Genomic DNA, 57,127 nt, shown 5'->3' with positions numbered 1-57,127 from the left:
GCGGTAGGCGGGGTCGGTGTCGAGGGCGAGTTGGAGGAATTGGTGTGCTTTGCTGCCTCTTCGTTCCCACCAGTTGATGTACCCGATGGTGGTCAGGACGGGTGCATGGTGTTGGGGCTGGTGCGGGTGTAGGTGTGCAGGAAGAGTTGCTGTGCCCATTCGATGCGTGACCATTTCGGTGCGCCGTCGGTGTGCGCGATCAAGATCTGCTTCATGGGCTCGTCCAGGCCGGGGATGTCCGCGATGAGCCGGTCCCGTATGGGCGGGAACTGAAGGTTTGCAACCAGGGCGTGGCAGTCATCGTCGCTGGGGAAGGACACCTGAGTCCAGCATACGGGCCCACAGTTCCCGGGCCTGGGATGTCGCGGTGGCAGCCGGGACAGACCGGATGGTGTCCATGTGGTGCTCGACGGCGGCCGCACTGGCGACAGCTTCGGTAGTAGCGGGAGGGTGATGCGGTTGGTGGGTTGGACGTAGCTGCCGCGGTAGATGAATTCGGCGTTGATTGCGCTGGTCTGCGTTGTGTTGACGGGCAGGGCGAGGGTGGTGCCGGGTTCGCCGTCGTAGGGGGAGAAGGTTTCGTCGCCGACGAAGAGTCCGTCCCTTATGGTGATGCCTTGTTCGGCGAGGACTCCCGTGAGCGCAGCGATGGTGCCGGCATGCGGCCTGGCCTGTCCGGCCTGGGGGAGTTCGCTGGTGTAGAGGGCAAAGAGGATGGAGGTGGCGTTGGTGTCGGCCGTGAGGTAGTGGGCGACGGTGCGTGCGTAGGGGAGTTCCTGCCCGGGCTGGCGGGGGAGGTCGATGCGCAGGGTCGCGCCGATGCTGTTCTCGTTGAGGGTGATGCAGACCAGGCTTTCCTGTGGCCAGAAGCCCAGGGTGTGCCCGACGAAGCTGAGCACATCTGATGGTGTTGTGATCGTGAGCTTTTCCATGATCCCGTGTTTCCCTTCACCCTTGTGTTGCTGCGGTTTTCTGCGGTTGTTGGTTGTGGGTGTCGTTCTGGTAGGGGACCAGCCGCTGGGCTAAGGGGCCGGAGTGCAACTTGGGGAACCGGTAACGGGGGCCGAAAACTTCGCCCGCGACACTGCTCCGGTCTTGCAATGCAGAAGTTTTCGGTTTCGGGGACGGCGCGGTAGCGCCCTGGTTGCGCAGAGGACCCTCCCAGCGATGATGGGGCATATCAGAATGACAAGCAGCGATACAGCTGCCACTCATTCATCGAAGTAAACAGATCAGGCAGCATCACTCCTCCACGATGGCGGAGCTGCAGGCTATTCCCGACTCTTCAAAACGACAACGGGAGCGGAACTGCTGGAGACGTGGTGCGTGTGGTGTCAGCCATGTTCCGGGCGCATGGCTTCGATGTCGAGTTCGGGTGCGATCTTCTGGTTGGGGAGAGAGGGCGCATGGCTTTTTCGTAAAGGGCGATGCCCGGGGTCCAGTTTTCCCAATGGCCATCGCTGCGGAGGACTCCCGGACGGTATAGGGTGCGGCGTTGAGGATTGCGGTGACGAGCAGAGGCCGATATACCGGTGGGTGCGAACGGTGTTGGCGAACTCGGTGAAGCGGCGGCGTTCTCTCGTGGCCAGAAAGGCTGGTTGTCAGAACGCGGTGGTGGGGTCGCGCTGTTATCTCGCCTATTTTGTAGGTGAGGAATGCTGCTGTCATCCTTTCCGTCTAGAAGGGTGCGCTTTCCGGGATCAATCGGTTTCATAAACACGCAACTTGTGCCGTTGGGTGGGTGCGGTAACGGGTGAGGCTTCAGAGTGGGCTGGAGGCTCGTCAGTCGTTGTGGGGTTGTAGCGGGTGTCGCTAGGCAGAGCGTCGGCCAGGCTGCGCGCAGGCGCATGAAACTTCATCCGAGGATAGTGCGGCACTACCCCCCAAAGTCACGACGCCCGATGGTTCGGCAATCGAGGACGCGAGGCCTTGCCTCTAATACGAAGCAGTCAGTCGGTTGGTTCGAAACACCCGCCAAACGGCGACTGTGAAGTCTGCCTGCTGAGCGATCGGTTGCCGGGCTTCTTCACCTGCGGCAAGTAACGCTGCGAAAACCATGAGCGCGGGCCGCATCTCGAAGAACGGGATGCGGCCCTTCTGACGGTGGCGGTGTCAGTTAAACACCATGCCTCCGTCTACGATGATGGACTGACCGGTGATGTAGTTCGAGTCGGGGCCGGACAGGAAGGACGCGACGGCGGCCACGTCTTCGGGTTCCGACACTCGGCCCAATGCGATACCGGCGGCAATTTGTCCCCAGCCCCACTCTTCCGACTGACCTGCCGCCTCGGCGATGCTCTTCGCGAAGGGCTCGATCATCGGTGTGCGAGCTACACCGGGGGCGTAGGTGTTGACGGTGATTCCGTATTGCGCGAGGTCGCGGGCGGCGGTCTGAGTTAGCCCGCGCACCGCGAATTTCGACGCGGAGTAGAGCGCGAGGCCCGGATTCCCGAGATGCGCTGCCTGCGACGCGGCACTGATGATCTTGCCGCCGTGCCCAAGTTCTCGAAAGGCCTTCGTGGCGGCTTGGATGCCCCACACGACGCCGTTGAAGTTGACCGAGAACGTCTTCTCAATGCTTTCGGGGGTGATTTCCTCGATCGGGGAGCCGTGCCCGAGGCCAGCGTTGTTCACGATGACATCGAATCCGCCTAGTTCTCTTCGCGCGGCATCAACGGCAGCGAAGACGTTGTCGCGGTCGGCGACATCAACCTGGACGGCGAGGGCACCCCTCTCGGGGCCGCCGAGCGAGTCCGCGACCTTGCGTGCAGATTCGAGACTCAGATCCGCGACCGCAACCCTAAAGCCATCGGCGTGAAGGCGCTCGGCGATGGCCTTACCTATTCCCTGTCCCGCTCCCGTGACCAGTGCGACCTTGCCGTTCTCCGTGCGCTCCATGTACTCCACATCCTTTGTCGTTGTTAATGGTTGCCATGTTTTATAGGCAACATAGTCACTTTAGCTTCTGGGCACCATGTGCTGCTGACCCGCTCCCACCTGTAAGTGGGGTCGGCGTGATTAGTCGGATTCCAATTTGATGGGTGAACTGCCGAGCGTACTCGACGGTCGCCCGGTAACCGAGGGATGAGTGTCGCCGGTCGTGGTTGTACTCGCTCTTCCGGTCGCTGATGATGACTTAGGCGTGCAGCAGCGAGTAGAACCTGTTGATGTTCAGATACTCATCGCGCCGGCGACTATTGAACGACTCGACGAAACCGCTACACCATGGTTCGCCTGGCTGAATGTAGAACAGGCCGGTGGGGCCCGGGCCCACTCGGCCGTCGCTTCGCTGATGAACACGGGCCTGTTGTCGCTATGCAACACCGCTGGGATTGCCTCGGAAAGGCGTCGCACTCAGCCTCGGTGGATCGATCTACGTTCCCGCCGACCCAGTGGGTCGGCTCCTTTCATCGTGCCTGGAGTGGTCGCGGATCTCGAGGCGTATCTGATTCGGGCCCTTACTCGCGAGGGTATGGAGATCGCAAAGGGCCCCAAGGCAAGCTCTGCGGGAACTAGCCCTAACTCACCGCGGCGAAGCGCTTCCATCTCCTCGCACCCCCGCTGCTGGCACTCAATAGGCATAGAGAGCCTACCGAGCTATTCGACATCTCGCGCCCCGCGGTCATTCGCGAACTCCAACGTGCCCAGACACCGAGGACCGTCATGTAGCGCTGCGAAAACTCCACCATCTATTGCTGCGATCACAGGTAGGTCTCGAGAAGCGGAGGACAGGCAAGGCCTCCGGTCTCGATAGAGGATGCGTCTTCAGCAGGCGAACCCCTGACCCCGGAAGTGATCGCCTGGTCCGAACAAACCTTAGGAGTGCCCGTACGAGACCACGGCCAAACCGAAAACGGTGGTGATCGTCAACGCATGGCAGGATGAGGTCCGAAAGGAGCTACGACAGAGCTCCATGGGCCACCCCATGCCCGGATGGACCCGCCAAGTGCTGAAGGATTCCGCGGACGAACCTGCTGACCCGGGCCAGATCGGACGGTCGCCATCGACGTGGCCGACAGTCCCGTGATGTGGTTCGACGGCTACCAGGACGCCCCGGATCGAACGGCGCAACGTTTGAGCCCCGATGGTCGCTGGTACCTCACCGGCGACGCAGGCATGCGCGATGACGACGGTTATTTCTTCTTCTCTTCCCACGACGACGACATCATCATCATGTCCGGCTACCGGGTCGGCCCCTTCGAGATAGAAAGCGTGCTTTCGGCCCATCCTGCAGTTCTTGAAAGCGCTGTGAGCGAAACACCGGACGAGTTACGTGGGCAAGTTGTTGAAGCATACGTCGTCCTTGCCGGAAATTACACGGGCAATGCTGCACTGGTGACCGAACTGCAGCACCTAGTTAAGAACCGGTACGCTGCCCATGCATTTCCCCGGCGAATTCACTTTGTGGAATCCCTGCCCAAAACATCCTCCGGGAAAGTCCAGTGCTACGTCCTCAGGAAAGAGCGGAAGCAACTCGGAGAGCACGGGGACCAACGCTAGGAATCAGTGTCTGCCACGGTGCGGGGAAAGGCCCCGCTGCCTCTGGTGCCTGCCCGATCCGCGGCACCGTACCCCACGCCTTCCGAAGGGCGGGTGCTCCTACCCTCGCGTTCTGTTGTCGTCGCGCCAGCCCGCGAGGCTGTGTACAAACAGCATTAGGACGAGAGGCAATAATCGACAAGGAAAACCGTGAACTTAAATACGTACTTCGGCACGGGCTGACACTGCTGACATCACATACGCCGACGCGGACCTTTTGTTCCTTCGCGAATGGGACTGTCCGATAAACGATGTGTGGGTCCGGCCGGTTTTCATTATTGAGTGGCTCTTTCGAACCGGCCGGCGAAGGTAATCGCGAACGCGTTTCGCGCAGGCTTCCACCTCATCACCCAGCGTGCCCGACCGCCGCCGGTGGGATCAAGAGATCTCGTAACCAGGTACAGGCATTTCGGGGCGGCGGTTTCGTCCGGAATGTGCCCGCGGGCCCTCACCGCCCTTCGGTAGCGGGCGTAGATCGACTCGATTGCGCTCGTCGTGCAGATCACCCGCCGGATCTCCACGTCGTACTCCAGGAAGGGGAAGAATTCAGCCCAGGAGGATTCCCAGAGCCGCACGATGGCCGGATACCGCTGGCCCCACTCCGCCGTGAATCCGGCGAACCGGTCCTTCGCCGCTTGCTCGGACGGGGCTGTGTAGACCGGCTTGACGATGCCGTCGCGGTGCTGGCGTCCGGCGTAGCGGAAGCTGTTGCGGATCAAGTGCACGATGCATTGCTGCACGACCGTCCGTTCCCACGTGGTCGTAATCGCCTCCAGCAGGCCCTTGAGCCCATCGCAGACGGCGATTAACACATCCTCCACGCCCCGGTTCTTCAGCTCGGAGAATACCTGCAGCCAGAACCGTGCACCCTCGCCGCCGTCGCGGGCCCAGATGCCCATAATCTCCCGCTCCCCGCTGGTGGTGACCCGCATGACGACATAGAACGGGGTGTTGCGCACCTGCCCGTCACGGACCAAGACCGACGACCGCGTCCACGAAGAGCACCGGAAAGATCGGATCCAGTGGACGGGCCGAGCATTCCGCGAGTTCACCAACAACCTTTTCCGTGATGCGGCTGAAGGTGTCTTTGGAGACCTTTGCCCCGTAGACCTCCTCGAAGTGCGCCGCGATTTCCCCGGTCATCAGCCCCCCGGGCGGAGAGCGAGAGGACGATCTGGTCGATCCCGTCCAGACGCCGTTTCCGCTTGGGAACTATCACCGGCTCGAACGATCCGTCCCGATCCCGGGGAACCTTAATCTCGACCGGGCCGATCTCGGTCAGCACGGTCTTGGACCTCGTGCCCTTGCGCATGTTGGCTGCGCTCGGCGTCTGGCCATGCTCGTGGCCCAGGTGCTCGGTCAGTTCCGCTTCCAGCGCGGTCTCCAGCACATTCCTCGTAAGCTGGTTCAGCAGCCCGCCCGGGCCTACCAGGCTCACGCCCTGCTCCTTGGCCTGCGTGAGCAACCGCTCCGCAAGCTCCTTCTGATCGATGATCTCTCCCGTCACAGGATCGATCATCACCCCTATCACTTCGGTCGTGGACTCTGACACGGCCGTCTCCTTTCAGATCAGGCCGGACCCTCCCACACCGTTTTCCTACAGTCCCACTCTTAGGGAATCAGTGGAAGCGGCGTGGAGCCGGCAGCGTTCGCGGCCTTAGACGATCGCCCTCGTGCCGCCCAGTCAAGCGTCGAGTGGAAGGAGCGGGGGCGTTGTCATCGGTACTAATCTTCTTGCCCGCTCGATCGGAAGCTCCATCGGCTCCGCGTGTTCGGGGCAGTCGAGAACTCGGTATGCCAGCGTCCCCGGCGGCGATTCCGATCATAGCCGTACTGGGCAGCGCCATACTCACCGTTGTCGCGATGGCCGCGGTCGGCGCCAAGAGCAAGAGCTTGGAGGCCGCACCGACCGATGCTGAGCGGCCCCCCGCACATCGCTGGATTCCTTGAGTCCATAATTCTGTGAACTTGCCGAATTGACCGCCGTCGATGTTCCGGCCTCCTACTCAGGTCCTACAAGACCTTCGTTATGGCAGGTTGAAGGGCAGTGTTTTGTAGGCAGTGTCTTTGTTCAGGTTCCAGCCGGCGACGATGCCTGAGCCGATCATTTGGTCGCTGAGGCGGGCTAGGCGGTAGGCGGGGTCGGTGTCGAGGGCGAGTTGGAGGAATTGGTGTGCTTTGCTGCCTCTTCCTTCCCACCAGTTGATGTAGCCGATGGTCGTGAGGACCGGGGCTGCGTGTTCGGCGCTGGTCCGGGTGTAGGCGTGCAGGAGCAGTTGTTGTGCCCATTCGATGCGTGACCATTTCGGCGCCTGGTCGGTTTGGGCGAACAGGATCCGCTGCATGGGCTCGTCCACTCCGGGGATGTCTGCAATGAGCCGGTCGCGAATTGGCGGGAACTGTAGGTTCGCGACGAGCGCGTGGCAGTCGTCGTCGCTGGGGAAGGTTTTGGAGTCGAGCATGTTCGCCCAGAGTTTCCGGCTCTGCTGCAGCGCCTCGTCGGCTGGTTGGGATGCGATGGTGTTCATGTGGTGTTCGACGGCGGCCGCTTTGGCTGCTTCCTGGCCAGTGGTTGGGAGGGTGATGCGGTCGGTGGGTTCGACGTAGCTGCCGCGGTAGATGAATTCGGCGTTGATTGCGCTGGTCTGGGTGGAGTTGACGGGCAGTGCGAGGCTGGTGCCGGGTTCGCCGTCGTAGGGGGAGAAGGTGTCGTCGCCGACGAAGAGTCCGTCCCGGATGGTGATGCCTTGTTCGGCGAGGACTCCCGTGAGCGCAGCGATGGTGCCGGCATGGGGCCTGGCCTGTCCGGCCTGGGGGAGTTCGCTGGTGTAGAGGGCAAAGAGGATGGAGGTGGCGTTGGTGTCGGCCGTGAGGTAGTGGGCGACGGTGCGTGCGTAGGGGAGTGCCTGACCGGGTTCGCGGGGGAGGTCGATGCGCAGTGTCGCGCCGATGCTGTTCTCGTTCAGGGTGATGCAGACCAGGCTTTCCTTTGGCCAGAAGCCCAGGGTATGCCCGATGAAGCTGAGCACATCTGATGGTGTTGTGATCGTGAGCTTTTCCATGATCCCTGTTCTTCCTTCACCCTTGCGTTTTCTAAGTTCTGCAGTTGTTGGTTGTGGGCGTCGTTCTGGTAGGGGACCATCCGCTGGGGTCAGGGCCGGAGTGCAACTTGGGGAACCGGCAACGGAGCCGAAAACTTCACCCGTAAGCAATGCTCTACATCGTGGAATGCAGAAGTTTTCGTGCCCGGTGCCGGCGCGACAGCGCCCTGGTTGCGCGGCGGTCCCGCCCAGCGATCATGGGGCATATCAGAATGACAAGCAGCGGTGATGCTTTTGTCTGTTCATTGAAGCCAGGGAATCACGCGGCATGACTTCGGCATCAGCAATGATTCCGTTTGCAGGGCGCCTCTTTTGTTATTCCCGCCCGTGCTCGGTCACTTCCGGCCGGCCACAGAGTTCGCACGTGTTTCGGCCGAGGGGTGTTTGATCCCTATTGGTTCGGGTTGGTGCCCGCGGTGACTGGGGGCCGTTTCCTTGAAAGAGGGGATGGAAGGGTGGATGCCGTCGTGGATTTCACGCGTGTCCTTTAGTGCGGCAGGTATTTCTGCTGCGACAGCGACAGAATTCGCATCCGAAGCCGTCCGCTGCCAAGGTGTTGGCTCCATAGGAGCCACCCCCTGGAGCGGCACTCCCAAGGGGTAGGGTGAGCCCTAGCCGACGAAGGGGTCACGATGAGCTATAAATATCGAACTGTTCGGGTTCGCGGTACCGAGCTGGTTGGAACAATTGCGAGGAAGCACGGGAGCGCGGCTGAAATCTACGAAACGTCCAAAGACCTGAGCACATCACTAGTTCCGGTGTTCTTCGAGGCAACGGGCGAGATCCGTTTTTTCGACAGGTCAGTGCTGGAGGACGTTGTGGCACCAGCCAGTTAACCCGTCTCGTATACCGGCCCGGCGTGCGGGACCCATTTCAGGGGCAAAGGGGGCGTGGACATTGTCCACATTCTTGGCTTCGGATCGGGTAATACTGCCCTCGGACTGCTTCTAATTCCGTATGTTTCCGGGGCTTACCAGTATTTGCAAGGCCGGGAATGCAGTTCGAGTCCCACCTCGGGCACGACGTATTCCCTCGTCAGAGGGGGTTTTGCCTTAAGAGTGTGTGTACAAAGCTTTGGCCCGTTGACTCTGACGGTGGTTCGCGGCCCGTGGCCTGGCCGCCGCGTTGGCCTATTCAGGCATGTGGGTGTCGGGTCAGTGCCCTGGCTCTTGGGCTCCCTGTCAATGGGTCCGGGTGGTGCCTCGTTCCGGTTCTGCCGGGTTGGTCTAGGGCGGTCAACACCTGTTCATCGCTTCGCGTGCGGGCACGACATGATGAAGCCTCTTTGATGCGAAAAGTCGCGGAAGGCCGCTTTTTGGTGGCGCAGGGGAGTCGTGGTCGTGTAGACGTCCGGCCAGGGGGTGTGGACAGTGTCCATGTAAATACTTCTGCTCCTTGGAGCGGCGCAACCGACCCAACGCGCAAGGGCCCTGACCCGCCATACTGAGTCAGGGCAGTTGCCTTGGGGCTGGCGTCGGCGGAGACGGAGACGGCACTTTCCGGAGTCCCGGTGTCAGGATTTGGAGCTGGGTCGACCAGGAATGTGGCTAAGAATGGACTTGGTGAAGCCGCCATCGACGCAGATGTCTTGCCCCGTGACATACCCCGATAGCGGGCTAACGAGAAATTCGATCACGTTCGCAATGTCCGTGGGATCTCCAATTCTTGCCAACGGGATGATGTTTTCCCTTGCCTTTTTGATTTCGGGATCCGCATACATTTTTTCGGTCATCCGGGTGTGAGTCATGCCCGGTGAGACCACATTGACGCGAATTCCTTCGGGTGCCCATTCCAGAGCGAGTGTTTGGGCCAGCATCGTCAGCGCGGCTTTGCTGGGGCTGTAAGCGCCTGATCCAGCGTGCGGTACCTGACCAGACATGGAAGAGGTGAAGCAGGTGGATCCGCGGCTCTGACTCAAATGCGGGTGGCTTGCTTTCGCGAGAAGCCACGGGCCGCGAAGGTTGACGGCGAACATCTCGTCCCAGTCTTCAAGGGACACGTCGCAGATGGCGCCAGGGTTTGCGATCCCCGCGTTTGCTACGAGTGCGTCCAACCCGCCAAATTCGGCTACCGCGGCTTCTACCAATTTACCTGGCACCTCTGGGTCGCCAAGGTTGCCAGACAGTGCGATAGCGGTACCGCCCATTGACTGGATTGAACGAACGACTTGTTCCTGGTTGCCGTTCGAATCGTGTCCTGCCACCGCGATCATCGGGTGTACGCCACGAGCCAGAGCCGCTTCTGCGATTCTCAGGCAGGTCGCCGCTCCGATACCGCTACTGCCGCCACTAACCAAAGCCCTCATCGCACATACTCCTTGTCACTGGTTCACATGCCAAAAATTGCTGCTGCAAAATCTCATTAGAATCTTTACCTGCCAAGTTCCTTGGCGTTGGTGATCGATTCGCATGTGAACTATTTACAAATTTTGCTGCAAATCTTCGCTACCGCGCCGCGTCACCGGACATCGGGCTAGTTTGCCAGTTCCCAGCCTTGATCTTTGAGGTCCTGCATTGCTTTCTTGAATTCCTGGACGGGGTTCTCTTCGCGAATGATCTCAAGAACAACGTTGTTGACTCCGCACGTTTCTCTGACAGCCTTGCCCAGGCCGCTCCAGTCGATTACTCCGGTGCCGATCGGGTCGTGGCCCCAAGTGTCCGTGCCCGTATCAGAAATGTGTACCAGGCCAATTGATTCGTGATGGGAGAGCAGGCTTTCTACGGGATCCTCTCCGATGTACGCAGCGTTGGCGACGTCGTACACGATCTTGACTGAGTCGTCGTTGATTGTGCTTACGACCCCTGCCAGGTCCTGAATGGTGGGGGTGAAGCAATAAGGGGTGTTTTCGAAGAGCAGCCTCGTGCCGGCCTGTTTGGCCAGCGGGATGAGGTTCTCCAGGCTCTCGTACATCCACCCGTAGGTCTTCTCGAGTGACGGTGAGATCATGGGGCGCCTTGTGCCGGGGGAGATTACAACTTCTGGGACACCCCACGCTGCAGCCAAGTCGATCACCGACGTGATGTGCTCGATACTCTTGCGGCGCATGCTGGCTCCAGGGCTGGCCAGGTTGATGTCATACCCGCCCGCGTTCAGTGACCTGATTGTGGCGCCACATCCATCAAGTCTTCCGCGGATTGCCGCACGTTCCGGGCTGGATATTTCCTCTGGCCAGCAATGTGGAGAGCTAACCGGAACCTCGAAAGTTTTATACCCGTTGGCGACCAGTTCGGCTATTGCATCAATTGCCGAAGATGACCAGAGGTAGGAAAACGTATTAATAATCATTTGGTTCATGGAGAAACATCCTCTTATTTCTGCGCTTATGAAAAATTTGTTTCATTCCTATGTCAGTGTCTCTTTCGATCGTGCGTAAGGGATCGCACCCTTCGCGAGGCGGGCGACTCGACGAGGCCCGGGCCGTCACCACCCTTATGCCTGGTCGAGCCGCCGCGGCTTCCTGGGGAGACAGCGTGCCTAGTGGGAACGCTTCACCCCGCCGGGGGCCGGTGAGGTGCACGTGAGCAGGTGTTCGCCTTCGAGTACTTCAGGGTCAGCAAGCGCCACGGTGGCACGGTCGCCGCGGTTGCCCGTCTCCGGGAGCGTGAAGTAGACGATGAGGCTCAGGGCGACAATGGCGATCATGTAAACGGCGACGAGCATAGGCTGTCCGGCGCCGACGAACGCGGCGGCGATCAGCGGAGCGGTGCCACCGAAGACAGCGATCACGATCTGGTGTGCGAGGCCGATGCCCGATACACGGACTGAGGCGGGGAACAGTTCGGCCTGGATGGTGGGGTAGACCGACTGCCATATGCCGAGAACCACCCACCCCGACGCCGAGACCAGAACGTATACCCCGAAGCCGGGCTGGTTCAGCAGCAGGAGCATGGGATAGAAGAGCACGATCATGCCGATGGCGCCGATGATGGGGAAGATTTTGCGCCGGCCGAGGCGGTCGGAAAGGTATGCGCAGGCCGGCACGATGATCACGAGCAGGGCCAGCCCGATAACGCTTCCGGCCAGGGTGGAGGACAGGTCCCGGCCGGTAGTCAGCTTGGCGTAGGTAGGAAGGAAGGTAGCCCAGGTGTAATAGGCCACGGCCGGGGCGGACAGTGCAGCTGCCTGCAGCAGCGCCTTGGGGTGTTCGCGGACCAGATCCACCAGGCGGGCCGCCGCGGACTTTTGATCAACCAGGGACTCGGCCTCAAACTCAGGGGTTTCCTGTGCACGGGCCCTTAAGATGAGGCCGACGATACCGAGGATGCCTCCTACGACGAATGGGATGCGCCAACCAAAGGCGGCAAGGTCAGCCGGCGCAAAGGATGCTGTCACCATTGCCGCGGCTCCGGTTGCCGCGAGCGTCGCGAGGCCACTCGCCATGTTGGTGAACGAACCGAACAGGCCCCTCCGGTTCGCGGGGGCGTGTTCGACCATGAACGCGATGGCGCTCTGGCCCTCACTGCCGGCGGAGATGCCCTGGATGATGCGTGCAACCAGGAAGAGAACAGGCGCTGTATATCCGATGGTCGCAAAGGAAGGTGTGAGGCCGATGATGAGCGAGCCGAGGGCCATCCCGGAGACGGAGAGCGTCAGGATGAGCCTTCGGCCGAAACGGTCGGCCAGTGGGGAGATGATGATGCCGCTGAGCGGACGGACAACAAACCCGACCGCGTACGTGAGCAGTGCTGCGACAAGGGAGGCGAACGGGTCACCGCCCGGAAATATCTGGGATGAGAACACCGCTGCCAGGAGCCCGTAGATGTACCAGTCGTACCACTCCACGAAGTGGCCGATCGTGCCCGCCACGATGTTGCGGTAGCCACGACCGGGGGCTTTGAGATCGGTAGGGCCCGGGCTGCCGGGGACGTCTTGTGAGGTCTTCATTGAACTCTCCATATTTTTCCGTGTACTGAGGAGGGGTATTGGAATATTCCCGGCAACCTGAACGGCGCAACGCCCATGTGCTGCTGACTGCATTCAAGTGGGAAGGAAGGCAATCCAGCCATTCCACGTTTGGTCAGTGAGATCGGTTGCTGAGATCGGTTGCAAGCAACAATACGGATCTGATGTGATCCTTGTCAATGTCTTGTCCAGTCCTGTCGCCGGACTTCGAGGGAAGGCCTTTGCTTCGGAGCAGATACGCGGGTCAGGGCTGTATTTCTCCGTACCCCCGGCGGCCATCGTGCGTAAACCGGTGTCGCTAATTGGCCGAGACCCGGTTCGATTCAATCAACCGGAAGGGGTGCCTCATTGTTGAAGTCCTGGTAGTGCACTCCGGACCAGGAGCACTCCAGGCTGCCGTAGACGGACCAGTAGTCATTCCAGTGGGCAAGTTTCCACTGGTCCCGTTCCAGTCCCCGCCGGATGAGGCGCGTACGCAGGACGTCTTGGGGTACGCGGACACGTATCACGGTGATCGCGGGGGATGGCCATTGGAAATCTGCTGCCGCACGGGTCAGATAGTCCGGTTCCCGGAAGTAGGCTCCGAAGGGCGCGTCCAGGACCACTGAGCGGCCGAGGCGCAGGTTTATCCCTGCGACATCCATGAGAGTTTCGTACTCGAGGGGCAGCAGATTGTCGCGATAGTAGTCGTTGGACTCGCGGTCGGTGGGATCGTGCCCGGTAGCGGTTAGCGCGAACTCGACGAACCGGCCACTGACCCGGTCCTTGTCCAGGTAGGCAGCTTCATGCTGTTGTGCTGTCTGCTGGGCAATGGTCGTCTTTCCCGACCCGGCGGGGCCGATAACAATGAAGACTTGAGGGGACATTATTTGCGGGCCTCTGCTACTGCTGTGAGGAATGCCCGGGCTGCCTCCGTGACACGGGAGAAGTCGCCGTCGGGCTGCCATGCCTTGGTCACGTAGCTGCCCACGCCGACGCCGACCACGCCTGCCGCGAACCAGTCGCCGACGTTTTCAAGGGTTACGCCACCTGCCGGCATGATCGGCAGGTGTGCCAGCGGAGCCAGTACGGACTTTGCATACGGGATGCCTCCCGCTTCGGTGGGGAAGAGCTTCAGGATGTCAGCGCCGGCTTCGGCGGACTCAACGAGCTCGGTTGGCGTGTAGGCCCCGCTGACGGTTGGCACCTGGTACCGGTTCGCTGTCCGGATCATCGAGGGGTTCAACTGAGGGCTGACCAGGAATTGGGCGCCGGCCCGGATGCACTCGTACGCCGCGTGCTCGTCCAGTACTGTCCCGGCACCGATCGCCACGCCGCTGGGTCCATGCTTGGCGGCGAGATGACGGATCACATCCACGGCGCCGGGAATGGAAAGCGTAATTTCGAGGGCACGGAAACCTCCTGCAATGGCAGCTTCCGCAACACGCTCGGCAACCTCGGCGTTCTCGAGTCGCACAATGAGGACGGCCCCGGACTCGTCGATGGTTTGCAGGGTGCGAAGTTTCTTATACATGCTGACCTCTCTCTGGCCGGGTACGCCCTAACTTCTTGACCAGCCCGGCCCTTATGGGTGGTAGTTCCATTGACAAACTCTCCCACCATCCATACTGTTATTGCAACCGATCTCAGCAACCGATCTCATACAAGGGGGTATTGCGGTTGACCAACGTACGCACAATCATTCTGGGTGCTTCGCATTGGCATGTTCCGCTCTGCGCGCAGGCGATTGCCGAAGAGCACGACGTTATCGGAGTCGGTGACGATGATATTTCCCTGATGCAGGTGCAGCAGCTGGCCAAGGTCTGGGGCGCACCGCTTGAAGCCGACTGGCAGAAGCTGGTCGATCTCCCCGACGTCGGACTCGCCTATGTCTTTGGTTCCCATGACGGTATGGCCGAAAAGTGCCTGGCCCTGATCGAGCGCGGCATCCCGTTCGTCGTCGAAAAGCCGTTGGGGACTTCCCTCAATGAGCTTTCTGCCGTGCGTCAGGCCGCCGCGGCAGCTGGAGTGCCTGCAACTGTACCCCTGGTCCAGCGCGGCGGACCCACCGAAAAATGGCTTGCCAAGGCGGGCCGGCCCACTTACCAGCGAACCTCATTTGTCGCTGGTCCACCGTCCCGGTATCTCGAAAATGGCAATGGCTGGATGCTGGACCCGGGTAAAGCGGCTGGGGGTTGCCTGGCCAACCTTGCGCCGCATTTTGTCGATCTGTTCCTCCGGGGCTGCGATGAGCCCGCAGCCCATGTGGACTCCCGGCTCTCATCGGTTCTTCACCGCCAGGCCGTCGAGGATCATGCAAGCCTCATCATCACGACACCGCAAGGACGCGAAGCCATTGTGGAGGTCGGCTACGCATTCCCTGGCTCTCCACTGAAGCGTTACTGCAGCTTTACCTCGGTCGGTGAGGCAGGATTCGCCTCCGTTGATTCGGACGGCACAGCTACTTTCACGGCACTGGACGGCACCACGGAGGTCGACAAGATCAATGTGGACAGCGACCCTCTCTACGATCCGTTCGTGCGGAGCGTCGCCCGGACGCTGGATGATGGGTTCCGGGGCCTGACTACGCTGGCCCAGCTCGAAAATGTCATGCGCCCCATCTGGCAGGCCTATGACGACCAGCACGGAGGAAAAGAACATGCCTGACTTGAGTATCGACGTCGTTGCAAAAGCTGCCGGTGTCCACCGCTCTACGGTTTCCCGGGCGTTCTCACGCCCAGAGGCTGTAAAGAGTGAAACACGCGAGCACATCCTCCGGGTCGCCGAGGGACTCGGCTACACGATGAGCCCGCTCGCCCAGGCGCTTCGGACCAAGAGCAGCACCTTCATCCCGCTGATCGTTCCTGACATCACCAACCCGTTCTTCGCAGAACTTGCCAAGACGATGACGCAGGCGGCGGACGAGCGCGGCTACCAGCTGCTGCTCTGCGTCACCAACGGGGACCCGGCCAAAACCGATGGCTACTTCACCGCCATGCAGGCCATGTATGCCCCCTTCGGAATTGTCGCGCCCTCCACAAAGGTCGATACCGAGGCCCTGAAACGCTTCGACTTTGGCCACAAAGTGGTGGTGATAGACCGGGTGGAAGGCGACGATGCGGTCCCAACCGTCACCGTCGACAGCCGCCGCGGAATCATGCTCGCATTGGAGCACCTGCACGGCCTCGGGCACACTTCGATCGGCTACGTTTCCGGCATCGCCGGAACGCACACCGCACAGGACCGGATGGACGCGTACCTGGAGCTGTCCGCCGAGAGCGGCAGCGCACCTGTCGTGCTGGACAGCGGGTCGGACCTCGATGCGGGCACGCGCGGCGCCGAACATTTCCTCGACATGGACAATCCGCCGACCGCCATCATCGCAGCAAACGACATGGTGGCCTTTGCAGTAATCTCCGCCCTCGGCCAACGCGGCGTACGCGTACCCGAGGACGTGTCAGTCATCGGGTTCGACGGTCTCGCTCTCGGCGCCCGGTTCAACCCTCCTCTGACCACGGTTCGCCAGCCCATCGCCGACATGGGACATATCGCCATCGAACTGGCTGAAAAGCAGAACGCGGACGGCTCCGTGGACCATATCGTCTTAGAACCTGAACTCCTGGTCCGCGGCTCCACCTCTGGACCGCGCGCATGACCGCGCAGGCTAACGGCGCCCAGACAGGAACACTGCGGCGGCTGCCGGGGCTCCAGCACACAGACCACGTCGGCCTAACGGTGCCCAACCTTGAAGACGGCGTCCGATTCTTCGTAGAAGTCCTTGGAGCTGAAGAGCTATACCGCTCCAAACGCGGGCCCGACGAAGAATTCATGCCCACAAATTTTGACGTCCCGGCGGATGCCAAGCTCACACTCGCGATGCTGCGCCTGCCACCGAACCTGAACATCGAGCTTTTCGAGTGGAGCAGCGCTGAGCGGCGCGAGACCCCGCCAAGGCATTGCGACGCCGGCGGGCACCACCTGTGCTTCGTCGTGGACGACGTCGATGAAGCGATCGCAGTGCTGCAGGAAACACCTGGGGTACGCGTGCTGGGTGAGCGCAAGGAAGTCGCCGGCGACAGCCCCCGGGTAGCCGGCAACCGCTGGACCTACTTCGTCACCCCGTGGGGATTGCTGATGGAAATCGTGGATCGGTCCCGCGTCGCAACCCCGCCCCGGCTGGTCGGTCCTGCGGACTGGACAGCAGCTCCAAACACTTCAGAAAGGACATAAACCATGCGGCTAGCCGGCCACACCCTAGGCACCCCGGACCACACGGTTCCCCAAGCACTTGATCTCTTCCGAGCCGCTGGGCTCGACGCTGCCGAGGTCATCTACCAGAATGACTACAAATCAGGATTGCCGCTAGGTGATCGTCGCGCCGCGATGGAGGCACTGAGAGCAGCCGAAAGCGCAGGCGTACCCATTGTTGGCCTGACGCCTTACACCACCGCCATCAACTCACTGGATAGCGTCGAATGGCGCACAGCAGTCGATGAATTCCGCGGCGCCATAGAGACCGCACACCTGCTCGGTGCTGACCGGGTCCGCGTCTACGCCGGATCCTGGCATCACGGGGACAACGACCACCCAGCGCATTGGGCAAAACTGCGTGAAGCATTAGAAACTCTCGCGCCTGTTGCAGAACAGGCCGGGGTTCGCCTTTGCGTGGAAAACCACTTCGGCACCATGACCCAGACCGCAGCGGATACCGCTGCCCTGGTCCGGGAGATAGACCACCCTGCCGTCCGCGTGCTTTACGACCAGGCGAACCTGACATTCACGCACGATGAAAAGTATGAACAGGCTATCGCTGTTCAAGGTGACCTGATCGGTCACGTCCACGTGAAGGACCTCGTCTTCACGGATCCCAACGCGGCCTTCCGCGCCACGGAAACGGCCCGGGTCAACGCTTCCGAGCGGGCCGTCCGGTCCCGCGTCGTCGGAAGCGGCGTCGTTCCCTGGCCCCAAATCCTCGCCGGGTTGCTGAAGCACGGCTACGACGACGTGCTGAGCATCGAGCTCGAGTACCGTTGGCACCCGCAAGACCTCCCTGCACCCGAGGACGGATTCCGGGAGTCCGCCGCCGTCCTGCGCTCAATGCTCTCTGACCTGGCCGAAGTGAGGAACGCCTGATGAACACCACCCGTCTCCGCGTCGGAGTTGTCGGCGCAGGCAACATCGCCACCATCGCCCAACTGCCCACCCTCGTCCAACGCGATGACGTTGAGCTGGCAGCCTTGGTCTCCCGGCGTGAGGATCCAAGCAGCCTGGTCCGGCGCTGGGGGTTCAACACCGCCTACAAAACGGTGGAGGACATGCTGGAGGCGCAGGAACTCGATGCAGTCTTCGTGCTGACGCCCCGCTCGGAGCACGCCCACGCCGTCCAACTGTGCCTGAACCGCAACGTCGACGTGTTCTGCGAAAAGCCGTTGGCTCCGGCAACCGATGAAGCAGAACGCCTGGCAGATCTCGCCGACGAGCGCGGCCGGATCCTCATGGTGGACTTCAACCGCCGCTATGCGCCCGTCTATACCGCCGGTAGGGAAGTCTTTGGAGCCAAAGGCGCCACCTTCTGCGTCGCCCAGAAAAACCGCCCGGGATCGGAATACCGTGCGACATTTGAGAACGCCATTCACATGGTCGATCTCCTCCGCTGGTACTGCGGTGGAGAACCGGTAGACGTCGCCGCCCACGCCGCCGGTGACGACCCTTGGGAAGAAGACGGTGTTGCAGCAACCATCCGCTTCAGCAGCGGGAACACGGGCGTGCTCATGGCCGCCAGAACCGCGGGCGCCTGGAATGAGAAACTCGATGCCTACGGCGACGGAAAGACCGTCGAAGTCAGGGCACCCGAAACCGTTGCGACCACCGTCAAGGGCGTCACTACATCACGCGAACTCAGCGCCGAGGCCTACGGCTGGGCCACCGCCACCGACACCCTGGGATTCTCGGCCGCCGTTCATCATTTCCTGGACCGGGTCGCCGACCGGGCCCAGCCACTGACCTCAGGCCGGGAGGCTGTCCACACCCAACGCTTGCTTGACCGGATTCTCGCTGCCGCCGGTTTGCCCACAGAAGAGCAAGCCGGCCGGGAATGGGCCAGCCACGCAGTAAACGGAAGCTAACAAACCAATCTGCCCGCCCTTCTCTACGGCACTCGCAACCGTTGAGCAATGTGGAACCGTTGCTTGAACAATCCTGCTGAAAATACGGAGGTGCAGCCATAGCTCTACCTCGCCTCCGTCAGGGCGGACCACAGACCGGGGGAGCGGGAGGACAACCGTTCCGCGGCCGGATCACCGCGCTCGCCGGCATCCTGCTGGTCGCGTTCAGCGCCAGAGAAGCCGTTTCGGCGGTGTCCCCACTCCTTGATCCGATCAGGGGGGATCTTTCCCTCGATCCGGTAACGACAGGGGTCCTTGGGATGCTCCCGACCGCGGGCTTCGCAGTGATGGGCTTCCTGGGTCTGCCGCTCCTCCGGCGAATCCAACTGGAACACCTGCTCCTCGTTTCGATCCTGCTCACAACACTTGGTCAGGTCGGCCGCGCACTGGGATGGAACATCCCGGCATTTTTGGTGTTCACCTGGGTCGCCATGCTCGGGATCGGGCTGGTCAATGTCGTAATTCCGCCTTTGCTGGTGAAGTACTTTCCCGACACAATCGGGGTCCTCGCAGCGCTCCACGTAACGCTCCTGGGCGTCAGCACGGCTGTGGCCGCCCAAACCGCCATACCCTTGGCACATCTTTATGGCTGGCGGTTCTCCATCGGCGTCTGGGCGGCCTTCAGCGCGGTCGCCGCGATACCTTGGCTGATAGTTCTCGCAGGCAAGCGGACCATGGCCCGATCCAGGACGTCACCAGCCAGCGATGGGCCCTCTGCCCCTACCAGTGCGATCAAACCCTGGAAATCATCTATTGGCTGGGGTGTAGCACTCGTCTTCGCAGGGTGCTCAAGCAATACTTTCGCTGCGCTCACTTGGCTTCCCGCTGTTCTTATCGACAGAGGAATGAATCAGGAAACCGCTGGATCCATGCTGGCGCTCTATTCAATCCTCGCCCTGCCAGTCGCCCTGGTTGTGCCTCTGGTAGTGGTGAGAACGCCTCGTCCGCTACCCGTCGCCATCCTGTTTGTCGTCGCCTTCACCATCGGCTACGGGGGCATAATCTTTGCTCCACCAGCCTCTGCAGTGGTCTGGGTCGCCATTGCCGGACTTGGCCAAGGCGTGTACTCCTTCGCGTTCACGATGATCAACAAGCGAACACGAACGCAATCCGGGTCAGGGATCCTCTCCGGGTTCGCCCAAGGAGTCGGCTACACCCTGGCAAGCGTTGGCCCATTCCTTTTTGGTCTGCTGCATCATCCAGGAGATGGCTGGCTGCCCTCGTTCAGCATGCTCGGAGCCTGGCTCGTGGTGCTTTCGGCAGGAGCCCTAATGGTCAACAAGCCACGCTTTCTCGAGGATTCCTTCCACGTGGTACGGCAAGGCACTCAAGAAACTACCGCAGGGCCCGACTGCACCGGATCACAAAGCCGAACCATTCTTCGCCGAAAGCGGAGAATGCCGGGACCAGAAAACACGCACCGAATAAACCCCTGACAGACCCTTCCTGCAACAGACCTTTATTGCAACCGACCTCGAAGGAGAGATGTGATGATCAACTGGTTCCTCCCGTGCCCGACCTTCGGCGGTACTACATGATGACCGCGGCGGGACATGCTCCTCGGGTCGCTGTCGTAGGAGCGGCCGGCTGGGCCGGATCAAGGCACGCGCGGGCATTTGCCGCGGCAGGAGCCAAGGTCGCCGTCCTGGTGGAGAAGGACGAGCGCGGCGCCGCCCTCGCGCAGGAGTTCGGCGCACAATTGATGCCCACTACGGCGGAACTCAAGCCCGAATATTTGGACCTGGTGGTTGTAGCAGTACCCACCACGGTGCAACCGGTCATGTGCGCAGATCTGCTGAACAGGGGATTCCGGGTGTTAACTGAAAAGCCGGTGGCCGCAGATGCCGGAGGTGCTGCCGTCCTGGCCGCCGCTTCCGGGGTGAACGAGAGACTCATGGTCGGGTATACGCTCCACCAGCATCCCGCCGCCGCACAGGTCACTCAATGGATCAGGGACAAGAACGTGATCGCCGTTTCTGTCCGTTCGGTCGCCCACAAACAGAACGTCGATTCATGGCGGGCTGATCCGAAAGAGGGCGGCGTCGCTGTCGTGAATGGCATTCACGCGATCGAATTAGTTTCATCATGGTTTGACGGCGACCCTGAAGTACTTACCACCAGCGCCAGCAGCGGCCTGTATGGGTCGCCGGTACCGGAGCACGTCGTGTCCCACCTCCAGTTTCCTGAGGGCGTCGTTTTCACCCTGCAGAGCCACTGGTCTCCCTGGCAAGAACCTGAAGGTCTTAATCAGGGCGATTGGAGCCTCACCATCGATGTCCTGGCAAGTGAAGGCCGGATGTTATGGACCAACGACTCCCTTCGCGTGTGGGAGCGTGACGGCGGCCATTACGAAAAGATTTTCGAGCCCTCTGACCTCTTCCTGCACCAGGCAGAGACGGCGCTGAAGTTCTGCGCCGGTGGAACTCCTCCAGTCGCGTTCGCCCAAGCACTCCGCGCCACACAAATCGCCGATGCAGTCCTGGCAGCGGCAACACCCAGCGCTGAAACCACAACCACCCCGTAGCATCACCGCAAACCTGAACAACAAGCCACCGTCGAATGAAACAACCTTAACGAAGGAACCAGAGATGAAACCAGCAACCCACGTTCCGACCGCGGGAGAACCGCGCGGCGTCCAGAGCGGAGAGAACCGATGAGCCTCAAAGACCAGGTGGTTCTAGTAACCGGATCAAGCGGAGGCATCGGCGATGCTGCCGTCAACGCATTCAAGGCTGCCGGCGCCACTGTCATCGGCGCTGACCGTTCCGCTAAAGACGACCAAACCTTGGATGCCTTCTACCCCCTCGACATCACCTCGGAACAACAATGCGCAGAGGTTGTGCAGGACATCGCGGCCCAGCACGGCCGCGTCGATGTCCTGGTCCATGCAGCCGGAGTGCTCGGCACCACCCCCGAGATCATGGAGACAACCACAGAAGAATTCGATTCCATTCTGAGGATCAATGCCTCTGCAACGTTCTCGATGGTACGAGAGACAGCAAAGTCAATGCTTGAGTCCGGCACGGCCGGCGCAATCGTGGTCCTATCTTCCGTTGCGGCCAAAGAAGCACGCCTCAACTACCTGCCTTACAACGCAAGCAAACTCGCAGTCCTGCACATCATGTGGTCGTTCGCGGAACTGCTTGGACCTCAAGGCATCTCTGTCAACGCCATCGTTCCGGGTCCGGTGAACACACCCATGCGGGCGCAGTTTGACAAGGATTCGAGCCCGGACGCGGCAGCCAGCCGCGCGAAGAGGGCAGCGCAACTGCCGATGCGCCGGTTTGCCGAACCCGACGAAGTCGCCCGCGCCATCCTGTTCCTGACAGATCCCGACAATCGCTACATCACAGGAGTATCTCTGGATGTGGCCGGCGGAGCGCACCTGGGAATGGGAACCTGAGGCGGAGAAATGAAAACTGCAATTCGACATCATCACACTGCCCTGCACGTTAGGGACATGGAGCGCAGCGCCCGGTTCTACGTGGAAGGGCTTGGCCTTACCCGCGTGAAAGCGTGGACGTCGGGTCCGTACGTCGGCGAACTATACGGCCGTCCCAACGTCAAGGTCCACGCCCTGATGCTCACAACGGGTGACGGGGCCTTCAACTTGGAACTGGTCCAGGTTGAGGATCCGCCGCCGGCCGTAAATCCATCAGAGGCACCGCCGGGGACTGCCCATCTTGCCTTTACCGATATCGACCTGCGCAAGGTTTACGCCAAAATGACAGCACTCGGCTACAGGGCTTTGTCCGAACCGGTCGCACCCACGTCAGGCCCGGTTTCAGGAGGCCTGCTGATCTACCTGCTCGATCCGGACGGAAACCGTGTGGAGCTAATTCAGCCGCCCGACTGGCAGCCAGGCGACAACTCTTGAGCTATCCGCATCCGACAGACATGAGTTGTGACGTCGGCTGAGGTGAGCTGGTCTAAACAGGCACGCCACGTGACCGCTGGGAGGCGGTCACGTGGCGTGCTTTTTGGTTGGGCCGGAAAGAACTCTTGCTTCGGTTATCCCTTGACACCGCCGGACGTCATCCCGGCAACAAACCAGCGCTGGAACGCCAGGAAGATGGAGAGAACGGGGATGAAGGCAACGACGATGAATGCAGCGAAGAGTCCCCAGAAGCTGCCGAAACCGGTGGTTATGTAACGCACGATGCCGTTCTGGACGGTCTTCATGTCTTCTGTGGTAGCCAGTACCGTTCCTACAAGAAAGTCGTTCCAAACGAATACGAAGATGAAGATTGCTACAGCAGCAATCCCGGGGCGGATGAGCGGCAGAATGATGCGCCACAGGATCTGCAGCCGTGAGCAGCCATCGATGGCGGCCGCTTCCTCAATCTCAACAGGAATATTCTCGATGAAGTTGCGCAGGAACAGGATGGTCTGTCCACAGATGATGGCCGTGTAGACGACGATCAGCAGCGGGTAGGTGTTGATCAACGCCGTTCTGACGAACATGGAGTACAGGGCGATGAAGACCACAATCGCTGGAACCATCGAAAGCACCAGGATCCCTGTCATCAAAGTTTCCATCCGCCGGCTTCGGTACCTGGTGGCAACATATGCCGCAGGAATGGAAATCGCCAACGCGAGAATGATGGAGCCCACAGCGTAAATCAGGGAGTTGATGAAGAACCGGCTGTTCGTTGAGGTCAGCAGGCCAACATAGCCCTCGAATGAGAGCGGGTCCGGGATCCACCGTGGCGGGAACTCGATGGTATCCGAGGCGGTTTTCAGCGAGGTGGAGACGATCCAGGCGACAGGCGGTAGAACGACTGCGGCTGAGAGGATGACGTATGCCCAGGCCGGAACCGCCCGAAGGACCGCGCCGGGCCTGCCTTGGCGACGCGAGGTGGTGGTGCTCACAGGCTTTCCTTCCGTCGGAAGCGAATCGCGACAAGGGTGAGGACAATGTTCACGGCAAAAAGGAGGATGGCTGTGGCCGACGCCCCGGAAAGATCGAACTTGTCGAACATCTGGTTGTATACCCGCATTGACAGGGTCTCGGTCGAACCGATGGGACCGCCTCTTGTGGTCACCAGGATGATGGTGACCATCTGTACATAGAGCATGAGTAGAACGATCACCACGGAGACGATCGTGTTGCGCAGGTGAGGCAATGTGACGTTAAGAAACGCGTGCCGAATGCCACCGCCGTCCACCTTGAGGCTTTCGTACAATTCTCCCGGGATGGTCTGAAGGGCGCCGAGGAAAAGAAGCATCGCTTGCGGGTAGGACCACCACGCCGTCATCAGTGTCACGGCAACGAGCGCACTGTTTGGGGATGAGAAGACATCAGTAGGACCGAACCCCAGGGACTTGGTGATAGCTGAAGCAGGCCCATAATTGGGATTGAGGAACCAGAGCCAGATTGTTCCTGCTGTTGCCTGGGATAGAAGCCATGGCAAGAGGAACAAGCTGCGGACAGAGCGCTTGAACCGGTGCAGGTTGTTCAGCACAATCGCAGACAAGAGTCCCGCAGGCAACGCGATGACCAACGCCCCGAGCGAAAATACAAGCGTTGTCCAGATGCGGGCGGGCAGCTCCGAGTCCGCGAACAACTCCGCGAAAGCGTTCAGACCAGAGAATTTGCCAATCTGGTAATACGAAGTCTCGTGGAGCGCTGTCCACGCCGTGTAGATGAGCGGTCCAACGAAGACAAAGAGAAACACGGCTGTGACGGGGACGACGTACAACCAGACCATGCGGTCTTTACGAGCTCGGCGGAAAGCCTGGACTCCTGCAGGTGGAGTAGCAGTTTGGGATGAAGTGCGGGGCGGGCTGTTTGTTGACATTATCTCTCCCTTCCGGAGGGAGCCTGATACTCAGGCTCCCTCCGGATGTTGGGGCCTATTTCTTGTTGGCCGCGTCCTGGGCGGAACGGATAAACTCGCTCCCCGACAGGCCGTTGAGGGTTAGTCTCTGCCCGGCTTGGGAGAGCCCGGTGGCCAGCGAAGTCCAGTTATCGGAATAGGTGCGGGGTTCGCTGTTGCTCTTGACGTAGGCGGCGATGTCGTTCACCGTTTTTGCTTCGGGCGTGGAGAAGAACGCCTGCTCATAAGTGGCCGCACGTGTGGGGACCTCGCCGCCGGTGGCCATCTTCGCGCCGGCCTCAGGACCTGTCATGTACTCGATAAACTTCCAGGCCGCCTCTGTATTTTTGCTTCCTGAGCCTATTCCCAGAGTCCATCCAATAGTGGTGCCGGTGGTGTCTCCAGTAGTTGCCTTTGGCAAGGCGGTCCACTTGACGTCCGGATTCTGCTTTGCGAACGAGACGATGCGTTCCGTGCCGAGTACCGACATTGCGACAGTGCCGCTGGCCATGCCGTCGGCTACGGTGCCGTACGTGTCGGAAACGACATTGCTACCCAGTGCCTTCGCATCCCGGAGCTCGGCGAGGAAGTTGCCAAACTCCTCGGCCTTTTTGGTGGCGAAATCTGCCTGTCCGTCTGCAGTCCATATGTCCTGATCAACTTGCGTCATGAAGCAGTTGAAGAAAGTGCTGATGATGGCTGAATTGTCAGTGTCCGAGAACCCGGTTCCGAAACCGGTGAATCCAGCCGCTGCCGCTTTGCGTGCCACCTCGACGACTTCCTTGTACGTGGTCGGAGTGGCCGCACCGATCTGGGAAAGAATCTTCTCGTTGTAGTACAGCGCACAGGTGCGGTACTCATAGGGCACCGCCACGGGCTTGCCGTCAGGACCCGCGAGAGTGTCGGTGGGGCGAAGCCAGTCAGTGACACCGGACGCAGCATCAGGCAGCGGGGAGTAGACGCCGGCAGCGGCCATTTGGGGGACGACCGGGGTGAACATTTTGAACACATCGGGTGCCTGACCAGCCGCTGCTGACTGCGGCAGCCTGTTCAACATGTCGCCCAGCGAAACCACCGAGAGATTGATCTTGATATCAGGGTTTGCCGCCTCGAAGTTGGCGATGTTCTCCTTCAACGCCTTTGATCGCGGATTGTCCTGGCTGGGATCAAGGAAGTCCCAGTAACTGAGCGTCACCGGCCCCTCGGGTTCCGAAGTTGAAGGCGAGCAGCCGCTGAGTGCAAGGCTGGCTACGACGGCTGAGACGAGTGCCAGGCCCCATCGCTTTTTGATCATGAGTTTCTCCTGTGGACTGGGTTGCTAATGCGGGAGCATGCCGTATCCAAAACGCCGCCTGCTAAACGCGGGGCTACCGAAGGTCCGGGAATGAGCGACTTGATCATCGAGTCTCTCCTTTGAGATCGGTTGCATTCGCTAGAGCAGTGAGATCGGTTGCTGAGATCGGTTGCAATAAACATAGGTCTACGCAAAGGGTCTGTCAAGGATTCCTTGTGCTCAAGATTTTGAGGCTCCGGCGCGCGCTGGTGCCGTCGGTCTCTGCATCGGTTTCTTGATTCCCTAGGGCATGTGGCCGTCCGGCCCTAGTTCAGCCCTACGGCCAGCGGCGCCTTATAACGCCGATAGTGGACCTTGGGTGCGCTTTCCTTGAAAGTCGCAGCTGCTCGCGGAACTATGAGTGCTGGAAATAGCTGGGCGGGAGGCACCAGGTACGGGTTGGGTCATGTGGTTCCACGTTCCGGTGCCGTCGGTTTGGCCATGGTTGGCCCACACCTGTTCATGGCTTTGGGCTGCGGGTACGACATGGCGAGGCCTTTGGCGCAACGGTCTAGAAGATCGTTTTTGGTTGCGGGGGAGTCGTGCTCTGGACTTGTCTTGCCTATGGTGTCCACTGAACCAGCCGGCTCCAGGAAAGTGTGGTTCTGGGTCAACCCCTACCCTCATTCTGGATGCGCTGTCGGAATTGCCTCGGCGTTTCCCCCGTATCGTTGAGAAAATGCCGGTTGAAGTTGGAGAGATTAGAGAAGCCCACTTCATAGCAGATGTCAGAAATAGCCGTGTCAGTGCTCTCCAGGAGACGCCGGGCGTGGGCCAGCCTCAGCTTACGGACCAGGTCGCTGAAGTTCTGGCCGGTAGCGCGTTTGAAGTATTTCGAAAATGACGCCTCCTGCATGCCCACCATGCCGGCGGCCTCCGACATTTTGATGGTGCCGGCGTGGTTGCTGAACACGTATTCAAGGACTAGATCGACGACGGCGGCGGCCTGGCCGTCCAGCTGCGGCCGGAACCATTCCTCCGCCAGGTAGCGCCGGTCTTCCTCGGGTGCGCCGGTCAGGACCGCGAACAAGTCAAAAAGGTGCTGCAGCCGCGCCAATCCACTGGTGGTCCCCATCGCCTCGATGGCCGCTGCTGCAGCTTTGGCTGAGGATCCCAGAAATTCTATGCCGCGCTGGGACTGTTCCAGCAGCGGCTTCACCTCTGCCATTTCGGGAACCAGGGAGGAGGTTTGCTCCACCCACTTGCCGTCGAACTGGATGACGGCGTCCCTGTTCTCCAGGAACTCACCGGGCTGCAAGTCACTGACCCAATCGTGCGGCAGTCCTGACCCGACGAGGGCAACGTGGCCGGCCTCGAAGGTGCCGATGTGGTCGCCGACGATGAACTTTCCCGTGCCCTTTCGAATGAGGTGGATCTCGTACTCGGGGTGGTAATTCCATCGTGCGACCGGGCTTGGATAGCTGTGCTGGTGCCACCGGACAGAGTGGTTGGGATCAGGCGGAATAACCTCACGGTTGGCCCGCATCCCCAGGAGCCGTTCGGCAAGCCTGGCCGTCGCCCCCTCAGCAGTATCCGGGGCAGTCATCGATTTGCTCCTAAGGCTCGGTAGTTTATGAAATCTGGACAGGGTACCCGGTCCCCGATCCCACAATACCGCTTGCCGCTTCTGCAGCTAAGGAAAATAAGTATCAGAAAGTGGCAACCACGACGCTAGTTGTAGCTGCACCCCGCGCCTAATCTTGAAGAACATCAGCGCGGGACCCCGGACCTTCCGGTGGCAGCCCCCGCCCCGGTCGAGCATCCTGACACGGCAGTCGAGGTGTGGTGACCTTGCATCATCCCCTGAAGAACAAAGGAGTCCTTAATGCGCCCAAAAATGCGTGCTGCGACCCTGGCCGCCGGCGCTTTGTGCGTCGCACTGAGTGCCTCGGCCTGTGCAGGTGCCGGTGGAGCCAATTCTGCCGGAGACCCCAACAGCATCAGTGTCCTGATGGTCAACAACCCCCAGATGGAAGATCTGCAAAGGCTCACCGCCGAGAACTTCACCAAGGAAACCGGCATTAGGGTCAATTACACGATCCTGCCGGAGAACGACGTCCGGGCCAAGATCAGCCAGGAGTTCTCCAGCCAGGCCGGCCAGTACGACGTCGCCTCCCTCTCCAACTACGAGATCCCGTTCTATTCCGCCAATGGCTGGCTCGCCCCGCTTGACGATGTGGCCAAGGACCCGGAGTTTGACCAGGACGACATCCTCCCCGCCTACACCGCATCCCTCACCGGCGAAGACGGCAAGCTCTACGGCGAACCGTTCTACGGCGAGTCGTCCTTCTTGATGTACCGCAAGGACATCCTGGAGGCCAAGGGCCTGAGCATGCCGGCGAAGCCCACCTGGGGTGAAGTCGCGGAGATAGCGGCGAAGGTGGACGGCGCGGAGCCGGGCATGAAGGGCATCTGCCTGCGCGGCCAGCCGGGCTGGGGGCAGGTCTTCGCGCCGCTGACCACTGTGGTGAACACCTTCGGCGGTACCTGGTTCGACAAGGACTGGAACGCGCAGGTCAACTCGCCGGAGTTCACCCAAGCAGTGGAGTTTTACACCAGGCTGGTCCGCGAGCACGGTGAAGCCGGTGCCGCGCAGGCCGGGTTTACCGAGTGCCTGAACAACATGAGCCAGAGCAACGTAGCCATGTGGTACGACGCCACCTCTGCCGCAGGCGCCCTGGAAGCCGAGGACTCGCCGGTCAAGGGCAAGATCGGCTACGCCCAGGCACCCGTGAAGGAAACCAAGTCCTCCGGCTGGCTCTGGACTTGGTCCTGGGCCATGCAGGCTGCGTCCAAGAAACAGGACTCTGCCGAGAAATTCATTGCCTGGGCCAGCTCTAAGGACTACGAAGCCCTTGTGGCTGACAAGTTCGGTTGGGCCAAGGTCCCATCCGGCAAGCGCATCTCCACTTACGAGAACACCGAATTCCAGAAGGCGGCCCCGTTCTTCGAAGCCGAGCGCTTCGCCATAGAGAACGCCGACCCGAAGAACCCCGGCGCGCAGGAACGTCCCGCCGTCGGCATCCAGTTCGTCGGCATCCCCGAATTCGCTGCGTTGGGCACCAACGTTTCCCAGGGCGTCAGCTCCGCCATCGCCGGCCAGGGCAGCGTGGCCGACGCGCTGGCCAAGGGCCAGGAAGCCGCCCAAAAAGTAGCCAACAAGTACAAGCAGCCCTAACCGAACCGCAGGAGAACATCATGACTACCGCAACGGCGCGCATCTCCCGCCCGGGACGCAATGCAGCCACCCCCTCACGAGACGCCAAGTCGCGCGAACGCGCCCTGGCCTGGGCACGGCGGGCGCCACTGCTTCCGGCCCTGGTCTTCCTCATCCTGGTCACCCAGCTCCCGTTCGTGGTGACCCTGATCATCTCGTTCATGAACTGGAACAGCCTCAGCCCGGACAAGACCGCCTTCGCCGGCCTCGAGAACTACGCCACCGTCCTCACGGACCCTGACCTGCGCCAGGCAATCTTCACCACCATCCTCCTTACCGTCTCCGTGGTGCTGATCAGCCTGCTCATCGGCCTGGGCCTGGCCCTGCTGCTGGACAAGAAATTCATGGGCCGCGGGCTGGCCCGGACACTGCTGATCGCACCCTTCCTGGTGGTCCCGGTGGCCGCGGCGCTGATCTGGAAGCATGCCCTGCTCAACCCGACGTACGGGCTGATCAACGGCGTCCTGACCTGGATCTGGTCACTGTTCGGCAGCGCGCCGGCACCCCAGCTGGATCTGCTCTCGCAGGCACCCATGATGGCCGTGATCCTCTCCCTGGTGTGGCAGTGGACGCCCTTCATGATGCTGATCCTGCTGGCCGGCCTCCAGTCGCGTCCCATGGACACCGTGGAAGCGGCCCAGATGGACGGCGCCACACCATGGGGGATCTTCCGGCACCTGACGCTGCCGCACCTGCGACAGTACCTGGAACTCGGCGGGCTCCTCGGCGCCATCTACATCGTGCAGAACTTCGACGCCGTCTTCACCCTCACCGCAGGCGGGCTGGGCACAGCCAACCTGCCGTACGCCATTTACCAGACGTTCTACTTCGCTAACGAATACGGCCTGGCGTCCGCCGCCGGGGTTGTCGTGGTCATCGGCACCATCATCGTGGCAACCTTCGCCCTCCGCACCGTCTTTTCACTCTTCAAGAAGGAGGCAGCACGATGAGCATAATCAGCCCAGCTGCACCGGAAAGCACCCCTCCGGGCCCGACCGCGCTGAACACCGGCCGCGCTCCACGCCGTGGCAAGGCGCGCATGGACCCCACCTGCAACAACACCGCCGCCGGCGTCGCGGCCTGGCTGCTCGCCCTGCTCTTCGCATCCCCGGTCCTGTGGATGATCCTCACGTCGTTCCACTCGGAGACCGACGCTGCAACGAATCCGCCCTCGATCGCCGCAAACCTGACCCTGGACGCCTACCGGGAGTTCTTCGGCGAAACCTCCGGCGTCAGCCCCTGGCCATCCCTGATCAATTCCGCCACCACCTCAATCCTGTCCACCGTCCTGGTGCTGCTCCTGGCCTTCCCTGCCGCGTATGCACTGTCCATCCGGCCGGTGAAAAAGTGGACCGACGTGATGTTCTTCTTCCTCTCCACAAAGATGATGCCCGTGGTTGCGGCCATCCTGCCGCTGTACCTCTTCGCCCGCACCGTGGGGGCGCTGGACAACATCTGGTTCCTGATCCTGATGTACACGTCCATGAACCTGCCCATCGCCGTCTGGATGATGCGGTCGTTCCTGGCCGAGGTGCCGGAAGAAATGCTGGAGGCGGCGCAGATCGACGGCGCCAACCTCCTGCTTATCCTCCGCAAAATCATCGCGCCGGTGGCCATGCCCGGCATCGCCGCCACGGCCCTGATCTGCTTCATCTTCAGCTGGAATGAACTGCTCCTGGCCCGGGTCCTGACCGGCGTGGTGGCAGGCACCGCCCCGGTCTTCCTGACCGGTTTCGTCTCCGGCCAGGGACTGTTCCTCGCCCAGGTCTGCGCAGCCGCCGTCGTGATCTCCCTGCCGGTGCTGTTCGCCGGGTTCGCGGCCCAGGACAAGCTGGTCCAGGGGCTCTCCCTCGGCGCCGTGAAGTAAACGCGCCGGATCCACACCAATTCTTCAGAGGACTACTTCGATGACAACAACAAACACCCAGTCTGCGCCAACGCGCCAGCAGGACCTGCCCGCCACCATGCGCGCCAACATCCTGAAGAGCCAGGGCGACATGGCCATGGAGACCCTGCCCCTTCCCGAGCTCGACGCCGACCAGGTCCTGGTGCAGGTTGCCGCCGTCGGCGTTTGCGGCAGCGACGTGCACTACTACGAGCACGGACGGATCGGCCCCTACGTGGTGGACCACCCGCTGATCCTTGGCCATGAGCTCTCGGGCCGGATTGCCGCCGTCGGCAGTTCCGTTGACCCCGGCCGCATCGGCCGGCGCGTCGCCGTCGAACCCCAACGCCCCTGCCGTAAGTGCAAGCAGTGCAAGGCCGGCCGCTACAACCTCTGCCCGGACATCGAGTTCTACGCCACCCCGCCGATCGACGGCGCCTTCGCCGAATACGTCACCATCCAGAGCGATTTCGCCTACGACATCCCGGACAGCGTCAGCGACGAGTCAGCTGCCCTGATCGAACCGCTCTCGGTGGGTTTGTGGGCCTGTGAACGGGCCGGGATCAAGCCCGGCAGCAAGGTCCTGATCGCAGGTGCCGGACCGATCGGCATCATCGCCGCCCAGGCCGCCCGCGCTTACGGCGCCACCGAAATCTACATCAGCGACATCGCCGAGGACCGGCTCGACTTCGCCTTGGAACACGGCGCAACGCATGCCATCAACGCGAAGACCGACAGCGTCGAAGGGCTCGACGTCGACGCGTTCATTGACGCGTCCGGCGCACCGCAGGCGGTCCGTTCGGGCATCAAGGCCGTGGCACCCGCTGGTCGGGTCATCCTGGTGGGGCTGGGTGCCGACGACGTCGAACTGCCCGTCTCGTATATCCAAAACCGGGAGATCTGGCTCTCCGGCGTCTTCCGCTACACCAACACCTGGCCGCTGGCCATCCAGCTCATCGCTGACGGAAAAGTGGACCTGGACATCCTGGTCACCGGCAAGTTTGCCCTCGCTGAGTCCGAAGAGGCCCTCAAGGCCGGCAAGCAGCCTGGCCAGCTCAAAGCCGTGGTTTACCCGGGCCGCTGAGCCCTGCGCCTTCCCCGCCAAGAAACACGGAGAAACCAGCCATGCCAATACTTTCCAACCCAGCTGATCCCACGCCTGGCAAACCCTTGGTGACCGTGATCGGTGAGTCCCTGGTGGACATCATCGATGACCCGCACCGGGGGACCGCCGGCCGTCAAGCGCACCCGGGCGGCAGCCCCCTGAACGTTGCCGTGGGAACTGCACGGCTGGGACTCCCGACAACCTTGGTGACGCATTACGACGACGACGCGTTGGGGCTAATGGTCGACCAGCACCTGCAGTCCAACGGCGTTTCACGGATCCGGGGCGGCACTTCACCCACGTCCACAGCAACCGCAACCCTGGGCCAGGACGGTGCCGCAAGGTATGCCTTCGACATCACCTGGGATTTCAACGGTGCGTCGCTTCCCGCCCTTGCCGCCGTGGAGGCCTCCGCGCACGTCCACACCGGTTCCATCGCCACCATGCTGCAACCGGGCAACCACGCCACGCTGGCGCTGGTGGAAGCGGCCCAGGCCGGCGCCACCGTGAGTTACGACCCCAACTGCCGGCCAAGCATCAGTCCCGGTGTTGCCGCCGCCCGGCGGCAGGCCGAAGTGTTCGTCGCTGCGAGCGACATTGTCAAGGCGAGCGATGAGGACCTGGCATGGCTCTACCCGGACAGGACTCCGGACGAGTCGCTAACTGCCTGGCTGGAGCTCGGTCCGGGGTTGGTGGCCCTGACCCGCGGGGCACATGGACCCGTGCTCCTCAACAGGCAGGGCCGCGTGGAACTGCCGGGCGAAGCCATTGACGTCGTGGACACCGTGGGGGCGGGCGACTCCTTTATGGCCGCCCTCATCTCCGGCCTTGCCCAGCTCGATGTCCTCGGTGCTCCTGGCAGGGAACGGTTGCGAAGCCTTGCGTCCGGTGATCTTCGCGCACTGGCCGTCTACGCCAACAGGGCGGCAGCGATCACTTGTTCCCGCCCCGGCGCCAATCCACCCTCGTCCGGAGAAGTGGACCCCATTACCGCCCCGGGCTCGTCCGGTTGGGGGGCCCTGGCATAACCCGTTTCATCAGGGACTCCCACTCGCCACTACGCCCATGGTGTGCTCGAAAGGACGACGAAGTCCATCAGATTACGCAACTGACGATCACGAGGATAAACACGATGAGCACGGACTCCAACGTAAACAACACGGCCAAGGCACAGACTGGCGTCTCGCGGCGCAACCTGATTGAGCTGATAGGTGCGGGCGGGGCGGCTATTGGGTTCTCCACCGCCGCGGGGCTGGCAGGAGCCGGGCCGGCTTTCGCTGCACCGGCTGTTTCCCGCAACAACCTGGAGCCCGGCGATACCTCCAACGGGGCTGACAACTTCTACACCAGCGACCAGGTCACGGTGAAGAAGATCTCGTTCAGGAACAAGTACGAGATGAAGGTCGTCGGGAACCTTTTCGTCCCGAACGCCCTGAACCGGGGGACCACCCACCCGGCACTGGTAGTGGGGCATCCCATGGGTGCCGTGAAGGAACAGAGCGCCAACCTCTACGCCACCAAGATGGCGGAGCAGGGCTATGTGACGCTCTCCTTTGACCTGTCGTTCTGGGGCGAGAGCGCGGGCAAGCCCGGAAACTCGGTGCTTCCCGACGTTTATGCGGAAGACTTCAGCACCGCCGTCGACTACCTGCGTGCCCAGCCCTTCGTGGATAAGGAACGCGTCGGGGCCATCGGGATCTGCGGCAGCGGCAGCTTCGTGATCAGCGCGGCCAAGCTTGACCCGCGGATCAAGGCGATTGCCACGGTGAGCATGTACGACATGGGCGCCGCCAACCGCGACGGGCTGATCAAATCCGTGACCCTGGAACAGCGCAAGACCATGATCGCGCAGGCCGCTGCCCAGCGGGACGTCGAGTTCGCGGGCGGCGCCATCGAGTACACCGGCGGCACCCCGGACGAGCTCACGGCGGACTCCACGGCGGTGGACCGGGAATTCTATGACTTCTAACGGACCGCCCGCGGCTACCACCCGAACACCACCACGCACCCCGCCCTGGCCACGAATACCAAGTTCATGAACTTCCATCCGTTCAACGACCTGGAACTGATTGCGCCCCGGCCGCTGCTGTTCATCGCCGGGGACCAGGCCCATTCGCGGGAGTTCAGCGAAGAGGCGTACCGCCTCGCCACCGGACCGAAGGAACTCTTCTGGGTGCCAGGAGCCGGCCACGTGGACCTGTACGACCGCGTGGGCCTCATCCCCTTCGGCAAGCTCACCGATTTCTTCCGGACACAGCTCTAGGAAGTTCGCGGTCTAAACCATCTGCTGGATGCTGGCCAGCATCTGAAAGGACACAATCACATGCGTTTTAACAAGAGCCCCACGGGGCAGGCCAGTCGCGGTGCCCGCCGGGCCAAGCTTTCGGTGGCCTCGGTCATTCTTGCGTCGATGTTCTTGGTCTTTCACCCCGGCACTGCGCAGGCCCATCATGGGTTCGACGACTTTGACACCGACCGCCTTTACTACATTTCGGGCACCGTCTCGCAGGTCCGGTGGGGCGAACCCCACTCCTACTTCACTGTGACGCTTGACGACGGGCTGCCTGCCGACACGCCGGAACTGGCTTTGCCTGAGCAGCTGCAGGCCCCCGAGGACAGTGGTCCGATCAACAGCGCCCCCTCGTACAGTGGCTCGCATGAGGTGCTGGAGGTCGTCATCGCGCCGCCGAGTTACACGGGAAGGTGGGGCCTTGACCGTCCGCTTGCCGACGGCGAGCAGGTAGAGGGGGTCGGCTACATCGGCGCGAGCCACGACGATGAGTTTCGTCCGGTGGTGTTCTGGTTCGAGGACGGGAAACCGGTCAACCAGGTGCTCGGAAGCCAGCTGCCGGCGAGGCCGCTGCCGGTTCCGTATCCCGAAGCCGGCGCGCGTGCCGCCGAGGAGGGCGGGAGTGCCACGACTGCTGCAGCGGACCCCGATGGCATGTCTCCCGTCGCGGTGTGGGGAACAGTCGGTACGGTGCTGGTGGCCAGCGTTGCCGGCGCAGCTTTGTACCTGCGCGCACGCTCGCGCCGGCAGTGACGGCGCCGCTCATGGGCGACATCTTTTCCTGGCTGGAAGACGGCCCGGTGGCCGAAGCCATTCGTGGAACGGCCTACCTGTATCCGGTGCTCGAGAGCATCCACATCATCGGCATCGCACTCCTCATAGGCCCTGCCGCTGCCTTCGATCTTCGGCTGCTGGGTCTGGGCCGGCAGGAGCTGCGGGTGACGACAGCGGCGGACTGGCTCCTCCCGCTGTCACGCCTCGGATTCGTGATCGCCGCGACCACCGGCATCGTCATGTTCCTGTCCGCGGCCAGTCTTATGGCGGACCGTGGCAGCGCCCCGTGGAAACTTGGCCTCCTCCTGATCGCTGGCCTGAATATCCTGATCTTTCACCGCCACACCTACCGGAACGTGCCCGACTGGGACTTGGGCCGGCCATCACCTTGGCCAGCGCGCATGACTGCCGTCATTTCCTTCGCATCGTGGTCGGGCGTCACGCTCGCGGGGAGGCTTCTCGCCTACACCTAACACGGGCGACGGCAGATCGAGAGCGGTCGTTCAACCTCACCACCGAACCAGCCCGCTTGCGCCCGCCGACCTTGATCTGCCTGCCAGCGTCGCCTAGACCCCTCGGTGCCCGTCGAGGACGCCGCCTGGACGGTAGGAGATCTGGTCCAGGACGGAAAGGTCAGGCACTTCGGTCTCTCGGAGGCGTCACCCGCGACCGTCCGGCAAGCGCACACTGCGGTGCAAAGCGAGCAACCGTTGTGGACGCGCGATCCGGAATCTGAGGTGCTCCCCACATGCGGCCTTAGGACGGCGCCGGCAGGGGAGCGGTTGACTGGAGCGGGGTCCCCCTCATCCTGCCATGTTGAGTCGAGGCCTTGCTGCCGGACCCCGAAGTGGCAACGGTGGACATCACCGCAGGTTCACGGGACTTGGTGCTTTCCGTGATCGCTCCTACGAGCGAGGCCCTCTACCGGTACGTGCTGGAGCGTCTGGAAAGGCTGGATTTCGTAGCCAAGGTCTATTCATATCCGATTTCCGATGTCCTTGCGGAAGCCAGCCAATGGCGCCTGAGGGCGCTCGACGCGAAGCAAGTGGAAACCCTGCGTGCCATCAAGCCGGAGCCGGGGCGGGTGAGGCGGCCCACTGAATTTGACGGGGCGGTTGCCAAGGAGCTGTTCCGTAACGGGCGGGCGACTGCGATGGAAGTCGCAACGTCTCTTGGAGCCAACCCGCGAAAAGTCCGCGAGTCAATTTCCAGCCAGCTGTCGGCGGGGACAATCAGGCTGAGGACCGACGTCATACGCTCAGCGTCAGGCTGGCCGGTGAACGCCTGGTATTTTTTGTCCTTGCCCGCCGCCCAGGCAGAACGGATTGCCCGGCAACTAAGCCGGCTTGATGAGATCCGCTCCGTGGCGTCGATAGTTGGCAGGTACAACATCGCTATGACGGTGTGGATGAGGACGCTCAAAGACATCTCCAGGCTCGAAGCAGCCATAGAAGAACAGTTGCCCGGCGTGCGCATCACCGACCGGTCCGTGGTCATGCGCACCACAAAACTGGTCGGAACGCTGCTCGACGAGAATGGACGACGAACAGGCTACCGCGCCACCCATCTTCAGGCCGCGAAACCCTGACCACTACTGCAACCTGACCCGAACCAAAGGGCGCGCTACAGCCGGTGAGCAGAGGTTTGCCGCCCGCTTCCTGCCCTGGGAAATGCGGTGCATGCGCATCTTTTGGGGGAAACCGTGTCCGATCTTGCCCTTGGTCGTACTGAGCGTTGGCCGATAAAAGACCTTCCGTCAGGCGACTTCTGGGGCCGCGCCACAAGGGCGGCCGCTGACCTGGGGCCTCGGACCTCATCCTGCCAGGTTGAGTTCCGAGGAGCGTTCCCGACGGCAGGAAGGCATCCGGGACCCGATTGTCAGGTTGGCGCGCGCTCTAACGAAGTTTCTATCATCCTGACCGGAGCGCTTGTGGCATCAGCCGAACTAGGTAAGGACTTTGTGAATGACGGTGCCGTCACAGTGAAAGATGAGGATCCTGCTTTGGCCGTCGATGCAGACCCAAAAGTATGACGCGTCTCCGGCAATGTCATCGATGGTGCCGCATTCGGCTGCGTGGCCAGTTCGTTGGACGATCACTCTGTCGCCCGGGTTCAGATGGATCCAGTTGTGATGACTGAGCAGGCGGGTTTGAGGTCCAGGGAATGGGACCTGTGACAACTGAGTCTGTACATTCATTGTGTTCCTCCAGGGTTGTATCTGGCGTTTCTGTCTGGCAAGCGCGCGTGAGACCGAAAGGGCGGGGCCGCACAGATGTGCACGCCCCGCCCTTTTCCCTTTAGTTAGCTACGTCAGTTCTGGGGTACTGCCCGCATGTTTGGGGGCTGGTGCCTCCTGCTCGGCGGAGTTGTCTTGTGTGTCCACCAGGCCCTCCTTTTTCTGCACTCTGCGGGCCCATGCTGAGGTGACGATGGGGCAGAGCACTGCTGAGACGACGACCGAGGCTGCCACGAGCACTGTGGCGTGTTCCGCTGCGGGCGCGTAGACGGGGTTGGCCGTGGCGATGATGGCCGGGACGAGGGCCGCGTTGCCCGCTGTGGTTGCCGCGGCGAGGCCGGCCACGCCATCGCCGCCGGTGAGTTTGTCAGCGAGTAGCAGCACGGCGCCGCCGACGAAAACCACGAACAGTCCGAGGGCTATGCCAAGCAGCCCTGCTTCGACGACGGCGTTGAGGTTGATGGTCAACCCGAGGGCCAGGCCCAGGAACGGAATCATCGCCGGTACCAGCGGGGCCAGGAGATGCCGCATGTTCTTATCCAGGTTTCCCAGGAGCATGCCCAGTGCCAGCGGGAGGATCGCGCCGACGAGTGCCTGCCAGGGGAAGGCAGCGAGGCCGGCGATGCCGAGGGTGACCATGGTCAGGAAGGGGCCGGATTCGAGCGAGAGGATGGAGTAGGCCCCGGCGTCGCGTTTGCGGCCGAACTGACCCATCAGCGAGATGTAGAGCCCGCCGTTGGTGTCGTTCAGGGCGGCGACGAGTGCGAGGGTTGAGAGGCCGGCAAGGATCCCGGTTTCGATGGGCGCTTCGCCGAGGAAACGTCCGGCGATGACGCCGATGAGGATGGCGAAGGCAATCTTTGAGCCGAGGAGCACCCCGCCCTTTTTGAGGATGTAGGGCGTTGATTTTACTTCGAGTGTTGCGCCGAGGCATACGAAGAACACCGCCAGGAGGGGTGGAAGGCCGGTGAAGAAGGCTCCGGTGAAGGAACCGAAAAACTTACCGGCGTCCGGGGCCAGGGTGTGGATGATGGCGCCGATGAAAAGGGGCACCAGCATCATGCCGCCGGGGACTTTTTCCAGGGCTTTCTTGATGGGAATCGACATTGATTTCTCCTGTGAATGGCTGGGTTGCTTGGGTCCACGCGTTCCGGGGCGGGTGCGCGTGGGTGGGGGTGTGTTTAGCCGAGGCCCGGGATGAGCAGGACTTTGCAGGCGTCTCCGGTGAGCAGTTCGACGGCTTCGTCGATGTCGCTCAGCTTCTTGCGGTGGGTGATGAGCCAGTCCAGTTCCAGCTTCCCGGAATCGAGGAGCAGCAGGCTTTGTTCCCAGGTCTCCCAGAGCCGGCGACCGAAGATGCCGCGCAGGGTGATGCCCTTCTTGTTGATGTAGGCGGCGATGTCAACTTCTGCGGGGCGGCTGGGGTGTCCGACGGTGATGACGGTGGCTTCGCGGCGGACGGCTTCGAAAAGTGTTGCCAGCGTGCCGGGAGCTCCGGAGCATTCGAAAGCGACGTCGAAGCCGCCGCGGCGGCCGGTCAGTTCGCGGCAGCGCTCAACGATGCCGTCGTTGGGGTGCAGGGCGGTCGCACCGAGTTTCTCTGCCTGGGCCCGGCGGTAGGGGTTCGGGTCAACGGCGATGACATGGGAGGCGCCCATGAGCAGTGCCAGGTTCACGACGACGAGGCCGACCGGGCCTGCGCCGCTAACGAGGACCGCCCGTCCTGCGACGGAGTAGTTGGCCCGCTGGATGGCGTGGACGGCAACGCCCGCGGCTTCGAGCAGGGCCCCGGATTCCAGCGACAGGCCGGTGGGGAGCTTGACGCAGATATCCTGGGGGACGGAGGCGTACTCGGCGAAGACACCGTCGATGTGCATTCCGAGGATGCCGGTCCGTTCGCAGGTGTGGGCGTCGCCGGTGCGGCAGGGGAAGCACTGCCCGCAGGTCAGGTGGCTTTCCAGGGCAACCTGGTCGCCAACCTTCAGCCCGGTGACGCCGGCGCCGACTTCGACGATGGTTCCTGCGCCTTCGTGGCCGAGGATGACCGGGAGGTTGAGGTTGAACGCCTGGGCCGACGGGGTCCATTCGTAGAGTTCGCGGTCGGTGCCGCACAGGGACGCGGCTCCTACTTCGATGACGACGGAGCCTTCTGTTGCTTTGGGGTCGCCGGCGTCGGTGACGTAGGTGACGCCTCGCTCGGCTGCGTTTTTGACTACTGCCCGCATGGGGGCCGCCTTTCGTTGGTTCTGGTGATGCGTGGAGGGATTTGTGGGGGGTCAGCTGGGGAGTTGACCGGCGAAGCGGCGCAGGATGTCGGTGGGGCCGACCTGTCCGCCCTTGAGCAGGAGCCTGCACCCGGCGACGGCGGAGGCGCCGTCGGCGCGCAGGATTGGGGCTGCTGTGACAAATTGGGCCGACACCCGGAGCTGGCGTACGCCCATGGCGATGAGTGCATGGCTGGAGGTATCGCCGCCGCAGACGGCGATGTCACGGGTGAGCCCGGCGTTTGCCATCCGGGCGGCCACGCCGCCGATCAGTGTGCCGACGTAGCCGGCGTCCACCGGCGTTCCCGCGCTGTACCGCGGGTCCGCCGCGCCGCGGGTGGTGTGGACGACAACGTTCCTGCCTGTGCGGAGGGCAGCGGAAACACGTTCGTCCAGGTCTGCCACAGCCGCCGGGTCATCGCGCTGCAGCAGCTCGGCAGGGACCGGGACGTCCTCCCAGCCATTGGAGGTTGCGTCGTTGATCTGCTCCGCTGTGGTGCTGGAGGCCGAGGCGCTGACTGCCAGCACCGGCCCCGAAGACTTCTGGTGGCCGGCTGTGCGCGCGGCCTGGTCCGAAATCGACCGGGCCAACGCGGCCATGATGCCGCCGGATCCGACGACGATTGAGGGGCCGTGCCCGTGTTCTTCCCGGGTGAGGGCTTCTGCGATGGCGTCCATCTGGTGTTCGTCCACGGCGTCGACGACGAAGGCCTGCGCTCCGGGTTCCCGGCGCTGGTCGGCCCAGGCGTCCTTGAAGGTCCCGTCCTGGTAGGCGGGCAGGTGGATGGCTCCGGGTACCTGGGCTCCGCCGAGCTGTTCGGCCAGGATTTGGCGCAGATCGGCTTCGGACATGGGGGTGGACGGGTGGCGTGACATCACCGGATGGCGGTCCAGCCGGTAGATTTTTCCCGCGTAGGCCGCGTAGTGGTTGCTGAAGGCGGTGTAACGGCCAAAGCCCGGCTGCGCCGGCACCACTGGAATGGGGCCGTGCAGGGGGAACTGCTCATGGAGCAGCTGGATCCCGCGGCCAATGCTGCCGACCGTGGTGGAGCTGTCGAACGTGGAACAGACCTTGTAGAGCAGCACCTCCAGGTTCAGTGGTGCGATACCGGCCAGGTCCCTGCGGACCAGGGTGTCGAACGCTTCCCCGGCCAGGGACCTGGAGGGCCCGGCGATCCCAACGACGTCAGCATCGGTGGGCAGTGGCGTGTCCCCGATGACGAGGACAGCTTCGAGGCCGTGGCGGTGGGACTGGGCCAGGACGTCGGCGGCTCCGGTGAGGTCGTCGGCGACGAAACCGAAAGCTGGCATGTCAGGCACCTTTCCTGAACGTCTGGACCGCATGCAGCAGGGCGTCATCTCCAGTTTCCGCCCGCTTGGTGGCTGCAGTCTGCAGTGGTACCCCGTCCACTGCGGCTTCCCAGGCCTGGCGCAGGCTGCGCACCCCGGCCCCGGGACCGTCCGGGTGGGCTGCGACCCCGCCGCCGGCCAGCATCATCAGGTCCGTGGAGCCGACAGCGTCGAAGGTGGGCCCGGGGGTGGTGACGTTCTGCCCGGAAGACAGGACGGGCAGCGGTGCGGTGGTCTGCCCCAGGGGTTCGAGCAGGCTGCGGATGTTCGCAGCCACCTCTTCATCCAGTTCGTAGAACTTGCTGCCCAGCCCGCTGGCGTGCAGGTGGTCGGCGCCGGCGAGGCGTGCCATCTGCTGCCAGACCCGGTAGTCCATGCCCAAGGCCTTGGACCGCATGGAGGCGGCAAGCCCGGCGCGGTGGCCATGGATCGGGACCTCCGCAAAGCTGCGGAGCAACGCCAGGGCCGGCATTCCCATCACCGGGATGTTCAGCATCACGCACCGGCCGCCGGCTTCAACAACCAGGTCGTGGCGCTTGCGCAACCCGGCGAGGTCGCCGGTGATGTTGAAGGCATACATAGTCGAGTGGCCCGTGACCTGCTCGGCGGCACGGATTTCCTCGGTGGCGACCGCGACCCGGCGTTCCAGCGGCAGGTACCCCGGATCAGTCATCAGTTCGTCGTCCTTGATCAGGTCAATGGACGCCATCGCCAGATCCCGGACGACCAGCCGGAACTCTTCTTCCGAGAGCCCGACATTGGGTTTGACGATGGTGCCGACCATGACGCCCTGAACGTCACTGATGAGTTTTCGGGTTCCCCCGATGCCGAATGCGGGGCCGGGGTGGGCGGCGATGAAGTCAGCGGGCAGCTGCATGTCCTGGAGCCGGCAGGCGTACAAATCACCCAGCTCGAAAAGATTGCCTGCGATGGCAGTCTGCAGGGTGGCCAGGTCGGTGCCGACGTTCTCCATCGGGAAATCAACGGTCACCAAGGCGGCGCGGACTTTTTCCGGGTTGGCCCGGGACGGCAGGGAAGGCCGGCAAAATCCCAGTTCCTGAACATCGGATATCCGTGCGGCGTGCCGTTCCCGGATCCGGGCGGACTCCCCGGGCACCGGCAGGAACGTGCCGCTGGACTGCTCGCCCGCCATGATGGCAGCAGCCTTCTCGGGCTCAATTTCAGATTCAAGGTAATAGGTGCAACGCACCGAACGCGGGTCGCGCATGGAACTCTCCAATTCAGGGTTTTGAAACTCACGTATCCAACTGTCACCTGCAGGTACCCTCACGTCGCTCGCGCACCATTGCGGGCTTAAGCAGGTGACTCGCACTCCGTGTCCATGGCATCTTCCGTGATAACCATTCGCGAAGTTGTACGTACCTTTGGTACGTACAATAATACGTGGTGTGGATCACGTCAAGACCAGCAGCTCCTGGTAAAGGGCTACGGCTTCGGGTGTGAGGGCTAAGATTTGCACAGCGGCAAAGGAGTTAGCGTGAGTTTGGAACAAGCAGAACCAGGGACGGAGCCGACGGGACGCGGCGGGGGCCTGAACCGGGAAGCCGGAGGCCCGCTCCATGCACAAATCCGGGACATCCTGCACCGGCAGATCGTGGATCTGGCACTGTCCCCAGGCGCCTCCCTGCCCACTGAAGAGGAACTGCAAAGGCAGTTCGGTGTCTCCCGCAGCGTGGTGCGCCAAGCCTTGTCAGGCCTTTCCGACCTCGGCCTGATCCGACGCCAGCGCGGCCGCGGCAGCGTAGTAGCCGCAACGCCCGTCCTCCGCCGACACGTCCAGCGCGCAGGCGGCCTGGACGAACAGGCCGCCGCGCACGGCCAGCGCCTGCGCACCCACGTCCTCACTGTGGAACCATCCGAGCCGCCCCAGGCGGGCATCGAGGCCCTTAACACCACCAACACCTGGAAAATCGAGCGGATCCGTTACCTCGACGATCTTCCCGTTGCCTTCATGCGTACTTGGGTCCCGCGCGACTTCTTCCCGCACTTCACCGTAGACCTGCTTGAAAACGCGTCACTCCTGAGCCTCATGCGCGACCACGGCTACCACCCAGCCGGAGGACCCCGCCAAGTCCAGGCCGTGTCCTCAGATCCGGACCTGGCGCATAAACTCAACATCAACACCCGCGAACCACTACTCCTGCTCCAAGGCGTCACCCGGGACGCCCTCGGCCACGGCCTCGAATGGTTCAACGTCTGGCACAGCCCCAACACCGTCTTCGACGTCGACGCACAAGTCACCAGCCAGCCGGGAGGCGTCTCCAAAGAACACATCCGCCGCCTGCGGAACCTGAGCCAGCAACTCGAATCAGAACTGGCCGACCTCGAGCGAGGAGCACAATAAAGCGCCACGGCCGCCCGTCCCCTGACATCAGGAGGGATTCACGAATCGGACCCCAAAGCCGGCTTTGAGGAGGGCGTGGCGGCGCGGGGCGATCTCTGCTTCTCCTCGTCATTTGTGTGTCAGGGCTGGCCCGGAAGGTACCAGACCGTCTTCACGAACAAGACCCTTGCCCGAGGTACTCCACAGTGCGGTTGGCTGCCCCCATTGCTTTCTCAGCGTGTGTCGGGGCAGGCTAACGTGCCATGCTCCGTTGAAGGCATTGATGTGTCCGGTCCAGGACGGTGCGGGTTACCCGAGCCGGTGCGCGATGTAGTTGGTGATGCCGGCCATGGTGGCAGACCAGTGCGGGTCCTTGAGCGGGGGGCAGCGTTGGAGCGCAAACGTGTATGGCCTGATTTCCACTTCCGGAGTTGAGGCGAGGGGCGCGGACGTGTGGCAGGCACCACGGACTGGGTTACCCGCGGCAGGCGGTCGTCGAAGCTAGCGTGGAACAACGCCCTATCACCAGAAGGACCATGAAGACCACCTGTTCTCCCGCCAAAGTCCTGGCCTCAGTCACCGCGATGATGCTGGCTGCGTCATTAGCAGGTTGCGACGCTGCAGCCAACGCCCTTGAGATCACCGAGCCTGCTCCGGGCACCGGTGCCTCGAGCACGATAGATCCGGCAACTGCCGCCAACGCCCTTGAACAACTGGAGAGGATTCCCGTGAAGGGGCGCGCCCCAAAGACCGGTTACTCCCGCGATGAGTTTGGACCGGCTTGGGCTGACGTTGACCGCAACGGCTGTGATACCCGGAATGACATCCTGGCCCGGGATCTGACGAACGAAACGTTCAAGCCGGGCACCCGCAGCTGTGTGGTCATGACAGGAACCCTGGCCGACAGATATACCGGCACCACCATTAGATTCACGCGCGGCCAGGACACAAGCTCCGATGTCCAGATCGACCATATCGTTCCCCTCAGCGATGCCTGGCAAAAAGGCGCACAGCAGCTCACGGTTGACCAGCGCAGGGATCTCGCCAACGACCCGCAGAATCTTATGGCCGCCGACGGCCCCACCAACGCTGCCAAAGGTGACAAGGATGCAGCAACGTGGCTTCCGCCGAACAAAGCTTTCCGATGCGAGTACGTCGCCCGCCAAACTGCCGTTAAGGCCAAATACAGCCTCTGGACCACTCAAGCCGAACACGACGCAATCGCGGGGATATTGGAGGGCTGCGCCTGATCGCTGCCGGCACTCCCTTATCCTCCGGGGAGGCTCGCGCGCCGCTTGACTAGAGGGTGAATCGATGCGCCTCGGGCAGCTGCGTCGTCTCTTCCCGCACACCTGCTAACGAACGGGACTGGTCTCACTGTTGCAGCCAGTGCTCAACTGACCTCTCCCACAACCCGGGGTCGGTGTTCCACTCCTGGGTGTGCCGGCCGGCAGGGAACCGGACAAGTGTCACGTTGTCCGGGTGGAGTGCGGCATACTTGGCGCTGACGCTGATCGGTGTGCTCGTGTCGGCGTTACTGTGCAGGATGAGAACCGGGACTTCGGGCTTCATGGTGGTGAAGTCCAGGTCCTTGAGTTTCAGGGGTTGATTCAGCCCGGCCAGCCAGTACAGGGGGCCGCGAAGGATCCACAATGCCGTTCCGGACAGAAATACGGGGAGTCGTGCCGCCGCGGTGTTGAAGGACAGAGTGCTGTCCCAGTCCAGGACGGGAGCGGTGAGGACAAGTCCATCGATGAGATCCTTCTGCGGTGACGTGTGCACGGCAGCCAGGGCCATGGCGGCCCCCATTGACCAGCCGGAGAGGAAGATGGAATCCGCTCCGTGGCTGGCAGCGTAGCCGATGGCTGCATGGACGTCGTCGACCTCAGTGTGGCCGAGGTGATGTTTGCCGTCGGTAGTGGCCGGAGCATCGCCGTCACCTTCAAAGGAGATCAGGAGTTGGGTGTAGCCGAGTCGGTGGAAAAGCGGGGCGGTACGAACGCCAGTGGCGCGTCGGCCGCCCAGACCATGGATGTGGATGACCCATCGCCGGGAGTCATCGCCAGGGACAAGCCATGCCGGCGCCGGCCCCGGTAGCCAAACTTCACTGCTGGGCAATCCTGCCTCCTCAGGTGTCGGGTACGTGTACCCGGACCAGTAACCTGAGGTGCCTGGCTCCAGAACGCCGGCATAGATCTTCTCCAGAGCACGGGTGACCGTGCCTGCCGCCGGTTGACGGGAGAGGATGCAGCCGATCCTGGCATGGCCTGCCCGGTTCCCTCAGTAGAGGCTGAAAACGCCGGGGGAGAGTGTGTCCTCGTCTGCGTGCAAGGTCACTGTTGCGTCGTCTGCTGCCAGGATGCGGATCCGCTCGGGCCGTTCACCTGCAGGGGTGATGAGAGCGCGTGCGATATGGAGGGAAGCGCCCGCTGAAGCAGAAACGATGACTGCCGCGGCGGTGCCGGCCAGGAGAAGTGCAGCTTTGGTCACGCTGACACTGTAGTGGCGGGGCGGGCACGGGTGTGTGTAGTCAGCAGTATGCCGACCATGTAGCTTGCTCGTATGAAGCCGATCATCCTTCTCGACATCGACGGAGTGCTGAACCCGAAGGTCCGCCCCAGTGACAGCGACAGCCGGGGCCCGCAACTGTCGGATGGAAAAGTGGCGCTCGTGCGGCGGCTCGCCACCAAGGGCCGGATCGCGTGGGTGTCGACCTCACCCACTGATGTCGTGGCCGGGCTGGAGGAGCAGCTGCAGCTCGAAGTGGAGCCGCTGCGCGTGCCCCTGGCGATGAAGGAGAGTGACATTGATGAGCCGACTCCGAAGCTCCGGTCCGTCGCACGGTGGCTGGACCGGATGGACGCCGCGGGGGAGGCCGACTGGGACGCGGTGGTGTGGATCGACGACGTCCTCGGGCCGGACGTGCACGAATGGGCCCACAACTATGCCAAGCCAGTCCTCTTGGAGAAACCGACCCCGGACCAGGGGCTGGTGGAGGCGCACGTCGTAGCGGTCCAGGTCTTCATTGATGACCAAGGGGATCGGAGGTTCGATCGCGTGCGCTGACCCGGTCTGGTGGGCGAGATACTCCGCCACCATTCGCCTGTCAGCCTACGCGGATCCGTCAGACCAGCCAGCGCCACCAGCGTGGCTGCTCCGGTTCCGGTTCCGGCGTCGGTTCTGGTTCCGGCTCCTCGCCCAAGGCCAGCGCCGCCTCGACAATGTCGTCCGCGGTGAGCGTCATGACGGCCTCACGATCCAGCGCATCGAGACTTTGTTCCTTGTCGAGCGACAGCCGCAGCGCCTGCCGGTTGAGCGCCTGCTCGAACAGCGTGCGCGCGAACCGTGCGTTGCCGGAGTCCTCGCCCGCATGGAGCCCGGTGAAGATGCGGCGCAGCACCTGGTCGGCACCTTGCGCCAGTATGTACTCGTGCTGGGCCAGCATCTGCTGGAAGATCGTCTGGAGTGCGTCGACGGAGTAGTCGGGGAATGTGATCTCCCGGGCGAACCGGGAGCGCAGTCCGGGGTTCGAAAGCAAGAAGGACTCCATCAGCCGCGGGTACCCGGCCACGATCACGACCAGGCGGTGACGGTGGTCCTCCATCCGCTTCAGCAGGACCTCGATCGCCTCGGGTCCGAAGTCCATCCGGCCGTCCTCCGGGGCCAGCGCGTAGGCCTCATCGATGAACAGGACTCCATCCAGAGCACGCCGGATCACCCGGTCCGTCTTAATGGCGGTGGCGCCCACGTACTGCCCCACCAGGCCCGAACGGTCGACCTCGACCAAATGGCCTTTCTGCAGCAGACCGACCGCGCGGTACATCTCGGCCAGGAGCCGCGCCACGGTTGTCTTGCCCGTGCCCGGGTTTCCGAGGAACACCAGATGCTGCGAGGTGGCCACCTCCGGTAGGCCGTGCGCCTTGCGGCGGGCTTGGACCTGGAGCAGCGCGACGAGGGCCCGCACTTGTTCCTTCACGGTCTCCAGCCCCACCAGCGCGTCGAGCTCGGCCTGCACCTCGGACAGCGGGCGTGCCGGCCCCGACCTCGCGCCAATGAGGTCACCGACCAGGTCGTCGACGCGCTCCGATGTGGGCAGCTTGAGCTGATCGGCCAGATGGCCGATGGTTTCGCGCAAGTCATCGAGCGGATGGCGGCTGGGAGCCATGCATCCACTGTAGTACTCAATTCCCTACAGGGGTGGGGTAGGCGTCGCCAGTATCAACTCCGTCATGGCCACGCCTGCACCAAGTGACAACCAGCTATGTCTAAGCGGCCCGTTCATCGGAGCTCTGAATCTCCACACCTTGGAGGGCGTGTCTGACGTCAGCTGGCGCCCGGCGCCGGGCTTTGACCAGAACAATCAGCATGGTCAGGATGGTGACCGTCCAGGCAATCGCGGCGAGCAACACCAGTCCGATCGCTACTAAGGGGTGCATGCCGAAAGTCTAGGACGGTGCCACTTCGATTCCCGGACGCAACTCCGCTCATCAATGCCGGAATTTGCTGCACAAGCAGGAACTAATGCTGGTGGAAATGCGCGAGGGCACGAAAAAGGTGCGCCCTTAGGATCGCCGGCGGTACCAAAGGCGACTTGTGGAGGTTCACAGCCCGGCCTGTTTGATCAGCTCCGTCAGCCAGGGGCGGTGGTCGCGATGGAATGCTATGCCTTCGGGCAGCCCCTGCACTGAGGGTTCGGACCCTTTGATGTCGATGGTGATCCGGCCTCCGGCCATGGGCGCGTTGGTGATGTGGAGGTCGCCATATGATTCGGGAAGTGCCGGATCCATCCAGAGGCCGCCGCGGGAAATATGGGCGTCGTACCGCATCAGGCTCGTCACCAGCATGATCGGGGTGGTGGCTGCCCAGGCCTGTGGCGAGCATGCCGTGGGATAGGGCACGGGCTCGGCCACCTGGTCACGGCTGAACCCGCAGAAGAGTTCGGGAAGGCGGCCATCGGTGTAGTCCGCCGCCTCGAACAGGGCGGTGGCGATCCGCTGCGCCTCCTCCACGAAGCCGTAGCGCATGAGCCCGGCGGCAATGATGGCGTTGTCGTGTGGCCAGACCGAGCCGTTATGGTAGCTGGCGGGATTATAGGCGCCCATGTCGCTTGCGAGGGTTCGAACGCCCCAGCCGCTGAACATCTCGGGGGACATCAGCCGTTCGGCTACCTGCGGTACCTTGTCCTCGTCCACGATGCCGTGCCACAGGCACTGTCCCATGTTCGATGCGCACGCGTCGACTTGCCGTTTTTCGCCGTCGAGCGCGATGGCGAAGTAGCCGCGCTCAGGCATCCAGAACTCTTCGTTGAACCTCTTCTTCAACTGGGCTGCTTCACCGGTGAGCTGGGCGGCCAAAGCCTCGTCACCGGCGTCGAATGCCATCCATGCCCGGGACAAGAATGCGCTGTAGGCGAGTGCCTGGGCTTCGCAGAGGGCGATAGGGGGTTCGGCAAGCCGGCCGTCCGCGAAGTTGATGCCGTCCCACGAGTCCTTCCAGCCTTGGTTGATGAGGCCGGAATCGTTGAGGCGCTTGTATTCGATGAACCCGTCGCCGTCCTTGTCGCCATATTTCCTGATCCAGTCCAATGCACGGTCTGCATGGGGCAGCAGTGCGGCGATGGTGTCTTTGGCAAAGCCCCAACGGCTCACTGAGGCTACGGCCATCACGAATTGTGGAGTTGCGTCGACGCTGCCGTAGTAGGCGGATTTTCCACCCAGTGCCAGCCCGCCGGACACGCCGAGCCTGACCTCATGCAGGATTTTCCCCGGTTCCTCCTCGCTCATCGGATCCACCACAGTGCCTTGGCGGTCCGCCAGCGTCTGCAAAGTGCCAAGTGCCAGGGAAGGATCCACCGGCAGCGCCATTTCGGATGCCCACAGCGAGTCCCGGCCAAAAAGCGTCATGAACCACGGCGCACCGGCGGCCACGACGATCCGATCTGGATGGGCGGGGTCCTCGATGCGAAGCGCGCCCAGGTCATCGTAGCTGCGCCGGAGGGTCCGCTCGATGGAACTGTTTCCGATATGCAGTTTGGGAATCTTTGCTACCCATTCCTGGCGGCGGCGGTCGCTGGGGGAGAGCTCGCCGCTCAGCGGACGGACAAACGACGCCGGTCGGGCGCCGTTGGTGGTCGGCACGACTGTCAAAAGGGTGCTCCACTGTCCGTGCGGTGGGATGACCGCCCGGTACGTGACACCCTCGGTGGTGAGGTCGGCGCCGCCGCCGGCGTTGACGACGACGGCCTTCCGGACGTCCTGCCACGCGCCCCTGATGGTCAGGGAGCCGCCCTCCGGGCGGCGGGATTGTGTCCAGTGCCGTTCGACGCGCGCCTCTTTCACTTCAAAAAGATCCGCGAAGTCCGTTTCAACGGTGAGCGAGACTCTGCAATCAGCGGCTTCCGAGGAGTAGTTCCGGATGGTGATCTCCTCACGGATGCCGGCACCGACTTCCCTCAGTCTTTCCACAATCATGGGGCTGTCCGCGTAACCATCGGAACGGGGAACACGGCCAATGAACAAGGCCCGGTAGGGCTCCTGCGTTGATGCTGTCAACGGCTCCAGAACCTGTCCGTTGACCGCCAGGTTCCAGCGCGACAGGATGCGGGTGTCCTCATGGAAAACGCCGTGCGGATGTTCGGGGTGGATGTCTCCATTCGCCGACGAAATGCAGAAGGAAGGACCCTCCACCAAAGTGACCGTCCCGGCCCCCACCGGCCCGGCAGCCGTGTCCGCATTCCATCCAGCCATCCCGGTCTCCTTTTTGACGGCTAAAGGCAGGGGCGGTGCCCTCCGACTCGGGGCCCGCCGTCGACCGCTGCCTTACTCCAATGCAAACGACGCTACGCCTGCAGGCCTTTGGACGGTAGGAGGCAACAGCGACAGCTTCTTACGGTTTTGTGTTGGAGTGAGGTTGGGATGGCGGTGTGCGTCGACGAGGTTCAGGGGCAGCCGGGTGGCTACCGTGTCCTGTCTGAAGGGTCAGGCATCAATCGAGGCCATGTTGGCGTCGTCGTGCCGGGCTCCGGCTGCGGGTTGGAGCGAGTTGAGGCGTTCGAGTTGGTCGGCGGTGAGTTCGACGCCGTCGGCTGCTGTATTTTCCTCCACACGGGAGACGCGGCGGGTTCCGGGGATCGGGGCGATGTCCCCGCCGCGGGTCAGTAACCAGGCAAGGGCGGTCTGGGCTGGGGTGGCACCGATTTCCGCGCCGATGCTCTGGACTTCGTCGACGATGCGCAGGTTGCGGGCGAAGTTGTCACCGGTGAAGCGCGGGTTGGTTTTGCGCCAGTCGTCGTCGGCGAAGTCCTCCACTGTGCGGATCTGCCCGGTGAGCAGTCCGTGCCCGAGGGGGGAGTAGGGGACGAAGCCGATGCCCAGTTCGCGCAGCAGCGGCAGGATATCGTCTTCGACGTCGCGGGTCCACAGGGAGTACTCGGTTTGCAGGGCCGTGACGGGCTGCACGGCGTGGGCCCGGCGGATGGTGTCCGGGGAGGCTTCGGACAGGCCGAAGTGCAGTACCTTACCTTCGGTGATCAGGTCCGCGACGGCCCCGGCGGTCTCTTCGATGGGGGTGTTCCGGTCGACCCGGTGCTGGTAGTAGAGGTCGATATGGTCGGTGCCCAGTCGTTGCAGGGACCCCTCGACGGCGGTGCGGATGTTCGCTGCGCTGCTGTCGATCACGCCGGGTCCTCCGCCTGAGTGGGAGACGAGGCCGAACTTCGTGGCGATCTTCACGTGGTCACGGCGTCCCTTGATTGCCTGGCCCACGATTTCCTCGCTCAGGAATGGCCCATAGATCTCCGCTGTGTCGATGTGGGTGACACCGAGTTCGAGTGCACGGTGGATGGTGCGGATCGATTCGGTGTTATCCAGGGCGCCTTCGCTGGTATAAATTCCGGCCATGGTCATGGCGCCGAGGCCGATGCGGGAGACTTCCAGATCCCGGAGGCGTGCGTTTTTCATGCTGTATTTCCCTTCGGTAAATTCTCAGGCTTGGGAGGTGGGCATAGCCCACAGTTCGGCGATGGAGGAGCGGCGGTGACGGGTCACCATGTACGCGACGCTCTCGGCGATATCCTCGGGTTGCAGCTTCTCGGGGATGTTCTTCGCGTCGGAGACGGCGAGGTCGCTTTTGATGGTGTCGTTGTTGTGTGAGATCAGTTCTGTTTCGACGGCGCCGGGCTCGAGTAGGCCGACCCGGACGTGCTTCTTCGTGATCTCCTGGCGGAGCGCTTCGGTGAAGCCGTTCACCCCGAACTTCGTCATGTTGTACGTGGCGAAGTTCGCCCACGCCTGCCGGCCGGCGATCGAGGAGATGTTGACGATGTCCGCGACGCCGCGCAGTTCGTCGTCCGCTGCAGCGAGCAGGTGCGGCAGCGCCGCCTTCGTCATATAGAGCAGACCGTTCTGGTTGACGGCCATCATCCGCTCCCACTCGTCGACCTCCTGATCAACGACCGTTCCGAGCAGCATCAGCCCGGCGTTATTGATCAGGATGTCCAGCCGGCCGAACTGGTTTACCACCTCCGCAACGGCCTGTTCGGCCTGGCTTCGGTCCGTGATGTCGGCCGGAACGGCGTAGGCGGTGCCGCCGGCAGCCTCGATCTCGGCCACGAGTGTGTCCAGGCGGTCCTTCCGGCGGGCGACGACGGCGACCGACGCCCCCTGCTCGGCGAGGGCACGGGCCGTGGCGTCACCGATGCCACTGCTCGCACCGGTTACCAGGGCAACAGTTCCGATCAGTTTTGCTGTCATTGGTTGCTCTCTTTTCATTGGGGTTTTGGCTGGATTTGGGCAGGCGTCAGCAGAGCCCGTACAACGTGGGTTGCCTGGCTTGCGGGGTTTGTAGTTGCTCTTATGGCGAAGGCGCTGGCATTTTTAGTCAGGTTCCTGTTCGGCCTTTTCCAAGGCCTGGATGGAGGGGCTGTGCCTGGGAGCGGGCGCTTTGGCGGCTTCCTCTTCTGCGTCCGTAGTGCTGGACGGTGCCGCCCAGCTGGCGAGGAATGCCAGCGCGGAGGCGGAGGCGGAGCCGGGCTCGGCGGTGAAGGTGAACAGGGTCTGGCCTTCATCGCCGGGCAGGTGGAGCGTCTCGAACTGCAGGGAAAGGTCCCCTGCCACCTTGTGGTGGAAGCGCTTGGTGCCCGTGGTGTGGATCCGGACGTCGTGACCGGCCCAGAGGGCGGCGAACTGTCCACTGCCGGTGGTGAGCTCTCCGATCAGTTCGTTCAGTGCCCGGTCGTGCGGGTTCCGGCCGGATTCCGAGCGGAGCATGGCCACCGTGGTGGCGGCCACCGCTTTCCAGTCGGGGTACAGGTCTCCGGCGCCCGGGTCGAGGAAGAGGTAGCGCGCCTGGTTCGGCAGCCTGCCCGGGAAGTCCGGGCCGAAGGACGCGGTGAAGTTGAAAACGTCCGCGTACACGGCCCGGCCGAGGAGGTTGGCGGCGAGCACGTCCGAGCGGCCGTTCTGCACCAGGGCTGCCACCCCGGTCATGCCGTCCAGCAGGCGCAGCACTCCGGACCGGACCCGCTGCTGGACCGGCTTCCGGGGCATCCGCCGTGACGGCGCGTTCGCCGTCCGGGCCAGGTCCATCAAATGTGCCCGTTCAGCTTCGTCCAGCTGAAGGGCGGAGGACACGGCTTCGAGGACTGAGTCGGAGACGCCGCGGAGGCTGCCGCGTTCCAGCCTGGTGTAGTAGTCGGTGCTCACCCCGGCCAGTTGCGCCACTTCCTCACGCCGCAGGCCCGGAACCCGGCGCAGTTCCCCATAGCTGGGGATGCCGGCCTGGTCCGGACTGATCTTCGCGCGGCGCGAGATCAGGAATTCACGGATGTCGTCTTTTCTGTCCACAACCATCACGCTACGCACCCTGGCCAACCGGTGGCAGTGTCCATCAGACACCCCCACTGGAGGCCTATGTCTGAAGGCATACCGCCGCGGCTGACAAAGGAGCCGCGGTCCCGAAAGATGTTGCGCTAGGCAGGGCGATTCTCGAAACTCGAGACTAGGCAGCTTGGACGGATCCGATATTGGGGGAGTTGAGGAGTCAATGGATATTGAACCGGAAGCCGGCGAACCCGAGGCGGGACCTTGGCAGGCCGAGTCGCTGGAGGGCTTGGTGCGGAGACTGTTGCCGGCAGCACGGCACCGTCCGAACCGGCCCTGGATTGTGGCGGTTGATGGACGGAGCGGGTCAGGCAAGACCACCCTGGTTGAGCGCCTTCTGGCTCAAGTTCCGGATTCAGCCGCCGTCCACACGGACGATGTAGCGTGGCATCTCGCGTTTTTTGACTGGGCTGATGAACTCCGTGACGGCGTCCTCGAACCTCTGGTTAAAGGTGAGGCAGTCCATTATCGTCCGCCGGGCTGGGTGGCCCGAGAACGTCCAGGTGCCATAGCTGTGCCCGCCGGGCGTTCGGTGGTGTGGGTGGAGGGGAGCGGATCATCACGCCGAGCGCTGTCCCACCTCATCGACGCTTCTATCTGGGTGCAGTGTGACAATCTTGAAGCCCGACGGCGCCTCAGGGCTCGAGATGGGCAGGAAGAGGAAGAGCTGCACAGGGAGTGGGAAGAAGAAGAAATTCCCTTCCTACTTGAAGACCGGCCATGGGAGCGGGCTGCAGCGATCGTGGCCGGAAGACCGGCTCTGGAACACGATCCGAATACGCACGTAGTAACCGCGAGGTGCCGGCTAAACCTGGTGTCAACGGCGGATACCTTGGGATGGTTTGATTAGTTGGTGCTCGGTCTCAGACGCCTCGTGGTCCTTGTCCTGTTTGCGGTTTGTGTCACTAGCGCCGCCTTGTTCTGGTTGCTTGCACAGCGTGGCGCGGACACACGCCATGTCATTTCTCCACCACCGCGAGCCGGCGCTGAGCTCGAAATGCTTTCCTCCGGCATGACCACGGCCGTGAACGTCACTAGAAATCCGGATGCCGGTTGGGTTGTCCGCGCTGCAGGGCAAACCGGGATCCCCGAACGCGCGCTGCGGGCGTACGTTGCCGCGGCCGAGACAGTAGATGCTGCTGCCCCGGGGTGCGGGATCGGTTGGAACACCGTGGCGGCCCTCGGTTTCGTCGAGACAGCACATGGAACATACGGCGGAGGCAGCCTGACCCCTGCGGGGCAGGTGAGCCGTCCGGTGGTGGGACCGGCTCTCGACGGTGCCGGATTCGCCGCGATCGCTGACACGGACGCGGGTGCCCTGGACGGGGATGCCCGCTGGGACCGTGCTGTGGGGCCGATGCAGTTTATTCCTTCCACCTGGCAGCTCGTAGGGCGGGACGGGAACGGGGATGGGACGGCGGATCCGTTCAACATTGACGATGCGGCCCTCAGCGCGGCGACCTATCTGTGTGCCCGCGGCCGTGACCTCACAACCACGGAAGGGTGGACTGAGGCGATCTATGCCTACAACCAATCCGACGCCTACATTCAACAAGTTCGTGACCAGGCCACGAAATACGCCACGATGACAGGCGAAATCACGGTGCGGTAAGCGCCGAGGCCACCGCTTTGCCCAGTTCTTCGGTGGTGGCGTTGCCTCCCATGTCGGGTGTGAGGGTTTCGGGTCCGCGGGCGAGCACTGCCTCCATAGCGGTGGTAATGGCGGCGGCTGCTTCGGCTTCTCCCAGGTGATCCAGCATCATCGCGGCACACCAGATTTGCCCGATGGGGTTGGCGATTCCTTTGCCGGCGATATCGGGGGCGGAGCCGTGGACCGGTTCGAAAAGGCTGGGGAACTTTCGTTCGGGGTTGATATTGCCGCTGGGGGCGATGCCGATGGTTCCGGTGCAAGCCGGTCCGAGGTCGGAGAGGATGTCACCAAAGAGGTTGCTGGCCACAACGACGTCGAACCAGTCCGGGTGCATCACGAAGTTCGCCGCGAGGATATCGATGTGGTACTTGTCCACATCGACCTCGGGGTAGGCGGCGGACATGGCCTGCACGCGTTCGTCCCAGTAGGGCATGGTGATGGAGATGCCGTTGCTCTTGGTGGCTGAGGTCAGGTGTTTCCTGGGGCGGCTTTGCGCCAGGTCGAAGGCGTATTTGAGGATGCGGTCCACGCCGGTGCGGGTCATGACGGTTTCCTGGACCACGGTTCGCGGTCGGTGCCTTCGAAGATTTTCCCGCCAATGCTGGAGTATTCGCCTTCGGTGTTTTCGCGCACGACGTAGAAGTCGACGTCGCCCGGGGCACGGCCGGCCAGGGGGCTGGGCACGCCGGGGAGGAGTTTGACCGGGCGGAGGCTGACGTACTGGTCAAAGTGACGGCGGAACTGCAGGAGACTGCCCCACAACGAGATGTGGTCGGGGACGACGTCAGGCCACCCGACTGCGCCGAAAAAGATGGAGTCGAACTGGTTCAACTGGTCGAACCATCCGTCGGGGAGCATTTTGCCGTGCCGGGTGTAGTAGTCCGCGGAGGCGTAGTCGAAGTGCTCGTATTCGAGGTTGAGGTCGAAGGCTGAGGCTGCGGCGTCCAGGACGCGCCGCCCTTCGGGCACGACTTCGGTGCCGATTCCGTCGCCCGGAATGACTGCGATGCGGTGTGATTTCGACATCAGGGATCCTTTTTTATCTGTTCGCGGTTTTCGGGTTAGCGGTTAACCGGATGTGCCGGTTCGCGGTTTTCGAGGACATCTATGACCGCCTGCGCGGCTGCCAGGCCGGCCCGGGTCCGAGCCTGGATGGTTTGTCCGGCGAGGTGGGAGGTGATGAGCACGTTGTCCAGGCCTCGAAGGGGGCTGGGCTCGGGGAGGGGTTCGCTTTGGAGCACGTCCAGCGCAGCCCCGGCGATGGTGCCGTACCGAAGTGCCTTGGCCAAGGCACACTCGTCAACGAGTGAGCCGCGGGCCGTGTTGATAAGGACGGCGGTGGGCTTCATCGCTTCCAGCCGGGTTGCGTCGATGAGCGGGCCGATGTGCTGGCCTGCCCGCGTGTGCAAGGAGAGGTAGTCAGCGCGGCGGATGACGGTGTCGAGATCGGCGAACCGGGCGGCGCTGGTGTCAGGGTCGGGGTGGGCGGTGCGGACCAGGACATTCATGCCCAGTGCGGCACCCAGGTTTGCGGTGGCGCGCCCGCTCGGGCCGTAGCCGATGATGCCGAGGGTGGAGCCCCGCAGTTCGTGGCCGGCTTCGCGGGGCCAGTCCCCTTGGCGGACGGCGGTGGTGACCTCGGAGAGGCGGCGCGCCGCCATGATGATCAGTCCGATGGTGAGTTCGGCGACTGAGTGGTGGTTGGTCCCGGGAGCGTTGCAGACCCTGATTCCTTGTGCGGTCGCGGCCTGGATGTCGATGGAGTCGTACCCCACCCCGCTGCGGGCGATGACTTTGAGCGCGGCCGCATGTGCGAGCATGTCCGCGGTGACCGGTTCGCTGGCGAGGATGGCGCCGGAGACGCCGTCGAACAGTGCGCGGCGTTCCTCCGGGGTCCGTGGCCCCTGCGAGGGTGAGTAGACCGGTTCCAGACCATGGTCGCGCAGTAACTGGTCCACGGTATCTCCTTCGTGGAGGTAATCGGTGGTGATCCGTATGCGGCGGGCCATGGTGTGTTGTTCCTCGTCAGGTGGGATGCGGGTAGTTTTTGCGGACGCTGGTCCACGCAGGTCAGGGCCGCCGCGGATTGCGCAGCGGCCCTGACGGTTGTTTCCGGGTGTTAGTGGGCGTCGACTTTGTCGGCTTCCACGGGTTCCGGAGTGCGGACCTGATTTTCGTTCTTCTTATTGCCTGCGGCATGCAGGGCCTTTCGGGCCTGCTCGGGGTCGAAGTCCTTTTCCCATTTACCGATGACGACGGCGGCCATGGCGTTTCCGAGGACGTTGATGAACACCCG

At 62.7% G+C, this 57,127-nt stretch carries 51 protein-coding genes and 4 pseudogenes (1 of these 55 running past the window's edge); 25 read left to right on the top strand and 30 right to left on the bottom strand.

Annotation, left to right across the window (positions count from 1 at the left end; translation table 11 throughout):
• Positions 1–92 precede the first annotated feature (92 nt).
• From QRN11_RS18775 to QRN11_RS18765, 3 genes and pseudogenes are all read right to left on the bottom strand, one after another.
• The gene (locus QRN11_RS18775; RefSeq protein WP_285314009.1) at positions 93–932 is read right to left on the bottom strand and encodes a DUF4192 family protein; all 840 of its coding nucleotides are present in this window, start codon (positions 930–932) and stop codon (positions 93–95) included.
• Positions 933–2,112: 1,180 nt separating this feature from the next.
• Positions 2,113–2,898, bottom strand: coding sequence for a (S)-acetoin forming diacetyl reductase (locus QRN11_RS18770; protein WP_285314008.1), 786 nt, complete (start codon positions 2,896–2,898; stop codon positions 2,113–2,115).
• Positions 2,899–2,953: 55 nt separating this feature from the next.
• Positions 2,954–3,330, bottom strand: a pseudogene (locus QRN11_RS18765) (integrase core domain-containing protein); the annotation flags it as partial.
• Between the two features lie 696 nt (positions 3,331–4,026).
• Between QRN11_RS18765 and QRN11_RS18760 the strand changes: the two are divergent.
• Entirely contained in the window at positions 4,027–4,500 is a 474-nt protein-coding gene (locus QRN11_RS18760; RefSeq protein ID WP_285314007.1) for an AMP-binding enzyme, read from the top strand.
• 314 nt (positions 4,501–4,814) lie between these two features.
• Here QRN11_RS18760 and QRN11_RS18755 read toward each other — a convergent pair.
• From QRN11_RS18755 to QRN11_RS18725, 7 genes and pseudogenes are all read right to left on the bottom strand, one after another.
• Positions 4,815–6,058 (bottom strand): annotated as a pseudogene (locus QRN11_RS18755) (IS256 family transposase).
• 508 nt (positions 6,059–6,566) lie between these two features.
• Positions 6,567–7,601, bottom strand: coding sequence for a DUF4192 domain-containing protein (locus QRN11_RS18750; RefSeq protein ID WP_285314006.1), 1,035 nt, complete (start codon positions 7,599–7,601; stop codon positions 6,567–6,569).
• A gap of 1,552 nt (positions 7,602–9,153) precedes the next feature.
• Positions 9,154–9,945 carry an SDR family NAD(P)-dependent oxidoreductase gene (locus QRN11_RS18745; protein WP_285314005.1) on the bottom strand — a complete coding sequence of 264 codons (792 nt, stop codon included), beginning with the start codon at positions 9,943–9,945 and terminating at the stop codon, positions 9,154–9,156.
• 167 nt (positions 9,946–10,112) lie between these two features.
• Positions 10,113–10,934, bottom strand: a complete 822-nt coding sequence (locus QRN11_RS18740) for a sugar phosphate isomerase/epimerase family protein (protein WP_285314004.1) — start codon at positions 10,932–10,934, stop codon at positions 10,113–10,115.
• 180 nt (positions 10,935–11,114) lie between these two features.
• Positions 11,115–12,524, bottom strand: a complete 1,410-nt coding sequence (locus QRN11_RS18735) for an MFS transporter (RefSeq protein ID WP_285314003.1) — start codon at positions 12,522–12,524, stop codon at positions 11,115–11,117.
• A gap of 341 nt (positions 12,525–12,865) precedes the next feature.
• Positions 12,866–13,408, bottom strand: a complete 543-nt coding sequence (locus tag QRN11_RS18730; protein WP_285314002.1) for a P-loop nucleotide/nucleoside kinase family protein — start codon at positions 13,406–13,408, stop codon at positions 12,866–12,868.
• The gene (locus QRN11_RS18725) at positions 13,408–14,055 is read right to left on the bottom strand and encodes a bifunctional 4-hydroxy-2-oxoglutarate aldolase/2-dehydro-3-deoxy-phosphogluconate aldolase (protein ID WP_285314001.1); all 648 of its coding nucleotides are present in this window, start codon (positions 14,053–14,055) and stop codon (positions 13,408–13,410) included. The genes QRN11_RS18730 and QRN11_RS18725 overlap by 1 nt, the downstream gene beginning before the upstream one ends.
• 146 nt (positions 14,056–14,201) lie before the next feature.
• On the opposite strand from QRN11_RS18725, the gene QRN11_RS18720 reads away from it, so the two are divergent.
• The 9 genes from QRN11_RS18720 to QRN11_RS18680 all read left to right on the top strand — a co-directional run bounded on the left by QRN11_RS18720 (position 14,202) and on the right by QRN11_RS18680 (position 22,562).
• A complete protein-coding gene (locus tag QRN11_RS18720; protein ID WP_285314000.1) occupies positions 14,202–15,188 on the top strand; it encodes a Gfo/Idh/MocA family protein in 987 nt (328 codons plus the stop codon).
• Entirely contained in the window at positions 15,181–16,176 is a 996-nt protein-coding gene (locus QRN11_RS18715; RefSeq protein WP_285313999.1) for a LacI family DNA-binding transcriptional regulator, read from the top strand. Before QRN11_RS18720 ends, QRN11_RS18715 begins: the two co-directional genes overlap by 8 nt.
• Entirely contained in the window at positions 16,173–16,751 is a 579-nt protein-coding gene (locus tag QRN11_RS18710; protein WP_285313998.1) for a VOC family protein, read from the top strand. The genes QRN11_RS18715 and QRN11_RS18710 overlap by 4 nt, the downstream gene beginning before the upstream one ends.
• 3 nt (positions 16,752–16,754) lie before the next feature.
• A complete protein-coding gene (locus QRN11_RS18705; protein WP_285313997.1) occupies positions 16,755–17,654 on the top strand; it encodes a sugar phosphate isomerase/epimerase family protein in 900 nt (299 codons plus the stop codon).
• A complete protein-coding gene (locus QRN11_RS18700; RefSeq protein WP_285313996.1) occupies positions 17,654–18,646 on the top strand; it encodes a Gfo/Idh/MocA family protein in 993 nt (330 codons plus the stop codon). Before QRN11_RS18705 ends, QRN11_RS18700 begins: the two co-directional genes overlap by 1 nt.
• Positions 18,647–18,876: 230 nt before the next feature.
• On the top strand, positions 18,877–20,121 hold the full coding sequence (locus tag QRN11_RS18695; RefSeq protein ID WP_502935051.1) for an MFS transporter: 1,245 nt from the start codon (positions 18,877–18,879) through the stop codon (positions 20,119–20,121).
• Positions 20,122–20,195: 74 nt separating this feature from the next.
• On the top strand, positions 20,196–21,209 hold the full coding sequence (locus QRN11_RS18690) for a Gfo/Idh/MocA family protein (RefSeq protein WP_285313995.1): 1,014 nt from the start codon (positions 20,196–20,198) through the stop codon (positions 21,207–21,209).
• Positions 21,210–21,338: 129 nt separating this feature from the next.
• The gene (locus tag QRN11_RS18685) at positions 21,339–22,088 is read left to right on the top strand and encodes an SDR family NAD(P)-dependent oxidoreductase (protein ID WP_285313994.1); all 750 of its coding nucleotides are present in this window, start codon (positions 21,339–21,341) and stop codon (positions 22,086–22,088) included.
• A gap of 9 nt (positions 22,089–22,097) precedes the next feature.
• Positions 22,098–22,562, top strand: coding sequence for a VOC family protein (locus tag QRN11_RS18680; RefSeq protein ID WP_285313993.1), 465 nt, complete (start codon positions 22,098–22,100; stop codon positions 22,560–22,562).
• A gap of 134 nt (positions 22,563–22,696) precedes the next feature.
• On the opposite strand, the gene QRN11_RS18675 is transcribed toward QRN11_RS18680, so the two are convergent.
• The 4 genes from QRN11_RS18675 to QRN11_RS18660 all read right to left on the bottom strand — a co-directional run bounded on the left by QRN11_RS18675 (position 22,697) and on the right by QRN11_RS18660 (position 27,383).
• Positions 22,697–23,557 carry a carbohydrate ABC transporter permease gene (locus QRN11_RS18675; RefSeq protein WP_285313992.1) on the bottom strand — a complete coding sequence of 287 codons (861 nt, stop codon included), beginning with the start codon at positions 23,555–23,557 and terminating at the stop codon, positions 22,697–22,699.
• Positions 23,554–24,486 (bottom strand): carbohydrate ABC transporter permease, encoded by a 933-nt coding sequence (locus QRN11_RS18670; protein WP_285313991.1) that lies wholly within the window; start codon positions 24,484–24,486, stop codon positions 23,554–23,556. Before QRN11_RS18670 ends, QRN11_RS18675 begins: the two co-directional genes overlap by 4 nt.
• Before the next feature lie 55 nt (positions 24,487–24,541).
• Positions 24,542–25,798: an ABC transporter substrate-binding protein gene (locus QRN11_RS18665; protein WP_285313990.1), complete on the bottom strand. Its 1,257-nt coding sequence runs from the start codon at positions 25,796–25,798 to the stop codon at positions 24,542–24,544.
• A gap of 649 nt (positions 25,799–26,447) precedes the next feature.
• Positions 26,448–27,383, bottom strand: coding sequence for an AraC family transcriptional regulator (locus QRN11_RS18660; protein WP_285313989.1), 936 nt, complete (start codon positions 27,381–27,383; stop codon positions 26,448–26,450).
• A gap of 279 nt (positions 27,384–27,662) precedes the next feature.
• Here QRN11_RS18660 and QRN11_RS18655 point away from each other — a divergent pair, with 279 nt between their 5' ends.
• The 11 genes from QRN11_RS18655 to QRN11_RS18605 all read left to right on the top strand — a co-directional run bounded on the left by QRN11_RS18655 (position 27,663) and on the right by QRN11_RS18605 (position 36,696).
• A complete protein-coding gene (locus QRN11_RS18655; RefSeq protein WP_285313988.1) occupies positions 27,663–29,015 on the top strand; it encodes an ABC transporter substrate-binding protein in 1,353 nt (450 codons plus the stop codon).
• Positions 29,016–29,035: 20 nt separating this feature from the next.
• Positions 29,036–30,004 (top strand): carbohydrate ABC transporter permease, encoded by a 969-nt coding sequence (locus QRN11_RS18650; protein ID WP_285313987.1) that lies wholly within the window; start codon positions 29,036–29,038, stop codon positions 30,002–30,004.
• Positions 30,001–30,921, top strand: coding sequence for a carbohydrate ABC transporter permease (locus tag QRN11_RS18645; RefSeq protein ID WP_285313986.1), 921 nt, complete (start codon positions 30,001–30,003; stop codon positions 30,919–30,921). Before QRN11_RS18650 ends, QRN11_RS18645 begins: the two co-directional genes overlap by 4 nt.
• A 40-nt stretch (positions 30,922–30,961) precedes the next feature.
• Positions 30,962–32,023 carry an NAD(P)-dependent alcohol dehydrogenase gene (locus QRN11_RS18640; protein ID WP_285313985.1) on the top strand — a complete coding sequence of 354 codons (1,062 nt, stop codon included), beginning with the start codon at positions 30,962–30,964 and terminating at the stop codon, positions 32,021–32,023.
• Between the two features lie 41 nt (positions 32,024–32,064).
• Positions 32,065–33,072 (top strand): carbohydrate kinase family protein, encoded by a 1,008-nt coding sequence (locus QRN11_RS18635; protein ID WP_285313984.1) that lies wholly within the window; start codon positions 32,065–32,067, stop codon positions 33,070–33,072.
• Positions 33,073–33,176: 104 nt separating this feature from the next.
• On the top strand, positions 33,177–34,013 hold the full coding sequence (locus tag QRN11_RS18630) for an alpha/beta hydrolase (protein WP_285313983.1): 837 nt from the start codon (positions 33,177–33,179) through the stop codon (positions 34,011–34,013).
• Between the two features lie 66 nt (positions 34,014–34,079).
• On the top strand, positions 34,080–34,307 hold the full coding sequence (locus tag QRN11_RS18625) for an alpha/beta hydrolase (RefSeq protein ID WP_285313982.1): 228 nt from the start codon (positions 34,080–34,082) through the stop codon (positions 34,305–34,307).
• A gap of 60 nt (positions 34,308–34,367) precedes the next feature.
• On the top strand, positions 34,368–35,087 hold the full coding sequence (locus QRN11_RS18620) for a DUF6152 family protein (RefSeq protein ID WP_285313981.1): 720 nt from the start codon (positions 34,368–34,370) through the stop codon (positions 35,085–35,087).
• 11 nt (positions 35,088–35,098) lie between these two features.
• Positions 35,099–35,581, top strand: coding sequence for a hypothetical protein (locus tag QRN11_RS18615; protein ID WP_285313980.1), 483 nt, complete (start codon positions 35,099–35,101; stop codon positions 35,579–35,581).
• Between the two features lie 105 nt (positions 35,582–35,686).
• Positions 35,687–36,007, top strand: a complete 321-nt coding sequence (locus QRN11_RS22660; RefSeq protein ID WP_502935050.1) for a hypothetical protein — start codon at positions 35,687–35,689, stop codon at positions 36,005–36,007.
• Entirely contained in the window at positions 35,965–36,696 is a 732-nt protein-coding gene (locus QRN11_RS18605; protein WP_285313979.1) for an Lrp/AsnC family transcriptional regulator, read from the top strand. The genes QRN11_RS22660 and QRN11_RS18605 overlap by 43 nt, the downstream gene beginning before the upstream one ends.
• A 717-nt stretch (positions 36,697–37,413) precedes the next feature.
• Here the strand turns inward: QRN11_RS18605 and QRN11_RS18600 are convergent.
• The 4 genes from QRN11_RS18600 to QRN11_RS18585 all read right to left on the bottom strand — a co-directional run bounded on the left by QRN11_RS18600 (position 37,414) and on the right by QRN11_RS18585 (position 42,186).
• The gene (locus QRN11_RS18600) at positions 37,414–38,451 is read right to left on the bottom strand and encodes a 2-keto-3-deoxygluconate permease (protein ID WP_285313978.1); all 1,038 of its coding nucleotides are present in this window, start codon (positions 38,449–38,451) and stop codon (positions 37,414–37,416) included.
• A 74-nt stretch (positions 38,452–38,525) separates the two neighbouring features.
• Positions 38,526–39,569 (bottom strand): zinc-dependent alcohol dehydrogenase, encoded by a 1,044-nt coding sequence (locus tag QRN11_RS18595; RefSeq protein WP_285313977.1) that lies wholly within the window; start codon positions 39,567–39,569, stop codon positions 38,526–38,528.
• Between the two features lie 51 nt (positions 39,570–39,620).
• Positions 39,621–40,919: a four-carbon acid sugar kinase family protein gene (locus QRN11_RS18590; protein WP_285313976.1), complete on the bottom strand. Its 1,299-nt coding sequence runs from the start codon at positions 40,917–40,919 to the stop codon at positions 39,621–39,623.
• A gap of 1 nt (position 40,920) precedes the next feature.
• On the bottom strand, positions 40,921–42,186 hold the full coding sequence (locus QRN11_RS18585; RefSeq protein WP_285313975.1) for a RuBisCO large subunit C-terminal-like domain-containing protein: 1,266 nt from the start codon (positions 42,184–42,186) through the stop codon (positions 40,921–40,923).
• Positions 42,187–42,456: 270 nt separating this feature from the next.
• On the opposite strand from QRN11_RS18585, the gene QRN11_RS18580 reads away from it, so the two are divergent.
• Positions 42,457–43,323 carry a GntR family transcriptional regulator gene (locus QRN11_RS18580; RefSeq protein ID WP_285313974.1) on the top strand — a complete coding sequence of 289 codons (867 nt, stop codon included), beginning with the start codon at positions 42,457–42,459 and terminating at the stop codon, positions 43,321–43,323.
• 515 nt (positions 43,324–43,838) lie between these two features.
• A complete protein-coding gene (locus tag QRN11_RS18575; protein ID WP_285313973.1) occupies positions 43,839–44,552 on the top strand; it encodes an HNH endonuclease family protein in 714 nt (237 codons plus the stop codon).
• 124 nt (positions 44,553–44,676) lie between these two features.
• Here the strand turns inward: QRN11_RS18575 and QRN11_RS18570 are convergent, their stop codons facing one another.
• The 3 genes and pseudogenes from QRN11_RS18570 to QRN11_RS18565 form a co-directional block, all read right to left on the bottom strand.
• Positions 44,677–45,420: an alpha/beta hydrolase family protein gene (locus QRN11_RS18570; protein WP_285313972.1), complete on the bottom strand. Its 744-nt coding sequence runs from the start codon at positions 45,418–45,420 to the stop codon at positions 44,677–44,679.
• Between the two features lie 45 nt (positions 45,421–45,465).
• Positions 45,466–45,564, bottom strand: a pseudogene (locus QRN11_RS22655) (hypothetical protein); the annotation flags it as partial.
• 18 nt (positions 45,565–45,582) lie between these two features.
• The gene (locus QRN11_RS18565) at positions 45,583–45,792 is read right to left on the bottom strand and encodes a hypothetical protein (RefSeq protein ID WP_285313971.1); all 210 of its coding nucleotides are present in this window, start codon (positions 45,790–45,792) and stop codon (positions 45,583–45,585) included.
• 72 nt (positions 45,793–45,864) lie between these two features.
• Here QRN11_RS18565 and QRN11_RS18560 point away from each other — a divergent pair, with 72 nt between their 5' ends.
• Positions 45,865–46,368: an HAD domain-containing protein gene (locus QRN11_RS18560; protein WP_285313970.1), complete on the top strand. Its 504-nt coding sequence runs from the start codon at positions 45,865–45,867 to the stop codon at positions 46,366–46,368.
• 58 nt (positions 46,369–46,426) lie between these two features.
• Here the strand turns inward: QRN11_RS18560 and QRN11_RS18555 are convergent, their stop codons facing one another.
• The 6 genes from QRN11_RS18555 to QRN11_RS18530 form a co-directional block, all read right to left on the bottom strand.
• Complete coding sequence (locus tag QRN11_RS18555) at positions 46,427–47,467, bottom strand: AAA family ATPase (protein ID WP_285313969.1); 1,041 nt, start codon at positions 47,465–47,467, stop codon at positions 46,427–46,429.
• 100 nt (positions 47,468–47,567) lie between these two features.
• On the bottom strand, positions 47,568–47,738 hold the full coding sequence (locus QRN11_RS18550; RefSeq protein WP_285313968.1) for a hypothetical protein: 171 nt from the start codon (positions 47,736–47,738) through the stop codon (positions 47,568–47,570).
• A gap of 165 nt (positions 47,739–47,903) precedes the next feature.
• Positions 47,904–50,048, bottom strand: coding sequence for an amylo-alpha-1,6-glucosidase (locus QRN11_RS18545; protein ID WP_285313967.1), 2,145 nt, complete (start codon positions 50,046–50,048; stop codon positions 47,904–47,906).
• Positions 50,049–50,279: 231 nt separating this feature from the next.
• The gene (locus QRN11_RS18540; RefSeq protein WP_285313966.1) at positions 50,280–51,260 is read right to left on the bottom strand and encodes an aldo/keto reductase; all 981 of its coding nucleotides are present in this window, start codon (positions 51,258–51,260) and stop codon (positions 50,280–50,282) included.
• A 24-nt stretch (positions 51,261–51,284) separates the two neighbouring features.
• On the bottom strand, positions 51,285–52,052 hold the full coding sequence (locus tag QRN11_RS18535) for an SDR family NAD(P)-dependent oxidoreductase (RefSeq protein ID WP_091418613.1): 768 nt from the start codon (positions 52,050–52,052) through the stop codon (positions 51,285–51,287).
• 123 nt (positions 52,053–52,175) lie between these two features.
• The gene (locus QRN11_RS18530; protein WP_502935049.1) at positions 52,176–53,144 is read right to left on the bottom strand and encodes a helix-turn-helix transcriptional regulator; all 969 of its coding nucleotides are present in this window, start codon (positions 53,142–53,144) and stop codon (positions 52,176–52,178) included.
• Between the two features lie 1,048 nt (positions 53,145–54,192).
• Here QRN11_RS18530 and QRN11_RS18525 point away from each other — a divergent pair.
• Positions 54,193–54,792, top strand: coding sequence for a lytic transglycosylase domain-containing protein (locus QRN11_RS18525; protein WP_350224007.1), 600 nt, complete (start codon positions 54,193–54,195; stop codon positions 54,790–54,792).
• On the opposite strand, the pseudogene QRN11_RS18520 reads toward QRN11_RS18525, so the two are convergent.
• The 3 genes and pseudogenes from QRN11_RS18520 to QRN11_RS18510 form a co-directional block, all read right to left on the bottom strand.
• Positions 54,779–55,857 (bottom strand): annotated as a pseudogene (locus QRN11_RS18520) (tartrate dehydrogenase). The gene QRN11_RS18525 and the pseudogene QRN11_RS18520 overlap by 14 nt on opposite strands.
• A 35-nt stretch (positions 55,858–55,892) precedes the next feature.
• The gene (locus QRN11_RS18515; protein ID WP_285313964.1) at positions 55,893–56,840 is read right to left on the bottom strand and encodes a phosphoglycerate dehydrogenase; all 948 of its coding nucleotides are present in this window, start codon (positions 56,838–56,840) and stop codon (positions 55,893–55,895) included.
• Positions 56,841–56,950: 110 nt separating this feature from the next.
• A protein-coding gene (locus QRN11_RS18510) for a cation:dicarboxylate symporter family transporter (RefSeq protein ID WP_285313963.1) crosses the window boundary here: on the bottom strand, positions 56,951–57,127 show its final stretch. It continues 1,197 nt past the right edge of the window; 177 of the gene's 1,374 nt are visible here — the last part of the coding sequence; its start codon lies beyond the right edge, outside the window — the gene reads right to left on this strand; the stop codon is at positions 56,951–56,953.

Origin of the sequence: Pseudarthrobacter sp. fls2-241-R2A-168 (assembly GCF_030209335.1) — a bacterium.
Classification (GTDB): Bacteria; Actinomycetota; Actinomycetes; order Actinomycetales; family Micrococcaceae; genus Arthrobacter.
Note: the sequence above shows the minus strand (reverse complement) of the source record. Positions and strands in the feature narration are given on the sequence as shown.

Bases quoted from the DNA above. Each gene is read 5' to 3' on its own strand.
- QRN11_RS18630 (WP_285313983.1), top strand. From the start codon at position 33,177: ATGAGCACGGACTCCAACGTAAACAACACGGCCAAGGCACAGACTGGC.
- QRN11_RS18660 (WP_285313989.1), bottom strand. From the start codon at position 27,383: ATGACTGCCCCGGATACTGCTGAGGGGGCGACGGCCAGGCTTGCCGAA.
- QRN11_RS18715 (WP_285313999.1), top strand. From the start codon at position 15,181: ATGCCTGACTTGAGTATCGACGTCGTTGCAAAAGCTGCCGGTGTCCAC.
- QRN11_RS18735 (WP_285314003.1), bottom strand. From the start codon at position 12,524: ATGAAGACCTCACAAGACGTCCCCGGCAGCCCGGGCCCTACCGATCTC.
- QRN11_RS18540 (WP_285313966.1), bottom strand. From the start codon at position 51,260: ATGAAAAACGCACGCCTCCGGGATCTGGAAGTCTCCCGCATCGGCCTC.
- QRN11_RS18590 (WP_285313976.1), bottom strand. From the start codon at position 40,919: ATGCCAGCTTTCGGTTTCGTCGCCGACGACCTCACCGGAGCCGCCGAC.
- QRN11_RS18770 (WP_285314008.1), bottom strand. From the start codon at position 2,898: ATGGAGCGCACGGAGAACGGCAAGGTCGCACTGGTCACGGGAGCGGGA.
- QRN11_RS18700 (WP_285313996.1), top strand. From the start codon at position 17,654: ATGAACACCACCCGTCTCCGCGTCGGAGTTGTCGGCGCAGGCAACATC.
- QRN11_RS18710 (WP_285313998.1), top strand. From the start codon at position 16,173: ATGACCGCGCAGGCTAACGGCGCCCAGACAGGAACACTGCGGCGGCTG.
- QRN11_RS18650 (WP_285313987.1), top strand. From the start codon at position 29,036: ATGACTACCGCAACGGCGCGCATCTCCCGCCCGGGACGCAATGCAGCC.
- QRN11_RS18625 (WP_285313982.1), top strand. From the start codon at position 34,080: ATGAACTTCCATCCGTTCAACGACCTGGAACTGATTGCGCCCCGGCCG.
- QRN11_RS18730 (WP_285314002.1), bottom strand. From the start codon at position 13,408: ATGTCCCCTCAAGTCTTCATTGTTATCGGCCCCGCCGGGTCGGGAAAG.
- QRN11_RS18575 (WP_285313973.1), top strand. From the start codon at position 43,839: ATGAAGACCACCTGTTCTCCCGCCAAAGTCCTGGCCTCAGTCACCGCG.
- QRN11_RS18760 (WP_285314007.1), top strand. From the start codon at position 4,027: ATGTGGTTCGACGGCTACCAGGACGCCCCGGATCGAACGGCGCAACGT.
- QRN11_RS18550 (WP_285313968.1), bottom strand. From the start codon at position 47,738: ATGCACCCCTTAGTAGCGATCGGACTGGTGTTGCTCGCCGCGATTGCC.
- QRN11_RS18515 (WP_285313964.1), bottom strand. From the start codon at position 56,840: ATGGCCCGCCGCATACGGATCACCACCGATTACCTCCACGAAGGAGAT.
- QRN11_RS18745 (WP_285314005.1), bottom strand. From the start codon at position 9,945: ATGAGGGCTTTGGTTAGTGGCGGCAGTAGCGGTATCGGAGCGGCGACC.
- QRN11_RS18640 (WP_285313985.1), top strand. From the start codon at position 30,962: ATGACAACAACAAACACCCAGTCTGCGCCAACGCGCCAGCAGGACCTG.
- QRN11_RS18600 (WP_285313978.1), bottom strand. From the start codon at position 38,451: ATGTCGATTCCCATCAAGAAAGCCCTGGAAAAAGTCCCCGGCGGCATG.
- QRN11_RS18595 (WP_285313977.1), bottom strand. From the start codon at position 39,569: ATGCGGGCAGTAGTCAAAAACGCAGCCGAGCGAGGCGTCACCTACGTC.
- QRN11_RS18555 (WP_285313969.1), bottom strand. From the start codon at position 47,467: ATGGCTCCCAGCCGCCATCCGCTCGATGACTTGCGCGAAACCATCGGC.
- QRN11_RS18775 (WP_285314009.1), bottom strand. From the start codon at position 932: ATGGAAAAGCTCACGATCACAACACCATCAGATGTGCTCAGCTTCGTC.
- QRN11_RS18665 (WP_285313990.1), bottom strand. From the start codon at position 25,798: ATGATCAAAAAGCGATGGGGCCTGGCACTCGTCTCAGCCGTCGTAGCC.
- QRN11_RS18585 (WP_285313975.1), bottom strand. From the start codon at position 42,186: ATGCGCGACCCGCGTTCGGTGCGTTGCACCTATTACCTTGAATCTGAA.
- QRN11_RS18620 (WP_285313981.1), top strand. From the start codon at position 34,368: ATGCGTTTTAACAAGAGCCCCACGGGGCAGGCCAGTCGCGGTGCCCGC.
- QRN11_RS18685 (WP_285313994.1), top strand. From the start codon at position 21,339: ATGAGCCTCAAAGACCAGGTGGTTCTAGTAACCGGATCAAGCGGAGGC.
- QRN11_RS18680 (WP_285313993.1), top strand. From the start codon at position 22,098: ATGAAAACTGCAATTCGACATCATCACACTGCCCTGCACGTTAGGGAC.
- QRN11_RS18725 (WP_285314001.1), bottom strand. From the start codon at position 14,055: ATGTATAAGAAACTTCGCACCCTGCAAACCATCGACGAGTCCGGGGCC.
- QRN11_RS18740 (WP_285314004.1), bottom strand. From the start codon at position 10,934: ATGAACCAAATGATTATTAATACGTTTTCCTACCTCTGGTCATCTTCG.
- QRN11_RS18535 (WP_091418613.1), bottom strand. From the start codon at position 52,052: ATGACAGCAAAACTGATCGGAACTGTTGCCCTGGTAACCGGTGCGAGC.
- QRN11_RS18525 (WP_350224007.1), top strand. From the start codon at position 54,193: ATGACCACGGCCGTGAACGTCACTAGAAATCCGGATGCCGGTTGGGTT.
- QRN11_RS18635 (WP_285313984.1), top strand. From the start codon at position 32,065: ATGCCAATACTTTCCAACCCAGCTGATCCCACGCCTGGCAAACCCTTG.
- QRN11_RS18545 (WP_285313967.1), bottom strand. From the start codon at position 50,048: ATGGCTGGATGGAATGCGGACACGGCTGCCGGGCCGGTGGGGGCCGGG.
- QRN11_RS18705 (WP_285313997.1), top strand. From the start codon at position 16,755: ATGCGGCTAGCCGGCCACACCCTAGGCACCCCGGACCACACGGTTCCC.
- QRN11_RS18560 (WP_285313970.1), top strand. From the start codon at position 45,865: ATGAAGCCGATCATCCTTCTCGACATCGACGGAGTGCTGAACCCGAAG.
- QRN11_RS18645 (WP_285313986.1), top strand. From the start codon at position 30,001: ATGAGCATAATCAGCCCAGCTGCACCGGAAAGCACCCCTCCGGGCCCG.
- QRN11_RS18655 (WP_285313988.1), top strand. From the start codon at position 27,663: ATGCGCCCAAAAATGCGTGCTGCGACCCTGGCCGCCGGCGCTTTGTGC.
- QRN11_RS18750 (WP_285314006.1), bottom strand. From the start codon at position 7,601: ATGGAAAAGCTCACGATCACAACACCATCAGATGTGCTCAGCTTCATC.
- QRN11_RS18615 (WP_285313980.1), top strand. From the start codon at position 35,099: ATGGGCGACATCTTTTCCTGGCTGGAAGACGGCCCGGTGGCCGAAGCC.
- QRN11_RS18670 (WP_285313991.1), bottom strand. From the start codon at position 24,486: ATGTCAACAAACAGCCCGCCCCGCACTTCATCCCAAACTGCTACTCCA.